Below are 45,441 nucleotides of genomic sequence, written 5' to 3' on the forward strand. Positions count from 1 at the left end.
GATCAAGATCGGGGGTGTCGATCAGCCCGAGCAATTGCCCTGCTTTCACGTGCGTTCCGATGTCGGCGTACCAGGCATGCAGGTAACCCGACACTCGGGCATAGATAGGCGCATTGACATATGCGTCGAGCCGGCCGGGCAGCTCCACGTCATCGGTGCGCCTGGGCACTTGCGGTGTCACGACGCGGACAGTCGGGATGGCTTGCGCATCGGTCCAGCTCGTGAGCGCCTGATCGGCGTGCATGCGGCTGACGATGCCTTCCACCGCCACACCCGCCGCGACCAGCAGCGCCCCGAAACAGAGGAGTCTGAGATGACGCAGTTTCTTCAGGCCATGCTCGTGCGGCGGGCCGCTGGTTTCAATGGACATGCGTTGCCTCGGTATCGGAAGGAAGAGATGTGCGGGAAGGTGTGTCGTTGCGATGGATGATGCTGAACACGACCGGCACGAAGAGCAGCGTCGCCACCGTCGCGCAAATCAGGCCGCCTATTACGGCCCGGCCGAGCGGTGCGTTCTGCTCGCCGCCATCGCCCAGGCCCAGCGCCATCGGCAGCATTCCGATGATCATCGCGAGCGCGGTCATCAGCACCGGGCGGAAGCGCGTCGCGCCGGCTTCCATCGCGGCAAGAACCGGCTCGCTCCCGTGTGCAAGACGCTCCCGCGCAAAGCTCACCACGAGAATCGCGTTCGCCGTGGCCACGCCCATGCAGAGAATCGCGCCCGTTAGTGCCGGAACCGAGAGCGGCGTGCAGGTCATGAAAAGCATCCACACGATGCCGGCGAGGGCGGCGGGCAGCGCCGTCACGATCACGAACGCGTCGGCCCACGAGTGGAAGGTGACGACGATGAGCAGGTAGATCAGCAAAATGGCCCCGGCCAAGCCGAAGCCGAGTCCGCTGAATGCCGTATTCATGGTCTGGACCTGACCGCGAACGGTGACCTTGCAGCCCTTCGGCAACTGGCCTTGCATCTGGTGGACAACGGTATCGATCTTCGTGGCGACGGCACCGAGGTCGCTTCCCTGCGGCGTGGCGTAGATGTCGTAGAGCGGCTGGATGTCGTAGTGCGAGACGACCGCGTCGCCGATGCCGCGCTGCACCGTGGCGAGGCCGCCGAGAATCTGCGAGCGTCCGTCGGCCCCGGTGACCATCATGTTGTCGAGCGATTCCAGCGAGTTCATCAGGTACTGCGGCGTCTGCGCGACAATCGGGTAGCTCACGCCGTTCTTCGGGTTGAGCCAGTAAGCCGGCGCCACCTGACTGGTGCCGGACAGATTGGCCACCACCGCGTTGGTCACATCCTGCTCGGTGATGCCGAGCTGGTCGGCTCGCGTTCGGTCGACCGCAATGGAGAACTGCGGATAGTTCACCGCTTGCTGAATGCGCGCATCGGCGACACCCGGGACACGCGTGACCCGCTTGAGCAACGCGCGCGTAAAGACCAGGTTGCCGGGTTGATTGGGGCCGGCCACCTGGATATCCAGCGGCGCCGGTGCGCCGAAGTTCAGGATCTGCGAAATGATGTCCGCGGGCAGGAACGAGAAGGTCACGCCGGGATAGGCGCGGGGAAGCAATTCGCGCAGCGTCTTCACATAATGCGCAGTCGGGTCATGGTTCTCGTCGAGCGAAATGAGGATGTCGCCATCCGCTGATCCTGTCGTGCCACTGTTGTTGTACGTCAGGTTGATACCGCTGACCGGCAGGCCGATGTTGTCCACCATGCTCTTCAACTGGTCCGGTGGAATGGTTCGGCGAATGGTCCCCTCGACATGGTCGAACAGCGCGGCGGTCTGTTCGATGCGCAAGCCGACCGGCCCGCGGACATGCAGCGCGATTTCGCCTGAATCGATATCGGGAAAGAAATTGCGGCCGAGGAAGGGCGCAAGACCGAACGACACCGCCACCACGGCCATGAAGCCGATGACGAACGGCTTCCGCGACGTCAGCGCGGTGTGCAGTACCGCGCGATACACATCGCGGACTCGCGCGAAGCGACGATTGAAACCACGCTGGAATACGACCAGCGGATTGCGGGTGGGCCGATGTTGCTCACCGTGAACGTGCGGTTTGAGCAGGTACCGCGCCATCATCGGGACGAAGCTTCGCGACAGGATGAACGACGCGACCATCGCGAAGATCACGGCCTCCGCCATCGGCACGAAGAGAAAGCGCGCAATGCCGTTCAGCATCAGCATCGGCACGAACACGATACAGATGCAGAGCAGCGAGACAAGCGCCGGCCCGACGATCTGGGCCGCACCGTCGAGAATCGCCTGGCGAACCGGCTTCCCATGTTCGACGTGCCAGTTGATGTTCTCGATGGTCACCGTCGCATCATCGACGAGGATACCCACCGCGAGCGCCAGGCCGCCCAGCGTCATCACGTTGAGCGTCTCGCCCATCGCGGACAGCCCTGCGATGGCAGCCAGCACGGCAAGCGGAATCGATGACGCAATGATGAGCGTCGAGCGCCAGCTGCCGAGGAACAGAAGAATCATCAGCGAAGTCAGCGCGGCAGCGATGATGCCCTCGCGCGCGACGCCGCTCACCGCGCCCTTCACGAACACGGACTGATCGCCTAGCGTGATGAACTTCAAACCGGGCGGCAGCATCTGCTCGATGAGCGGGAGCTTCGCCTTGACCCCGGCGACAATATCGAGCGTCGAGGCGGAGCCGTTCTTCAACACGCTCATCAACACGGCGCGATGACCGTCGAGCCGCACGACGTTGGTCTGCGGCGGGAAGCCGTCGCGGACATGCGCTACATCGCCCATCCGGATGGTCGCGCCGCCGACCGTCCTGACAGGCAGATTGTTCAGCTCGTCGATGGCAAGCGGGCTGTTGTTCAGGGTGACGTCGTACTCAACATCCCCCAGCTTTTCCGTGCCCGCCGGAATCATCTGATTCTGCCGCGCGAGCGCGTTCGCCACATCGACCGCCGACAGACCATCGGATTGCAAGGCTTGCGGATTCAGGTCAATCTGAACTTCGCGCACCTTGCCGCCGTAGGGCGTCGGAATGGCGACACCCGGAACGCTCAACAACGCGGGCCGAATGAAGTTGTTCGCGTAGTCGGCGATCTGCTGCTCATTGAGCGCGTCGCTGGTCAGGGCAATCTGAATGACCGGGACCGTCGACGCGTTGTAGTTGAGGATCTGGGGCGGCGTGATGCCGGGAGGCATCTGCTTGAGCACGGTCTGCGAGAGCGACGTGACTTGCGCCGTTGCGGTACGGATATCGACCGTGGGCTGGAAAAAAATCTTCACGATGCCGTAGCCGCGAAACGACTGAGACTCGATGTGCTGAATGTCATTGACCGTCGTGCCGATTGAACGCTCGTAATACGTCACGATGCGGCCGGCCATATCGTCGGGCTGGAGGCCTGCATAACTCCACACCACGCTGATGACGGGAATGCGGATGTCAGGAAAGATATCCGTCGGGGTCCGCAGCAGGGACAGCGGACCGATGATGAGGATCAACAGCGCCAACACGATGAACGTGTAGGGCCGGGCAAGGGCCAGCCGGACTATTTTCAGCACAGGGAGACTGCTCCGAATTGAACGCTTGACAGCACTGGTGAGAGAGTGTGTCGCCGGTCTGCTAACAGCTGATGCCAGGAACCGTGAAATCTTCTTCAGGTTTCACGCCTTCGCAGACCCGCCATGCTCAGCAGCCGTCGTCGAGCATGTAGCCCGCTCCACGGATGGTCTTGAGCATCGAGAGGCCGCAACAATCCTGGATCTTCTTGCGCAGTCGTCCGATATGGACGTCGATGAGGTTCGTGCCGGGGTCGAATCGGCAGCCCCACACGCCCTCGAAGATCATCGTGCGCGTGAGGATGAGTCCGGCGTGACGCATCATGAATTCCAGGACACGGAACTCGGTCGGCTGGAGGACCAGGGCCTTGCCGTGGTAGCGCGCATGGCGGCGAAGCAGGTCGAGCTCGATACCGTTCGCTCGCAGGATCGTTTGACCCGCTCGCACCGCGCCTCGGCGCAGCAAGGCATCGACGCGCGCCTGCACCTCGTCGTGAGTGAATGGCTTGGCCATGTAATCGTCGCCACCGGCGCGCAGTCCGCGAACGCGTTCGTCGGCTTCGTCCAGTGAACTGATGATCAGGACGGGCGTGTTCATGCCGATGCCGCGCATGGCCGTCAACACCTGCAGGCCGTCGAGGTCGGGCAGCAGCCTGTCGAGCGTGACGATGTCGAATGAAAGATCGACGGCCATTGCCATCCCCTCTTGCCCCGAGTGCGCAACCTGAAGGTGGTAACGCGGATCGGGCAATGCGCGCCGCAGTTCCTCCACCATGCGTTCGTCGTCCTCGATGGACAGGACCTTGTACATGGAGGCGTTCTCTCAGGCGGCTTCCCGCATGACAGGTGGGGGATACGCGGGGCGATACTGGTCGACGACAAATTCGATGAAGTGCCGCACCCTCGCGGACAGGTAGGTTCGGCTCGTGTACAGGATGGAGACCTGACGGTGGCCGTCGACAATCTCATACTGGCTGAGGATGGGCAGCAGATGACCCCTGGCCAGATCATGCTCGACAAGCGGTGCGGGCAGAATCGCAATCCCCATGTTCGCCAGCGCGGCCGAATGCACCGTGGCGTGACACGAGGCTTGCAGCGCCGCACTCGTGGGGATGCGCATGACCTCGCCTTCAACCGTGAATCGCCATGCCTTGTCCGCGCTGTGGGTGGTCGTCAGAAGGTGATGCAGCGAGAGCTCCGCGGGGGTGGCCGGCGTGCCGTGCTTCTGCAAGTACCTCGGCGACGCGACGACGATCCGCTTGAACGAGCGAAGCTGGCGAGAGACGAGCGTGGAATCGGGCATGTGAGGCGCGTCAGAGAAGCCGACGTCGAAGCCGCCTTCGATGAGGGACACCGCAGCGTCGGTGGTGGTGACCTCGAAGCTCACCTTGGGATGGGCATTGCGATAGGCGGCGAGCAGGCTGCACAACCCCGATACGGCAAAGGTGCTTGGCGTGGAAACGCGCAGGATTCCGTTGAGATCGCGGGTCGAGCGAACGAGGCTTGCCTCCATCGTGTCGAGTCGATCGATGACTTCCTTGCAGCCTTCCATATAGCGCTGTCCGGCATCGGTCAGAGACAGGTGCCGGGTCGAACGATTGATGAGACGCAGGTTCAAGTGCGCCTCCAGTGTCATCACGCTGCGCGACACGGCGGCGCCCGACATTCCAAGCTGTCGCGCGGCGGCGCTGAAGCTGGCGAGCTCCACTACCCGCATGAACACGCGCATTGCCTGTAGCTGGTTCACGTCTTCTTTCCTTGCGTTGACTCATGCACGCCGACCATCAGTGATGGGCGTAGACGGTTCGGTTGAGACGGGTGAGTTGACCATCCTGCTGCGCATGCACGAGATCCCGATAAACCTGTGCGCGCGTGATTCCCGGACTGCTGTCCGGTTGGCCGTCATCCGATGTCCTATCTGCCGGTTGCGTGGCTGCAACGCCGGCACCCTGCGCCTGAGGCGCAACGGTCTGGGCGATTGCGGGAACGATAGCGGCGGTCGTTGCGACAGCAGCGATGACCTGCACGAGCTTTTTCATGAATCTCTCCGGGGAGTGGACCACCCATCCAGACAGGCGCCTTGCCTGCTGTCGGTCTGGAAAGACTACGGATCCGCCGGTGCGTGGATCGCCCGAAAAACATGAAGAGTTCTTAATGTTTCGCGTCGCGCACGGATCCCTGTTCGATGCACCGAATTCGACTCGTCGCGCATCACCATTTTCTGAAAATCAGTCTTCCCGGAATTCAAAACATCGATGACCGGGCGTTCTTTAATCTGCCTCCGCGCTCAGCAGACCGGTTCGTACGCGCCCTCCGCGTTTCGACAGTCGCGCACCAAACCCCATCTCTTGCTCGGAATAGAGAACGATGAAGAAAGCCATATTGGCGGGCGCGCTGCCCGCTTTGTTGACGTGCGGTACGGCTCATGCGCAAAGCAGCGTCACGCTATACGGCCTGATTGACGAGGGTCTGGATTTCACGAATAACGCCAACGGCCATCGCGCTTATCAGATGGCGAGCGGCTACACCCGGGGCACCCGTTGGGGTATCCACGGCAGCGAAGACCTCAGGGACGAACTCTCGGCGATCTTCCGCCTGGAAAGCGGATTCGATGTGAACAACGGGCTACTGACTCAGGGCGGTGCCGCATTCGGGCGTCAGGCGAATGTCGGCCTGTCGTCGAGACGGCTGGGTACGCTCACGATGGGCGTGCAGTACGACCCGACAGCCGACCTGTGGAGCCCCTTCACGTCAGCGGGCAGCATGATGGGCGACATGTCCGCGCACCCGTTCGGTAACGACAACGCTGCCTGGGATTACAGCATCCATAACTCCGTCAAGTACGTATCGCCGACCGTGGCCGGCTTCACCGGCGAGGCCATGTACGGCTTCAGCAATCAAGCGGGAGGATTTGCTGACGACCGGGTATACAGCGCGGCTGGCTCATACCGGATGGGCTCGATTTCGGCAGCGCTTGCCTATATGAAGACGAACGGCGGCAGAGCAACGGCAACTGGCGCGGTTTCAACGGTTACAGGCGTTTTTGCGGCGCGCTCGCAGCAGAACATCGATGCCGGCCTCTCGTACACGTTCCCGAACGAGGCAGTCGTGTCGCTCGCCTACTCCCACGTTGATGTGTACAACCCTTCGGCCAATTCCTTCTTCCAGACGCAGCCGGGAGCCGGCACGCAGAACTCGTGGAAGTTCGACAACTACGAGATCAACGGGAAGTACTACGTCAAGCCTGATTTATGGTTGGGCGCGGCCTACACCTTTACGACCGCGCAGGTAGCAACCACAACCGGCCACACCACGTCGAGATGGAACCAGGTATCCGTGATACTCGATTACGACATCAGCAAGCGTACCTCGGTCTACGTGGACGGTTCCTATCAGCATGTCGACGGCGACGCGGGCCTGGCGTTCGACAATGCCGACATCGAACGTTCGGCGGGGCCGTCGATGAGCGGCAACCAGATGGTTTATCGCGTTTCATTGCTTCACCGCTTCTGAGCCTTCGGCGTGGTTGATGGACAAGAGCGCGTCATCCGCGATGGATAGCGCGCTTTTCCATGCCTATATCGCGCACACCGCTTGGGACATCGAGACTCTCGGCACGGCCGCCGCCGTCATGAACGGACTTTCATCTTTTGATGCCGTTTCGACTAACCCGTCTGAATATCCTGTTTCAACGGGCACACACCGAAACCGCGTTGCCCGGTTCCCGTTCATTGAAATGGAGTCCGACATGAAAGGCATTCCCATCGTCATCGCGCTCGCAGCCGGCGCCGCAAGTTTTTCGTGCCATGCGCAATCGGCACCGGCACCGGCGTCGGTGCAGGCTTCGCCTACGACACAAGGTGGAGACTCAAGGATCCAAAAGATCCAACCGAAGACGCGCGCCCAGGTCTATCAAGAGCTGGTTCAAGCGGAACAGAACGGTCAACTCCAGCATCTCGACCGTACTCTGTATTGGCATGGTTGAATGACATGGCAAACCGAGTTCGACGAGCGTGTTCGCTGGGCGGTCTGTTTCTTGTCGTCAGCATCCTGGCCGGGTGCGCCACGGCTCAGACAGACTCCAACGCCTGCGTGGGACCGCCTTCCTTTTGCGTGCCGTACTTTGGCAGCTAAGAAGCGGGGACTGCCAGGTCGAAGCTCACCACGCGCGCAGTTGGTAGCCGTAGCGATTGACGGTGTCCAGCTGCGCCGCGAAACCATGCGCTTCCAGCTTCTTTCGAAGGCGCGCGACGATCAGGTTCACGCTCGCGGGGTCGACCGACTCCTTCTCCGGCCATGCGTACCGGATGAGTTCGTCGCGAGGCACCGGAAGATTGGCCTGCCGCAGCAAGCATTCGACAAGCAGGAACTCTCTTTTGCCGATGCAGATCCGCCGCTTTCCCTCGACAAGCTCACGCGTCGCGGACTCAAGCCGGATGGTCTGGCGGCCCGCTGGATCCCGGGTCGCCGCAGTGGTGCCGCGTCGCAGGGCACGCATTCTTTCCTGCAGCTCCATGATCGAGTACGGCGTGACGAAACACGCATCGGCGCCGGCGCGAAGGGCTTTGGCGCGTTCTCGCGCCGTGACATCGCTCATGATGACGATGACGGCAGGCGAACCGGGCAGCTTCGCGAACGCAGGCAGAAGGCCGTCGAGGCTTCTGGATGCGTTCTCGTCGATGGCCACCGCGAGCACGGCGTCGAACGGCTCAAGGGAGCCGAGATAGAGTCCATCACGAAGGTCATCCGTCGATTGAACGCTGTGCGCGCTTTCCCGAAGCGCCTTGCCAAGGAACGCACATTCCGTGCGAGCGGGCGATATCAGAAGGATGCGCATGAAGGCACCGTCAGTCCAGTGCGTGAGGCCAGCACTCGACCGTCATGGAGGTCCCCGTGGACGCCGGCGCCTCGTGGGGACCGACCCGCAGCATGAAGTCGTGGATGTGCATGACCGCCGTGACGATACTGAGGCCGAGCCCCGAGCCGGGAATATGCCTCGACTTGTCGGCGCGGTAGAAGCGCGTGAGGACCGCCTCTCGCTCCCATTCCGGAATGCCTGGACCCGTGTCGCTGATGACGAGCTTCGGGCCCTGGGAGGCCTGGCTCAACGCGATGTGGACTTGGCCGCCCTGTGGCGTGAATTTGATGGCGTTGTCGAGGAGGTTGCCGAACGCTTCGAACAACAGGGCGCGGTCACCGTGGACCGTGTCTGTCGGCAGGACATTGACGGTCCAGCGTATGCCGCGGTCTTCCGCCAGCGGACCGTACAGATCATCGAGTTCCGCGACCAGTGATCCGAGGTCGACCGATGCGAAACCACTTCGACGTTTCAACGACTCGATTTCGGAGATCCGCAGCATCGCTCGAAACCGGTCGAGCAATCGGTCCGTCTCATAGCAGGCTTCCTCGATCAAGTGCCTGGTTTCCTGCTTCCCTTTCGAATGCAGCGCCAGGTTTCCCAGCAGCATCCGGATGTGCGACAGCGGCGTACGCAAGTCGTGGGCGATGCCGTCGCATGCATCCTTCACTTCGGTCATCAGGCGTTCGATGTCGTCAAGCATGTGATTGACCAGATGCGAAAGCATATCGAGCTCATCGCGGCCGCCGATGGGCAAGCGCTGATTCAGGTCACCCTCGGCGATGCGTTGCGTGACTCGTCGGATGTCGCGAACGCGCCGCATCTGTCGCACGCTCAGCAAGACGCCTGTGGCGATGCTGAGGACCAGGAACAGCACACCGCCCGTGACCAGCGCTTTGATGGCGACCGCGCGGACGTGCAGCAAGGAGGTCCAGTCGCGTGCAATCACGAGGATCGTGCCGTCGGGCCGGCGAACGCCGGCTGCCCGGACCACTTTCGGACTGTGTTCGCCGCGCACCGTGAGTTGGTCGCGCAGCGTATGGCCACTTTCGTCGAGCTTCAGCGCACGCGGAAGAGACTGGATGTCGCCGGCGATTCTCGCGCCATCGGCAGAAAACAAGCCGAAATAGCTCACATGCATGCGCTCGCCTTCGAGTCGCCGAAGGATGGCGAGCGGCATGTCCTGGTTCGGGATGGATTCGAAGTAGTACATCTGCCAATGCAGGAGTCTGTCGCTATCCGCTTGCATGCGATCGGTCACTGTCCAACCGAGCAAGCCCGCCAGCAACATGAAGGACAGCGAGAAAATGACGCCATAGATGGAGAGCCACTTGAAGGTCGTCGTGTGCCAGCCTTTGCCAACCTGGATCGGCGTGGACACCTTGATGGCGGCGGACGGCACGTCCTGGGAGGGGTTACGGGTCGATGAGAACATACCCCGAGCCACGCACGGTCTGAATGAGTTGCTGCATGCCCGGTGCATCCAGCTTCTTGCGCAGGCGTCCCATATGCACATCGATGAGATTGGTTCCCGGGTCGAAGTGATAACCCCAGACTGCTTCGAACAGCATGGTCCGCGTGATGGTCTGGCCTGCGTGCCGCATGAGGAATTCGAGGATTCGATACTCGGTGGGAAGCAGCGTGATCCCGATGCCGTCGCGAGTGACGGTTCGCGAAATCAGATTCAGCGCAAGGGGACCGACTTGCAGGCGAGTCGCTGTCTGTACCGGCGACTCCTTCTGGCGCCGCAGCAGGACTTCGAGCCGCGCGACCAGTTCGTCCCGGTCGAACGGCTTGGTGAGGTAGTCGTCGCCGCCGGCGCGCAGCCCGCGGATGCGTTCGTCAACGTCACCGAGCGCACTCAGCATGAGAACCGGTGTGTCGATTCCGAGGGTGCGCAGCGTTGTCAGAATGGCGAGGCCATCGACGCCCGGCAGCATCCGGTCCAGCATGATGAGGTTGAAGCCGCCGCCAACCGCGCGAGCCAGGCCCTCTGTGCCGTTGTCGACCCACTCCACGTCCAGCCCGGCCTTGCTGAGTTCACTCGCGATTTCCGTGCCTGTCAGCGGGTCGTCTTCAATGGTGAGTACGCGGATTGCCATTGTTTCTCTGGGGAAAGCACCACTCGGAGACGGACCGCTGGCGCGTCCGGGATCTTGTGGATTTTCCATCATGGCACAAGGCGGTATCCGCGGTTGATCAGGTTCCGTGTGCCGACGATGAACATGGCTTTCTGGTTTCGAGGCCGCGAGAGCAAGCGTATGGCTTCGGTGACGTCGCGGCGTCGAATGTTTCATGAAGAGAAATTGAGCATCCTGGCAGGGGTTCAGTTGACACTCGAACTAGTCGGCGCCGGCGTGCCGGCCACCGCAGGACGCATGCAATCACGCTTGAATTCCTGGTGCAGCTTGCGCTCCGCAACGTGCAGGTCGTGTGGGTAGTCGGCATCGTCGCCGGAGGGCTCATAGCCGACTGCTTCGAGCTCGCTCATCTCCTGCATGAGTTGCCGGTGCGTCACTTCCTTCGTGAGCTTGGCGAACGGGTAGTCGTGGCATTCGGCCTGAGTGAGATGGGGCGTGGCGGCGATCGCCGAGAAGCTCGCCAACGCGAGGGCCAGGCCACCGAGGAACGCGGGAACATGCTTCATGCTTCTTCTCCAGAAGTTCACAGCCTTGCTGTGGGTGTCGACACCTGTTTGCATCAGGTGACGGGAGAAGATTAGTCATGCTCGAATGGGCGGAAAGCCGATGTTCGATGAAACGTTTTTTAAGGAGGGTGTGGATGGTGGATCATCCAGTTCGTTATGTAAGAGCCCGTTTATAGGCTCGATGTGGATGCGCGAAGAGGATGGATGACAGCTATACCAGTCCGCTCAGGCAGAGACCCGAAGCATGCAATCTTCGAGCGCTTCGCAGGCGCGAAATGATGCGGTGGGTTGTCACTGGATCCATGTGCGCCAGGCTGGAAGAGAATCGCTATCCGCATGCCCGAGGATTCATGGACGCTTCGAAGGTCCATGATTACGCTTCGAGCAAATCGAAGAGTCCATGCGGGCGTGATGCTGCGGTGAGGCGTTGCTGATCTTTTGACGACCAAGCGGAGGGAGGCGGTGAGAATGGTGGCGCTGGAAGCGCGTGCCGGCTATTGAAGCCTGCCCCGAGAGCAGTGTGGTGGCTCTTTCCACCAGAAGTGGAAGGCTTCGTCATGACTGCCGTGCAGTCATGACGCCCGAGGCTTGTAAATCATCCCGTCACTGAGAGCGTGCGCTGTTCTTTCCCATGAGAGTTTGCAGGCGAGATCGCTCCCTTTGAAGGACGCTGTTTGCCGCACGGGATGAGGGACGCTTTCGTTTTTTTGCGAACGACACACAAGGTCGTCCGCCCCCCTTCACTCCACCGTAACCGACTTCGCCAAATTCCTCGGCTTATCCACATCCGTCCCGCGCGCACACGCCGTGTGATAAGCCAGCAACTGCAACGGCACCACATGAAGAATCGGCGACAGCGCCCCATAGTGCTCCGGCATGCGGATCACATGAATCCCGTCCTGACTGACAATCCGCGTATCCGCATCGGCGAACACATACAGCTCGCCGCCCCGCGCCCGCACTTCCTGCATGTTCGACTTGAGCTTCTCCAGCAGCGCGTCATTCGGCGCGACCGTCACCACCGGCATCGCTTCAGTCACCAGCGCGAGCGGCCCATGCTTGAGCTCGCCCGCCGGATACGCCTCGGCGTGGATATATGAAATCTCCTTGAGCTTCAACGCACCCTCAAGCGCGATCGGATAATGCAGCCCGCGCCCGAGGAACAACGCATTTTCCTTGCGCGCGAAGTCCTCCGACCACGCGATGATCTGCGGCTCCAGCGCCAGCACGCTGTTCAGCGCCGCCGGCAAATGGCGCAGCTGCGCGAAATAGGCCGCCTCCTGCTTCGCATCGACGCGCCCGCGCATCTTCGCCAGCGTCACCGCCAGCACGAACAGCGCGACGAGCTGCGTCGTGAACGCCTTCGTCGATGCCACGCCGATCTCCGTGCCCGCATGCGTCAAGAACGCGAGCTCGGTCTGGCGCACCATCGCGCTCGTCGCCACGTTGCACACGGCGAGCGTGTGCTTGTGTCCGAGCGACTGCGCATGCTTGAGCGCCGCAAGCGTATCGGCGGTTTCGCCCGACTGCGAGATCACCACGACCAGCGCCTTCGGATTCGGCACCGATTCGCGATAGCGGTACTCGCTGGCAATCTCGACCTGCGTCGGAATCTTCGCGATCGATTCGAGCCAGTACTTCGCCGTCAGACCCGCATAGCTGCTCGTGCCGCACGCCAGAATGAGAATGCTGTCGATGCCCGCGAACACGTCGCCCGCCCCTTCGCCGAACAGCACCGGATCGAAGTGATCGGCTTGCGGAATCGTGTCGGTGATCGCGCGCGGCTGCTCGAAGATTTCCTTCTGCATGAAATGACGGTACGGCCCGAGTTCCACCGCGCCGCCATACGCCGTCACCGTGCGCACTTCACGCGCCGCCGGCAGACCTTCGCGATCGACGATCTTCACGCCCTCCAGCCCGATCTCGACCACGTCGCCCTCTTCGAGGAACGCGAAGCGGTCGGTGCTGCCTGCGAGCGCCAGCGCATCGGAAGCGAGAAAATTCTCGCCCTGACCCACGCCGACCACGAGCGGCGAACCCTGGCGCGCGCCCACGACCGTATGCGGCTGGTCCTTGTGCAGCACGGCGATCGCATACGCGCCGTGCAGCATCTTCACCGCATCGCGTACGGTCTGGAACAGGTCGCCGCGATACATGCTGTGGATCAGATGCGCGATGACTTCGGTGTCCGTCTGCGAGACGAACTCGTAGCCCTTGCCCTTGAGCATCTCGCGCAGCGACTCGTAGTTCTCGATGATGCCGTTGTGCACCAGCGCCACCGTATCGCGCGAAAAGATCGGATGGGCGTTGTCCGTGATGGGCGCGCCATGCGTGGCCCAGCGCGTGTGCGCGATACCGGTCATGCCGACGAGATTCGAATCGCGCACTTGTGCATCGAGGTCGGACACGCGCGCGACGCTGCGGGCGCGACGCGGCTCGCCATGGCTCAGCACGGCCACCCCGCACGAGTCGTAACCGCGATACTCGAGGCGGCGCAGCCCTTCGACCAGCACCGGGACGATGTTACGTTGCGCGACCGCGCCGACAATTCCGCACATGGGCGTTCTTCCTTTGAAACCAGTATGTGAAAGCGCGGCGCATCGGGCCGCGCGCGTCTGACTGCGCCAAACCGACAGCCTTACGACTTGTTCTTGTTCTTGACCGGGCGCACATAGCCCGTCTTGCTCACTTGCGTTTTTTCGTTGAGCACGAGTTCGTTCTCGCCGATGTCCTTCCACACCGTCGTGCCGGCCGCGATCGTCACGCCGCTGCCCACGCGCACCGGCGCGACGAGCTGGGTATCGGAGCCGACGAACACGTCGTCGCCGATCACCGTGCGATGCTTGTTGGCGCCGTCGTAGTTGCAGGTGATCGTGCCCGCGCCGATGTTCACGCGCGCACCGATGTCGGCATCGCCGATATAGGTCAGGTGGTTCGCTTTCGAGCCGCGCCCGAGCACCGCGTTCTTCACCTCGACGAAGTTGCCGACGTGCGCTTCATCCGCCAGCTGCGCGCCGGGCCGCAGCCGCGCATACGGCCCGAGCACCACGTTCGCGCCCGCCGTGGCGCCTTCGATATGCGTATACGCATCCACCCGCGTGCCCGCGCCGATATCGGCATCGCGGATCACGCAGTTCGGGCCGATCGTCACGTTGTCGCCGAGCGTCACGCGCCCTTCGAACACGCAATTCACGTCGATGGACACATCCGCGCCGCATTCGAGCGTGCCGCGCACGTCGATGCGCGCCGGGTCGAGCAGCGTCACGCCCGCATCGAGCAGCGCGTGCGCGACGTTGCGCTGATGAATTCGTTCGAGTTCGGCCAGCTGCACTTTGCTGTTCACGCCGAGCGTTTCCCATTCGGCGTCCGGCTGGGCAGTCACGACGTCCACGCCCGATTCGATCGCGCGTTCGACGACATCGGTCAGATAGAACTCGCCTTGGGCGTTGTCATTCCTGAGCGACGCGAGCCACCCTTCGAGCGCGCGCGTCGGCGTCACGACGATGCCCGTGTTGATTTCCGCGATACGGCGTTCCTCTTCGGACGCATCCTTCTGCTCGACGATCTTGCGGACCGAACCGGATGCATCGCGCACGATGCGCCCATAACCGGTCGGATCGCCGACGTCCACCGTCAACACGCCATAACGGTTCTCGCCCGCAGCTTCGATCAGGCGTACGAGCGTGCTGGCGCGCGTGAGCGGCACATCGCCGTACAGCACGAGCGTGGCCACCGAAGGATCGAGCAGCGGCAGGGCTTGCTGCACGGCGTGCCCCGTGCCGAGCTGACGGTCCTGCAGCGCGAATTGCACATCCGGCGCGCCGACGGCTTCGCGGACCTGGTCGGCGCCATGTCCGACGACGACCACGAGCCGCGTCGGCGAAAGCGTGCGCGCCGTGTCGATGACATGGGAAAGCAGCGGCTTGCCCGCCAGTGAATGAAGTACCTTCGGCCGGGCGGAGCGCATGCGCTTGCCCATGCCGGCAGCCAGAATCACGATGTTCATGCCGGGAAGCCTTGCTGGGTGTGGCGAGCCGCCAATATAGCATCCGGCTCCTTGATGCAATGCGGCGAAAGGCACGCCGCATCCTGCTCCGACAACGGTTACAGGTCGTCGAACTGCACAATTGAAATGGTGCCCGCCGATGTTGACGGTTCGCTTGCGCACGGTTCTTCGTCGAAGGCGATATCGCCCTGCGGATCCGCTTCGCCCGTCGCGCGCAATCCGGCGAACGGAAACAGCGCGCTGTCCATCAAATGCGACGGCACGACATTGGACAGCGCATTGAACATGTTCTCGATCCGCCCCGGAAAACGCTTGTCCCATTCCCGGATCAGCGCCTTCATTTCAGCGCGCTTCAGGTTCGGCTGGCTGCCGCACAGGTTGCACGGAATGATCGGAAATTCGCGCAACTCCGCGTATTTCTCGAGATCGGTTTCTTTCACATAAGCAAGCGGACGGATCACGACGTTCTTGCCGTCATCGGATTGCAGCTTGGGCGGCATGCCCTTCAGCTTGCCGCCGTAGAACATGTTGAGCAGCAGCGTCTGCAGGATGTCGTCGCGATGATGTCCAAGCGCGATCTTGGTCGCGCCGAGTTCGCCCGCCACGCGGTACAGGATGCCGCGCCGCAGCCGCGAGCACAGCGAGCACGTGGTCTTGCCCTCCGGCACCAGACGCTTGACGATGCTGTACGTGTCCTGATTCTCGATGTGGAACGGAATGTCCAGCTTCGCCAGGTATTCGGGCAGCACGTGCTCCGGAAAACCCGGCTGCTTCTGGTCGAGATTGACGGCGACGATGTCGAAGTTGATCGGCGCGCGTTCGCGCAGGCGCATCAGGATTTCGAGCATCGCGTAACTGTCCTTGCCGCCGGACAGACATACCATGACCTTGTCGCCTTCCTCGATCATGTTGAAGTCGCCGATCGCCTCGCCGACCTGCCGCACGATGCGCTTGTACAGCTTGTTGTTCTCGTACGCTTCCTTTTGCTGGCGCTTCGTCAGCGCCTCGCGGACCGGCTTGGCTTCGGCTACGGTTTCGAGCGTGTCGCGCGCGTTCATGCCAGTTCCTCCTTGATACGGAAGACTTCGACGCCCACCGCGTCGCAATCGGGATAGACGTCGGGTTTTTCCGTCGACACGGCCACCGCGCGCACGTCCGGATGCGCCAGCAAGGCAGCGGCGACGTCGTCGCAGAGGGTTTCCTGCAGATGGATATGGCCGCGCTTCACGCGTTCCGCGATGGTCGAGCGCATGAAGTCGTAATCGACCACTTCGGCCAGCTTGTCCGCGACGGGCGTCGACAGCGCGAGCGGCACGTACAGCTCCACGTTGATCACGACGCGTTGCTCGCCGCGCTTTTCGAAGTCATGCACACCGATGTTGATGCGCACTTCGTAGTTGCGCAGAAAAAGCCGCCGGCAATCGGTCAGCCGGGGGTGCGAGAGTGCGGCAAGCATGGTTTCATCCAAAAGTTGAGCGCGTCAGTGATTCTGCGCGCCGATCATGTACATCACATCGCGCGGGCTCGGCACGAGGTGCTGGCCGCCATCGACGACGAGCGTCGTGCCGGTCACGCCGTGCGCGTTCGCGAGATAGCACGCGGCCTGCGCGACATCCTCCATCGTCGACGCGCGATTCAGCGGCGTCACGCGATGCGCCGCCTCGAAGGTCGCGGGCGTCTGCCCGGCGGAAATCAGCGTCAAACCCGGCGCCAGGCCCACCACGCGCAGCTTCGGCCCCAACGCCTGCGCCAGCGCCACCGTGGCGTTGTCGAGCGCGGCTTTCGTCAGCGTGTACGACAGGTAATCCGGGTTCATGTTGTAAAGCTTCTGGTCGAGCACGTTGATGACCACGCCGCGCAGTTCGTCGCGGCCGGACGCGGCGTCCGGCAGGATCTCGTGCAGCATGCGGGCGAGCAAGAGCGGCGCGGCGACGTTGATCGCGGTCATCTCCAGCAGTTTCGCGTAGCGGAAATCGCCGGCGGTGTCTTCGTCGAAGCGCGATGCGCAGTTCACCACGCAGTTCAGACCGCCGAACGCCTCGACGCACGCCGGCACCAGCCGCGCGACCTCGGCTTCAACGCCGAGATCCGCCTTCAGCGCCACTGCGCGCCGCCCGAGTGCCTCGATCAGCGCCACGGTTTCGCGCGCTTCGTGCTCCGAGCCGCCGTAATGCACCGCCACGTCCCAGCCCTGTCGCGCGAATTCCAGTGCGATGCCGCGCCCCACCCGCTTCGCCGCGCCGGTCACGAGCACGGCGCGGGAACGGGGAGCGGCGCCGGAAGACGGCGAGTTAGCGGGAGAAAACGGCGTGGAAGCGCTCATTTACAATACGGGGATGAACTCGAATGCTCGACAATCCGATAGTTTACCTGCTCCGGGCGCCGACGCGCTCGCGCAATCCGAAGCGCTGACCGGGCTGATCCGCGAACGCATCGCTGCTGCGGGCGGCTGGCTGCCGTTCGATCGCTATATGGATCTGGTGTTGTACGCCCCCGGTTTCGGCTATTACAGCGGCGGCGCCATGAAATTCGGGCGTCGCGGGGAAGACGGCAGCGACTTCGTCACCGCGCCCGAGTTGTCCCCGCTGTTCGCCACGACGCTCGCCCGTCCCGTCGCGCAGGCGTTGCAGCAAAGCGGCACGCGCCAGCTGATGGAGTTCGGCGCCGGCACCGGCAAGCTCGCCGCGGGCCTGATGAACGCCCTTGCCGATCTCGACATTCACTTCGACAGCTACGCCATCGTCGATCTCTCCGGCGAACTGCGTGCGCGTCAGCGTGAAACCATCGAGCGCGAAGCGCCCGGGCTCGCCGCGAAGGTGAAATGGCTCGATTCACTGCCGGACAGCTTCGAGGGCGTGGTGATCGGCAACGAGGTGCTGGACGCGATGCCCGTACGCCTCGTCGCACGCAAGCTCGGCGCATGGCACGAGCGTGGCGTGGTGCTGCTGAACGACCGCCTGGCCTTCGACGACCGTCCGATCACGCGGGACGCACAAGTCGAACTGATCGACGCCGCCATCGACGACGCCAACGACGAACCGTTCGCCGAATACGTGACGGAAACGCACGAAGCGGCGCTGGGCTTCACGAAAACCATCTGCACGATGCTCGTGCGCGGCGCGGCGTTTTTTATCGACTATGGGTTTCCGCGCCGCGAGTTCTATCACGCGCAGCGCGCAAGCGGCACGCTGATGTGTCACTACCGGCATCGTGCGCATCCGGAACCGTTTCTCTATCCGGGCTTGCAGGACATCACCGCGCACGTGGAATTCACGGGCATTGCGGAAGCCGGCGTCGAGACCGGCGCTGATCTGCTCGGCTTCACCTCGCAGGCGCGCTTCCTGTTGAACGCGGGCGTCACCGATGTGCTCGGCGAACTGGATCCGTCCGATGTGCGGCGTTTCCTGCCGGCCGCGAATGCCGTGCAGAAACTGCTCTCCGAGGCCGAAATGGGCGAGCTGTTCAAGGTGATCGCGTTTTCGCGCGGCATTCCCGGCACGCTCGACGCCTTCGCCACCGGCGACCGAAGTCATACCCTATGATTTTTTATCCGTCATGATCCGCTGGCTGCTGACTACCTTCATCGCGCTCGCGATCCTGTCCGGCTCGCTGCCCTGGCTCAGGAAATTCGGCATCGGGCGGCTGCCGGGCGACTTCACGCTGCGGCTTTTCGGCCGGGAATATTCCTTTCCCTTCATGTCGACGCTGCTGCTCTCCGTGCTGCTCTCGCTGATCGCGCGCGCACTCTGAGTCAGGCGGTCAGACGCCCAGCGCGTCCTTCACCGCGGCGACCCGCGCGTCGTGTACCGCATCCTTGATCTTCGACGGCTGGGCCGCGTGCTGTTGCGCGACCGCGCCGGCATCGACGGAACGGGCCGCAACGAGCGCCTCGCGCAACCGCTCCGCCTGCGGATACGGTTGCCGGTCGAGTCCCAGCCGGCCGCGCGCGTCGGCCACGCACGCCTGCAAGGCCTCAGCGAAACGCGCCGGCTTGCGCAGCGCATCGCTGCGTTCGAACAGACGCACCAGCGCGGCCGCGCCCATCTCCATTACGCGATGAATATTGCCGTGTTCGCGCGCGACCAGCACCGCCAGGTCGCGGCATTCGTTGGGCACGCGCAGGCGCTCGCATAGTGGACGCAGCAGATCCACGCTGCGTCCTTCGTGACCGAGATGGCGCGGCAGGATGTCTTCTGGTGTGGTCGCCTTGCCGAGATCGTGCGTGAGCGCGGCGAAACGCACCGGCAGCGCGAAGCCTTGCGACGCCGCATAGTCGAGCACCATCATCACGTGCACGCCGGTGTCCACCTCCGGGTGATAGTCGGCGCGCTGCGGCACGCCCCACAGCGCATCGACCTCGGGCAGGATGCGCGCCAGCGCGCCGCAACCGCGCAGCACCTCGAACATGCGTGACGGCTTTTTCTCCATCAGCCCGCGCGACACTTCCTGCCACACGCGCTCGGGCACCAGCGCATCGACTTCGCCGGCCGCGACCATCTTCTGCATCAGTGCGGCCGTTTCGGGCGCGACGTTGAAATCGGCGAAACGCGCGGCGAAACGCCCCACGCGCAGAATCCGCACCGGGTCCTCGACAAACGCCTCGCCCACGTGCCGGAACAGCTTGTTCGCGAGATCGGCGCGGCCGTCGAAGGGATCGATGACGGGTCCCGTCAGTTCGCCCGCCGGCGTGACTTCGCGGGCCATGGCGTTGACGGTGAGGTCGCGCCGCGCGAGATCCTCTTCGAGCGTCACGTCCGGCGAATAGTAGAACTGGAAGCCGTGATAGCCGGCGGCCGTCTTGCGTTCGGTGCGCGCGAGCGCGTATTCCTCGTGCGTCTCGGGATGCAGGAACACCGGAAAATCCCGCCCGACCGGCCGATACCCCTGCGCGACCATCTGCTCGGGCGTCGCGCCCACCACGACGTAATCGCGATCCACCACCGGCACGCCGAGCAGTTCGTCGCGGATCGCGCCGCCGACCGCATAGATGTTCATCGCGCCGCCTCGCGCGCGCCGCCGATCCACGCGGCCACCGCAGGCAATGCCGTGACGCGCCGCGCGTAGTCCAGCGAAGTCTGGCTCAGCGTCGGCGCATAGGAGTTGAAACGCATGACGACGGGCGCGTACATCGCGTCCGCAATGCCGAATTCGCCAAACAGGAACGGCCCGCCCGACGCCGCGAGACACTCGGCCCAGATGGCTTCGATGCGCGCGATGTTGGCGAGCGCGCCCGGCGTCGCGCCCGTGACTGGCGCGTGCAGTGAGAGGTCCATCGGCATGTTCTGGCGCAGGTCCGTGAAGCCCGCGTGCATCTCCGCGCTGATGCTCCGGGCGCGTGCGCGGGCGTCGGCGTCGCGCGGCCACATCGCGTGCTTCGGATGCAACTCGGCAATCGTCTCGGCAATCGCCAGCGATTCGCACACGGCGACGCCCGTATCGGTGATGAGGCACGGCACCTGGCCATTCGGCGAAAGCGCCAGGATCTGCGCCTTCGTGTCGGGCTGGTTCAGGCGGATCGGCGTCTCCTCGAACGGGATGCCGAAATGCGTGAGCAGCACCCACGGACGCATCGACCAGGATGAATTGAGCTTGTCACCGATAACGAGTTTCATGCGATCAAAGTAGGAGTTCAGCGGTGCGCGGTGGCGCGGAAGGCGTCGAAACGCGAGCGTGAGCCATTGCCGGTCAGGTACAGCGGCGCAATGGCCTCGATGCTCGCGGGTTCGTCGATGCCGAGTTCGGGCGCAAGCGGCTTGCTGGCGATGTTCGGCGTTTTCATCGAGTCGAGATTGTCGCGCGAAATGAGCGGCTCGCCGGGCGCCATTTCCATGGTCATCGCCTGCAAACGGCCAAGCGTCTCCGGCAGCTTGATGATGCGCGAATGCTTGCCGATGGTCTTGCCCGCGAAGCGCACCAGTTCCGCGAGCGTGTAGACGCTGGGGCCCGCTAGCTCATAGACCTGATGGCCGGCGGCGTCGAGATCGAGCACATTGACCATGGCCTTCGCCACGTCGCCGACGAAGACCGGCTGGAACTGCGCGTCGGCGCATGCGAGCGGAATCACCGGAAACATGCGTTCGAGGAACGCGAACTGGTTGAGCAGATTGTCCTCGGGGCCGAACACCACCGAACTGCGGAATACGGTCCAGTCGAGTCCGGATTCGCGCACGATCTTTTCGCCCTCGCCTTTCGAGCGCAGATACATGCTGGGGCCGTCGACATGGGCGCCGAGCGCGCTCATGTGCAGCAGCCGCCTCACGCCCTTCGCCGCGCACGCCGCCGCGATCTTGCGCGGCAACTCGACGTGCGCCTTCGCGAACTCCGGCCCGTACGGATCGCCGCGCCGGCCCTGCAACACGCCGACGAGATTGATCACCGCGTCGCACTGGTCGATGAACGCCGCGAGTTGCACGGGATCGTGGACATCGGTTTCGATCACGTCGATGGGCAGCAGCGTCAGATGCGCGGCGCTGGCGCGACGGCGCGTGGCCACGCGCACGTTCTTGCCGAGATCGACGAGTGCATTGACGAGATGGCTGCCGATGAATCCCGATCCGCCGATCAACGCTATGTGTTGGTGTCGCATGGCTCGCCTCTTGGGTCGTGGCTGGACGGACGTGTCTTAAAAACGCCGAGGCGAGAAAGACAGCGCCCGCGAATCCTTTCCAGGACACGCGGGCGTGAGGTTTCGCCTGGGGACGCCGTCAGGGAGCGATGTAGCCCAGACGCGCCTTCAAGGACTGCGGACGGCCTTCGAACAGCGCGGCATAGTACACGGTGTTCGACAGCACGTTCTTCACGTAATCGCGAGTCTCGGTGAACGGGATGGTTTCAGCAAAAACCGCGCCCTCCACGGGCGCCCGCAAGTCCTGCCGCCACTGGCGCGGCCTGCCCGGCCCGGCGTTATAGCCGGCGGTGGCGAGCACAGGCGAGTTGTCGAATTGATTGTAGATCATCGACAGGTAATTCGTGCCGAGCAGGATGTTGGTGTTGATCTCGTTCATTTGCGCCCGCGAGACCGGACCCATCCCGATCTTCTTCGCGACAAGCTGCGCCGTGCCCGGCATCAGCTGCATCAGGCCGCCCGCGCCCACTTCCGAGCGCGCGTTGATGATGAAGCGCGATTCCTGGCGGATCAGCCCGTATGCCCACTCGACGTCGAGACCGGTGTTCTGCGCGTCGCGCTCGACGATATCCCGATACGGCGACAGATAGCGCAGCGAGAAATCGTGCTCGGCCTTGGTTTTGTCGGCGGTGTTCACGGTGCGGTCGAGCAGTTCGATGCGCTTCGCATATTGCGCGGCGGCGAGCAACTGGCGGTCCGTCATCGTGCGCAGCGGCCAGTTCCATTCGCGATTGCCTTCGAGCCGCATGTTCAGCGCGTAGAACCGTTGCGCCAGCGCGAAACCCGGCACCGACTGCATTTGCGCAATTTCCTCGTCGGTCACGGTGGTGCGCGGCGGCACGGTGATCTTCTGTCCCAGTTCTTCGAGCGCGAGCTGGCCATAGAAGTTGAACTGGTCCGCGATGCTCTGGAATTCCTGGTTCGCCGTGGCCGTGTCGCCCGCCTGCTTGACGGCGCGCGCATGCCAGTAGACCCACGACGGCTGGCTGCGCAAGCCGGGCGGCATCTGCTCGATGGACCAGCGCACCATGTTCCAGTCGCCGGCGAGCAAGGCACTGCGCGTGCGCCACTCGTACGCCGGGTTCGACAACTGCGCGTTGGCCGAGAGCCGGTACCAGTCCGCCGCCGACGGCATGCGCTTGACTGCCGCCTGATAGCCGATCGTGCCCCAGCCGATGGCGCGCTCCGTAGGCGTCAGGCTCGGCGCGACGGAGCTGAACGTGGCCGCCGCCATGGCCGGGTCGTTGCGGGCCATGCGCGTGATGGCGAGCAGCGTGAGCTGATGCGCCGGGGTATTGGGCATCACGCCGCGCGCAAGGTAAATGGGCGGCTTGCTGACGGCGTCGTCCAGCAGCGAGTCTTTCGGCTTCTCCTGACCCAGCGTCTCGACGATATTGGCGCCCGTGCCCGTGTAGTTCTGTTCGTAGGCGAGGCGGATCTGCTGCCAGATGTCATCGCTCGTGAACTGCCCGGACTCGGCCAGCGCGCCGATCAAATCGACACAGCCGTCGCCATACCACTTTGGCTCGACGAGCAACGCGCGCGCGGCATCCGCGACGTTTTCCCCGCGCGACAGGCGCGCCTCCAGCGCGTAGCACTTGACCTGCGTGTCGTCGTTGAGCACGAAGCGCGCGTATTGCTGGTCGAAGTTCTTCCAGTCGTGGCGGCTGCCGAGCACCACCAGATAGTCGTTGCGCATGCGGTCCGCGATAGCCTGGCCGTCATAGCGCTGCAGGAACGACAGCACGGGCGCATCCGGCGCGTCGAGGCGCGCGTGGCCCTGCGAGTCGAACAATTGCGGCTTGAGCGTGAAGTATTCGAGATAACTCGGCGCCGGATAGGACGGAATCTGCGCAGCGAGCGCGGCGGCTTTGCCGGCGTCGTTCGCGCGCGCGGCGTCGCGCAACTGCATGAAGATGCGGTCGTCGGAACCGGGGGTGAAATCGGCGTCGGGACGGACGGCGGAGGCCGTACCGCAGGCGACGAGGGAAACCGCGGCAAGGGCTGCGCAGACCGCGGGATATACTCGGTTGAGGCGTTTTGACATCTTTATTTCTGGAGCGCGAATGGTCTTGAAGCGAGTCCTGGGGTCGGAAGAAAGCATATCACGCAACGTTTGCGCGACATCGCAACAGGGGCGTGAAAACGTACCTGAAACTGTGCCTAAGTGTGTGTCCAAGAGCGCTCTGCGCGCGACCCTGCTCGAACGTCGTGAAGCGCTGGCCGAACAGCCGGGATACGGTGCCCTGCATACCGCCTTGGCAACACGCCTGCGCGAGGCCCTCGAGCGCCACGCGGCGCAGTGCGTCGGCTTCTACTGGCCGGTGGCGGGCGAATTCGACGCCCGCGACGTCATCACGCGCTGGCTCGCTGAAGACGCGTCGCGCGAGGCGGCGCTGCCGGTGGTCGTCGAGCCGCGTGCGCCGATGGTCTTTCACGCCTGGCGCGCCGATGCACCCATGAAGGAAGGCCGCTACCGGATTCCGGTACCCGCCGAAGCACGCGTCGTGGTGCCGGACCTGCTGCTGATTCCGTGCGTGGGTTTCGACGCGGATGGCTATCGGCTGGGATATGGCGGCGGCTATTACGACCGCACGCTGGCCGCGTGGCCGGGTGCGCGACGGCCGGTCACGCTGGGCATCGCGTTCGAGGCATGCCGCTGCGACGCACTGCCGCGTGAAGCGCACGACCTGCCGCTGGACGCAATCGTCACGGAAGCCTGACTCGGGCGCTCTCCCGGTTTACAGCGACGCCGCCGCGCGTGCAGCGGTGTCATACAAGCCGGAAGCATTGCGCATCAGCTGCGCAGCTTCGCCGATCTGCTCGTTAGTGAGCCCGCTCTCGCGCAGCGTCTCGATCAGACACGCCTCGCGCACGTCGCGATACCGCCCGCACAATTCGCGCCCTGCCGGTGTGGCCGAAAAGAACACTTCCTTGCCGGTTTTCTCGCTCTGCACATAGCCGCGCCCGACCAGTTTCTTGAGCGCATACGTGGCGACGTGCGTGTCCTCGATGTTCAGCACGAAGCAGATATCGGCGAGCTTCTTCTTGCGGTCGCGATGGCTCACGTGATGCAGCAGCGACACTTCCACCGCCGTCATGTCCTTGGCGCCCGCCGCCGACATGCAGCGCACCATCCAGCGATTGAACGCGTTTCCCGCCATGATGAGCCCGTACTCGAACTCCGATAGTTCCGCGCTGGTTTCGGACACGAGATGTTCGGAAGAGACGATCTTGGTGGGATGGCGCGGCATGGCATTTGCCCGTTATTAGTGTGCGTTGGAGTGTAGCGCAGGGACTTTTTACCAGCGTACCGCGCGCCTCGGCGAAAACCTGTATTGATAATTTCTTGATAATTTATTGACAATGTACCATTCTGCGACGATGCGATGAGCGCCCGACCGGCACTTTTTCTCGTCGCGAAACCGCGAATTCAAGGCATGACCAAACCAAGTATTCATCCGCTCGGCGATTCCGCGCTGGTGCTCGACACCGCGCCGCCCGCCACGCTCGATTGCCAACGCCGCGTCTGGGCGCTGGCGGAACACGCCCGCCTGATGCCGCACGTCTTCGAAGTGGTGCCGGGCATGAACAACCTGACCATCGTGTTCGACCCGCTGGAGGCGGACTACGAAACGCTCGCGGCGCAGCTGGAGAGCGGCTGGGATGCCGTCCAGGCCACCGACACGGAGAGCGCCGAGATCGAGATTCCGGTGCGCTACGGCGGTGCAGACGGCCCGGACCTCGTCGAGCTGGCGCGGCATGTGGGGCTGTCAGTCGATGAAGTCGTGAAGCGTCACACGCAGGCCGAATACATCGTGTTCTTCCTGGGCTTCCAGCCGGGCTTCGCCTACCTGGGTGGCCTCGATCCCGCGCTGCACATGCCGCGCCGCGCCGAGCCGCGTCTCGAGGTGCCGGCGGGGTCGGTGGGTATCGGCGGGGCGCAGACGGGCATTTATCCGGCGGTGTCGCCGGGCGGCTGGCAGTTGCTCGGCCGCACCGAACTCAAGCTGTTCGATCCGGCCAGAAACCCGCCGACGCTGATGCAGCCCGGCGACCGCGTGCGCTTCACGGCGCTGGAGGTGCGCGCATGATCGACGTGATTCGCGCGGGCGTGCTCAGCTCGGTACAGGATCTCGGCCGCCCTGGCTATCGCCATCTGGGCGTGAGCTCGGGCGGCGCGCTCGACGCGCTGTCGCTCGAAGTGGGCAACCGCATCGTCGGCAACCGGCCGGACGCGGCGGGCATCGAAGTCACCTTCGGGCCGACCGTGCTGCGTTTCAAGCATGCGACGCGCATCGCCATCGCGGGAACCGACTTCGGCGCCACGCTCGACGACAGGCCGGTCTATTCCTGGTGGAGCCTGCCGGTCCGCGCGGGCCAGGAACTGACGCTGCGCGCGGCCAAGCGCGGCATGCGCTGTTATGTGTGCATCGCGGGCGGCATCGACGTGCTGCCGATGCTCGGTTCGCGGTCCACCGATCTCGGCGCCTGTTTCGGCGGCCTCGGCGGCCGCTCATTGCGCGACGGCGACCGTCTGCCCGTCGGCGTGCCGCAGCCGCACAAGGGCATGGCGTTCTCGCCGGAGGAGCCCGCGTTCGGCGTGAAGGCGCCGGCGTGGTGCAAGTTCGTGCTGGTCGACGAACCCGTGCGGCGCGGCCGTCACGCGCCGGGTCTGGCGTGGGCAGTGCCGGTGCGCGTGCTGCGCGGCCCCGAATACGACAGCTTCGGCGAAGCCGCCCAGCAGGCCTTCTGGAATGAGGAATGGACCATCACGCCGAACAGCAACCGCATGGGCTTCCGACTGGCGGGCACGGCGCTCGAACGGACCCGCAAGGTGGAACTGCTGTCGCACGCGGTGTTGCCCGGCACGATCCAGGTGCCGCCGAACGGCCAGCCCATCATCCTGATGGGCGACGCCCAGACCACCGGCGGTTATCCAAAGATCGGCGCGGTCATCCGCGCGGATGTGTGGAAGCTCGCGCAGGTGCGGCTGAACGGCGGCGTGCGCTTCATCGAGACCTCCGTGGAAGAGGCGCGCCATGCGCTCGCGGAGGAACGCCAGTACTTGAGCCAGGTGGAAACGGCGATTGCCATGCACGAAGAGCGCATCGCGCGCGCAGGCGCATGACGGCCGCGCCGGACACCGTGCGCCACGTCGCCCCCAACCTTCAATACTTAACGTAACGACTGCACGAAACATCATGGAAATCGATCTCAATGCCGATCTCGGCGAAGGCTGCGGCACCGACGAAGCACTGCTCGACCTCGTCAGTTCCGCCAACATCGCGTGCGGCTGGCACGCCGGCGGCGCCACCGCGATGCGCGACTGCGTGCGCTGGGCCGTCGAGAAACGCGTGGCCATCGGCGCGCATCCGAGCTTCAACGATCCCGAGAACTTCGGCCGCAAGGAAATGGACCTGCCGCCCGAGGAAATCTACGCCGGCGTGCTCTACCAGCTGGGCGCGCTGTCGGCGATTGCGCAGGCGGAAGGCGGGCGCATCGCGCACGTGAAGCCGCATGGCGCGCTCTACAACCAGGCGGCCAGGAGCACCGAAATCGCCGATGCGATCGTCTCCGCGGTGCGCGACTTCGACCCGTCACTGCTCGTGTTCGGGCTCGCCAACAGCGGGCTGGTGGAAGCGGCGCGGCGCGCGGGGCTGAACGCGATCGAGGAAGTGTTCGCGGACCGCGGCTACCGGGCGGACGGCTCGCTCGTGCCGCGCAAGGAGCCGGGCGCGTTGCTCGACGATGAAAACATCGTGCTCGACCGCACCCTCGCGATGGTCCGCGAACAGCGCGTGCAGGCCGTGTCGGGCGAATGGGTGCCGCTCAACGCGCAAACCATCTGCCTGCATGGCGACGGCGCGCACGCGCTGGCGTTCGCGCGCCGGATCCGCGGCGCGCTCGCCGATGCGGGTATCGAGGTCCGCGCGGCGCACGCCGAATGACGCCTTTTCACTGAGCAATCCCGCGCTCCGCGCAACCGGGGCGCGTCAGCGAGCGGCCGAAGAGCCGCGCAGTCGCCAGCAGCACAACCACAAGAAGCATAACCACGCGCCCGGTTCGAGGCGTGACGCTTGATCCGTTTGGAGAACTCATGGCAACCGCAGTCAACACCGCCGTCAACCTATGGCCGCTCATTGGCGTGGCCGTCATCATCGTGGGCTTCGTCCTGCGCTTCAATCCGATGCTGATCGTCGCCGCCGCCGCGATCATCACCGGCCTGGCGGCGCACTTCCCGGTCGAGAAAATCCTGACCGCGATCGGCAGCGGCTTTCTCAAGACCCGCAACATTCCGCTCATCATCCTGTTGCCGCTCGCGGTGATCGGGCTGCTGGAGCGCCACGGCCTGCGCGAACGCGCGCAGATGTGGATCTCCAGCATCAAGGCGGCGACGGCCGGACGCCTTTTGATCGTCTATCTGTTCGTGCGCGAAATCACGGCGGCGGTCGGCCTGACCGGGCTCGGCGGCCATCCGCAGATGGTGCGTCCGCTGCTCGCGCCGATGGCCGAAGGCGCCACCGAAGCGCGCTACGGCAAGCTGTCCGATGCGGTGCGCCACAAGCTGCGCGCCTACTCGGCGGCCACGGACAACGTCGGCCTGTTCTTTGGCGAGGACATCTTCGTGGCGTTCGGCGCGATCGTGCTGATGACCACCTTCCTGAAGGAAGCGGGCATCGTGGTCGAGCCGATGCACGTCGCCGTCTGGGGCATTCCCACGGCGATCTGCGCGTTCCTGATCCATGGTTTCCGCTTGTGGCTGCTCGACCGCAGGCTCGCGCGCGAACTCGGCGCACTGACGCGCAACGTCGCCGGAGAACAGGCATGACGCTCACGATCAACTATCTGTTCTATCTCGTCGGCATCGTGCTCGTGGTTGTCGCGGGCATGATCCTCACGGACAAGTCGCATCCGCGCCGGCTCACGGCCGGCGGTTTCTGGCTGATCTATGCGCTGATCTTCCTGATCGGCGACTGGATTCCGGTGACGGTCGTCGGCGTGCTGGTGGTCGCGATGGCGCTGATCGCCGGCTTCGGCGGCGTGACCGGCGCGAAACCGAAGATGCTCTCCGAAGCAACGCGTCGCCAGAGCGCCGTACGCCTCGGCAACAAGCTCTTCATTCCGGCGCTGACGATTCCGGTCGTGACCGTCGTCCTCACGCTCGGCGCGAAATATCTGGTGTTCGGCGGCACGCCGCTGATCGAACTGAAGAACGTGACGCTGATTGGCTTCGGCGTCGGCTGCGTGATCGCGCTCGCCATTGCCTGCGTGATGACGCGCGATACCGTCGGCCAGTCGATGCGCGAGACGCGCCGCCTGATCGATGCGCTGTCGTGGGCCGCCGTGCTGCCGCAGATGCTCGGCATGCTCGGGCTGGTGTTCTCGGATGCGGGCGTGGGCAAGGCCGTCGCGCACGTGACGACGGCCTACGTGAACATGGACTACCGCTTCGTCGCGGTGGCGGTGTACGTGATCGGCATGGCGCTGTTCACGATGGTCATGGGCAATGGCTTCGCGGCGTTTCCGGTGATGACGGGCGGTGTCGGCGTGCCGATCCTGGTCGGCGTGTTCCATGGCAATCCCGCGACGATGGCCGCCATCGGCATGTTTTCCGGCTACTGCGGCACGCTGATGACGCCGATGGCCGCGAACTTCAACATCGTGCCTTCGGCCTTGCTGGAGTTGCCCGACAAGAACGCGGTCATCAAGGTGCAGGTGCCGACCGCGCTGACGCTATTGATCGCGAACATCTTCCTGCTGAACTGGCTGATGTTCATCTGAGCATCGCTTCGGTCAAAGCGTGAGCGCGCGCGCTCACGCCGGATCCACCACGAACCCGCGCTTGCGCAACAGTTCGAGCACGCCTCGCGGCCCACCCAGATGCAGCGCGCCGATCGCGACGAACACGGGTTTATCCGGCGCCGCCATCTGCACCATGCGCTGCACGAAGCGCCGGTTGCGCTCATACACCACGCGATTGTCGACCTGGGCGGCCAGCGACCGGTTCCTGGCCAGCTTGCTCGACTTCGCATCGTCCCAGGCCTTGAGCGCGTCCGCATCGCCAATGCGCCACAGCCGGTGCAATTCCTTCACATCCGCGATGTTCTCGGCCGGCGTCTGCACCAGATCCTGTCCGAGCATCTCGCGCTGCTGCGCCGACGTCAGCCGCGTGAAGGTGGAAATCTGTTCGTTCAAGCTCTCCAGCCCGACAATCTTCCCGCGCGCCCGCAGATAGACGTTCTGCAATTGCGCCTCGGTGCCGTACTCGCTGTCGAAGCCGGCCTTGAGCGTGTCGTAGGTTTCGATCAGCATCGACGCCAGCCATGGCCGCGTGTGCCGCAACTGCTTCAGCGCTTCCGGATGCGAACGCATGCGCGTCTCGACCTGTTGCCACATCGGGTCGGGCAGATAGTCGAGCAGGCACTCGCTGCGGCACATGCCGTAGCGGTTCACATCGTCCTGGGACAGCAGGAGGTCGTCGGGGGAAATTTCGAGCGCCAGCGTAGGCGACGCTTCGAGCGCGGCGAGTATGCGTGCGCGAAACGGTTGCTCGGGCGGATAGTCGTTCGGGAAACCGACGTGCAGCGTGCCGAGCACGTAGATGGTCGTGGCGCCCTTGGTGGCGACATAGAACGGCATGCGCGGCGGTTGCGCGCGGACCGGGCCGCTTGCCGTGGTGCCGTTCGAGCGATCAGTCCGCGGCGGGGGTGCAGGCCGGGGAGGCGCGGCGGCCGGTCCGGCGTCGCCGGCGGCCTGCGGCGTGCGCGAACCAACGACGGCAAAACTGTCGGGCGCCACGCAGATGCCCGCCGTAAACAGCACGAGCGACAGCGCAAGGGCTGTCGCATGGGCGAACGCCGCGCGGAAGAAGCGCGACTTGTCGAGTGAATCCGGCACGACCGCCATCTTAAAACATTCGTGTGTCGGCCCGTCCATTCGTCTGCATGAAGCCGGGTCGATCCGAAGAGGAAATCAGTCCTCGCCTTCGCCGACTTCCTCCGCGCGATGACACGACACCTGGCGCCCGTCCACTACGCGCAGCGTCGGCTCCTCGGCGCGGCAGCGATCGATCGCATACGGGCAGCGCTGATGGAACGTGCAACCCGATGGCGGATTGAGCGGCGAAGGCATTTCGCCCTGCAGCTTGATCTTGATGCGCCGGTCCTCTTCGAACAGCGCGGGCGTGGCGGACATCAGCGCGCGCGTGTACGGATGACGCGGCCGGGCGAAGATGGTCTCCTTGTCGCCGAGTTCGGCGATGCCGCCGAAGTACATCACCATCACGTCGTCGGCAATGTGCTCGACCACCGAGAGATTGTGCGAGATGAACACATAGCTCGTGCCGAACTGTTCCTGCAGGTCCATGAACAGATTGAGAATCTGCGCCTGGATGGAGACATCGAGCGCGGACACCGGCTCGTCCGCGACGACGATCTGCGGATCGAGGATCATCGCGCGCGCGATCGCCACGCGCTGGCGCTGTCCGCCGGAGAACATGTGCGGATAGCGCGTCGCATGCTCCGGACGCAGCCCGACCGTGCGCATCATGTGGGCGATGCGCTCGGCGCGTTCGGTGGCGCTGAGCTTCGTGTTGATCGCGAGCGGTTCGCCGAGCGTCTGCTCGACGGTCTTGCGCGGATTCAGCGACGCAAACGGATTCTGGAACACCATCTGGATGCGTTGCCGCAACTCGGCGATCTTCGCCTTGCTCGCCCCGGCGACATCATCGCCTTCGATCAGCAGGCGGCCCGAGGTCGGCGTTTCGATCATCGTCAGCTGACGGGCGAGCGTCGACTTGCCGCAGCCCGATTCGCCGACGACCGCGAGCGTATGCCCGCGCTTCAGCTCGAACGACACGCCGTTCAGCGCCTTCACCGTGCCGTGCTGGAACGCGCTGCGCTTCACGTCGTAATGCTTCGCGAGCTGGTCGGCGGCCAGCACGATGTCCTGCTTAAGCTGCTTGGGTACGGCGTTCATCGCGCGCCTCCTTCCACCACTACGTCGATGTTCAATGGCTTGATGCAGCGCGCGCGCACCGCCGGATCGTTGCGGTCGAGCGGGAACAGGTCTGGCCGGCCCTTCCAGCATGCCTCGACCGCATACTTGCAGCGCGGCGCGAACAGACAGCCGCTCGGGCGGTCGTCCTTGCCCGGCACCATGCCCGGCAGCGCGGCAAGCCGTGCAGCGCCGCGGCTATGCTCGGGAATCGCGGCGAGCAGCGCTTCGGTGTAGGGGTGATGCGGCTCGCTGAAGATCGTCGGCACGTGATTCGTTTCGATGATCTCGCCCGCGTACATCACCGCCACGCGTTGCGCCACTTCGGAGACCACGGCCAGATCGTGCGAGATCAGCACCAGCGCCATGCCGCGCTCCTTCTGCAGGCGCACGAGCAGTTCCATGATCTGCGCCTGGATGGTCACGTCGAGCGCGGTAGTGGGCTCGTCGGCGATCAGCAGCTTGGGATTGCACGCCACCGCCATCGCGATCATCACGCGCTGGTTCATGCCGCCCGACATCTGGTGCGGGAACGATTCAATGCGGCTCTTCGCATCGGGAATGCCGACCTGGTCGAGCAGTTCGACCGCGCGCTTGTGCAGCGCGTCGCCGCGCAGGCCTTCGTGCAGCTTCAGCACTTCCTTGATCTGATAGCCGACGGTGTAGCTCGGGTTCAGGCTTGTCAGCGCGTCCTGGAACACCATCGCGATGTCCTTGCCGATGATCCTGCGACGCTCGCGCGCCGAGGCCTTCAGCAAGTCCTTGCCGTCGAAGGTGACCTGGTCGGCGCTGACCTTGCCGGGTGCGTCGATGAGGCCCATCAGCGCCATCATCGTGACGCTTTTTCCCGAACCGGATTCGCCGACCACGCCCACGACTTCACCGGGTTTCACCGACAGGTCGATGCGATCGACGGCCTGCGTGCCGCCGAACGTCACCTGCAGATTGCGGATAGTCAAAAGATCATTCATGTCGTCAGCCCATCCGCTTCAGTTTCGGATCGAGCGCATCTCGCAGCCCGTCGCCGAGGAGATTGATGACGAGCACCGAGATCAGGATCGAGAGGCCCGGCATGGTGACGATCCACCACGCGCTTTCGATGTAGTCGCGCGCCGAGGCGAGCATCGCGCCCCACTCCGCCGCCGGCGGCTGCACGCCGAGGCCGAGAAAGCCGAGCGCGGCGGCATCGAGAATGGCGGACGAGAAACCGAGCGTGGCCTGCACGATCAGCGGCGCCGCGCAGTTCGGCAGCACTTGCGAGAACATCAGGCGCACGGTGCCTGCGCCGGCCACACGCGAAGCCGTCACGTATTCCTTCTGCAACTCGCCGAGCGCGGAAGCGCGCGTGAGACGCACATAGCCCGGCAGCGCGACGATCGCAATGGCGAGCATCGTGTTGACGAGTCCCGGCCCGATGATCGCCACGACCGCGACCGCCAGCAGCAGCGAGGGCAGCGCGAGCAGCACGTCCATGACGCGCATGATCGGGGTGTCGAGCCAGTGGAAGAACGCGGCCATGAGACCGAGCACGATGCCCGGAATCAGCGCGAGCACCACGGACACGAAGCCGATCCAGAATGACAGCCGTGCGCCATACATGAGACGCGAGAGGATGTCGCGGCCGGCTTCGTCGGTGCCGAGCGGGAACATGCGGTTGCCGCCTTCGAGCCAGGCGGGCGGGATCTTCACGTAGTCGCGATATTGCTCGATCGGGCTATGCGGCGCGATCAGCGGTGCGAACAGCGCGACCAGGATCAGCAGCAGCACGATCAGGCCCGCGACCACGGCGCCGCGATTGCGCGAGAAATTGGCCCAGAATTCGCGGGCGGCAACCATGCGGCCGGAAGGCGGCGGCGTGATCGCTTGCGGGGGGAGATTGTTTTGGATGTCAGCCATGATCGTGTCGTGATTACCTCGTATGGCGAATGCGCGGATTCAACACGCCGTACAGCAGATCCACGACCAGATTCACGACGATCACGAGCGTCGCGATCATCAGAATGCCGCCTTGCACGACGGGATAGTCGCGCCGCGAGATGGCGTCGATGAGCCACTTGCCGACACCCGGCCACGAGAACAGCGTCTCGGTCAGCACCGCGCCCGCGAGCAGCGTGCCGACCTGCAGGCCGATCACCGTGACGACCGGAATCAGCGCGTTGCGCAGCGCATGCACGATGACCACGCGCAGCGGCGACAGCCCCTTGGCGCGCGCGGTGCGGATGTAATCCTCGCGCAGCACTTCGAGCATCGACGAGCGCGTCATGCGTGCGATGACCGCCAGCGGAATCGTGCCGAGCACGATGGTCGGCAGGATCAGATGGCTCAACGCCGAGGTGAACGCGCCTTCGTCGGTCGAGAACAGCGCGTCGATCAGCATGAAGCCGGTCACATGCGGAATGTCGTATTCCACCGCGATGCGGCCCGACACCGGCGTCCAGCCGAGCTTCGCCGAAAAGAACATGATGAGGATCAAGCCCCACCAGAAGATCGGCATCGAATAGCCGGTGAGCGCGGTGCCCATCACGCCGTGATCGACGACCGTGCCGCGTTTCAGCGCCGCCGCGACGCCCGCCGGCAAGCCGACGACGAGCGCGAAGATCATCGCGCAGATGGACAGTTCGACCGTGGCCGGAAAGCGTGCGAGGAACTCGCCCATCACACTGGTGTTGGTGATGATCGAGGTGCCGAGATCGCCCTTGAGCGCATGCCCGACATAGGTGAGGTATTGAAGCGGAAGCGGCTGGTCGAGGCCCAGGCGCTTCATGGCTGCGGCGTGCATGGCCGGGTCCACGCCGCGCTCGCCCATCATTACTTCGATGGGATCGCCCGGAATCAGGTGGATCAGCGCGAACGCGAGAATCGTGATGCCGATGAACGTCGGTATCACCATGCCTATGCGTCGCAAAACGAATCGGAACATGATCGCCCTTTTCGGTCTTGAGGGGACAAAAACGTATCCGGCGGCTTGGATCTCGTGGACCCGCGCCGCCGGACCTTGTACTTGTTATTTAGTGCAAAAAGCGTTCCGCTGCAAAGACTTGCGGCGAAACTTATTGCATGCCGACGCCATCGAAGCGCACGTAGCCAAGCGGCTCGATCTTCATGTTCGTCACCTTCTTGCTGACGGGCTGATAGACCGTCGAGTGCGCGATCGGCGAGAACGGCAGCTGCTGCGCGAAGATCTGCTGGGCATCGGTGTACGCCTTGGTGCGCGCGGCGACGTCGGTGGTCGAGCGGCCCTTCACGACGAGATCGTCGAACGGCTTGTAGCACCACTTCGAGAAGTTGCTGCCCTTGACCGCATCGCAGCCAAGCAGCGTGCCGAGCCAGTTGTCGGGATCGCCGTTGTCACCGGTCCAGCCGATCAGCAGCGCATCATGCTCGCCCGCGTGCGCGCGCTTCAGATACTCGCCCCACTCGTACGACACGATGTTCGCCTTCACGCCGATCTTGGCCCAGTCGGCCTGGATCATCTCCGCCATCAGACGCGCGTTCGGGTTGTAAGCGCGCTGCACGGGCATCGCCCACAGCGTGATCTCCATGCCGTTCGGGAAGCCTGCCTTGGCCAGCAGCGCCTTCGCCTTCGCGGTGTCGTACGCCTGGCCCTTCAGGTTCTTGTCATAGGACCACTGCGTGGGCGGCATCGGTGCGGTGGCCGGCTGGCCCGCGCCCTGATACACGGAATCGATGATCGCCTTCTTGTTGATCGCCATGTCGAGCGCACGGCGCACGTCGGTGTTGTCGAGGCCCTTCTTGGTCACGTTGTACGCCACGTAACCTTCGTTGAAGCCCGCCTGCGACGGCGAATCGACATTCGACGCCGACTTCAGCGCCGCGATGTCGCCCGGACGCGGATAGCTCATCACCTGGCATTCGTTGCTCTTCAGCTTCTGCACGCGCACGGCGGCGTCCGGCGTGATCGAGAAGATCAGCTTCGAGATCTGCACCGCGTTCGGCTTCCAGTAATCCGGGTTGCCGTCGAAGCGGATGGTCGCGTCCTTCGTGTAGCTGCGGAAGATGAACGGGCCCGTGCCGACCGGCTGCTGGTTGATGTCGGCGGCCTTGCCGTCCTTCAGCAGCTTGTCCGTGTATTCGGCGGACAGGATCGATGCGTATTCCATCGCCATGTTCTGGATGAACGGCGCGCTGACTTCCTTCAGCGTGAACTTCACGGTGTACGGATCCACCTTCTCGATCTTCGAAATCAGCTTGTCCATGCCGAGGTCGGTGAAGTACGGGAACTGGACGTTGTACGCCTTGCGGAACGGATTGTTCGGATCGAGCATGCGGTTGAACGTGAAGATCACGTCGTCCGCGTTGAATTCGCGCGTGGGCTTGAAGAACGACGTCGTCTGGAACTTCACGCCGTGACGCAGATGGAACGTGTAGGTCAGGCCGTCCGGCGATACATCCCATTTCTCGGCGAGACCTGGCTCGACCTTCGTGCCGCCGCGCTCGAATTCAACCAGGCGGTTGTACACGGTGAAGGTGTTCGCGGTGAAGTCGGTGCCGGTGGTGTATTGGGCGGGATCGAAGCCGGCGGGGCTGCCTTCCGAGCAGTACACCAGCGTCTTGTTGGGAAGCGCGGCGTGCGCGACGGTGGCCGCGAACAGCGTTGCCGTAGCGATGGCGCCTGCGAGCGCAGGTCCGCGGACCGCTCGCAACAGGCTGTTTTTGTTCATGTTTTCCTCCAGGTCGATGCCGGCTTTCATCCCGGCGTAGCGCGAGTGTATCGGATCGCGTCGTACGCTTTTTGTAGCGTTTGCGCGAATGCGGGCGCTACCGTAGCACGAACAAAAGTGGCTTGCGTAGTTGGTTTTCCCCACTAGAGTTTGTCGCCGATGACGGGTCGATAAGGGCAGGTTATCGACCATACGCGCAAGTAATAGACCTTGGCGCATCCATGCGCAAAGAGGAAATTCGTAAGGGAAGGGAAAGAACCGCGCGACGGACGCCGCGCGGTCAGAGCAGAAGAAAGCTCAGGCGCTCTTGAAGCCGAGCCGCTCGCAGACCGTCTTCGCGGCCCACGCGCCGTTCAGCGTGTAGAAGTGCAGGCCGGGCGCGCCGCCGTCGATGAGACGCCGGCACAGGCCCGTCACCACATCCACGCCGAAGGCGCGGATCGACTCGCGGTCGTCGCCGAAGCTTTCGAGCCGGCGCGCGACCCACTTCGGCACTTCGGCGCCGCACATGTCGGAGAAGCGCATCAGTTGCGAGAAGTTGGTGATCGGCATGATGCCCGGCACGACCGGTACGTCCACGCCCAGCTTGTGTGCTTCCTCGAGGAACCTGAAATACGAGTCCGCGTTGAAGAAGTACTGCGTGATTGCGGAATTCGCGCCCGCCTTCACCTTGCGGGCGAAGTTCTCGAGGTCGGCGCGCGGCGACTTCGATTGCGGATGGAATTCCGGATACGCGGCCACCTCGATGTTGAACCAGTCGCCGTGCTCCTGGCGAATGAACGCCACGAGTTCCGACGCATAGCGCAACTCGCCGACTTCGCCCATGCCCGAAGGCAAATCGCCGCGCAGCGCGACGATATGGCGGATACCGTGTCCGCGATAGTTCGAAAGGATCGCGCGCAGGTTCTCTTTCGAGGAGCCGATGCACGACAGATGCGGTGCGGCTTCGAAGCCTTCCGCGGCCATCTCGAGCACGGTATCGAGCGTGCCTTGCTGCGTGGAGCCGCCCGCGCCGAAGGTCACGGAGACGAACTTGGGCGAGAGCGTCTTCAGTTCGGCGCGGGTGGCGCGCAGCTTGTCCACGCCTTCTTGCGTCTTCGGCGGGAAAAACTCGAATGAAAGTTCGATCGGTTTCATGATGAGAAGGGATCGAGCGGCGGCGACGCAGGGACGATCTGACTCAACCGAAGTTGCGGTTGCCGAAAATCAGCGCCGACAACAGCCAGGACACGATGCTGTACAGGATCGAGCCGAAGAACGCGGACCAGAACCCCGAGACCTCAAAGCCCTTCAGCAGTGACGAGCACAACCAGAAGCACAGTGCATTCACCACGAGGATGAAGAGACCGAGCGTGATGATCGTGACCGGCAGGGTGAGGAGGATGAGGACGGGGCGCAGGATGGCGTTGATGAGCCCCAGCACCACAGCGATGATGAGCGCCGTGCCGAAACTGCGAATATGAATCGACGGCACGAGATAGGTGATGATCAAAAGCGCGAGCGCGTTGATCAGCCATGTCAGCAGCACGGTCATCGATGAATCTCCGGTTGATGCGTCAGGTCGCGGGCGCCGCACGAATGCGTGGGCATCCGTGCGGACGTGGGTCGCCGCCCGCGGTTAATAGCGGTAGTGGTTCGGCTTGAACGGACCGGTCTTGTCGACGCCGATATAGCCGGCCTGTTCGTCCGACAGCACGGTCAGTTCCGCACCGATGCGGCCCAGATGCAGGCGCGCGACCTTCTCGTCGAGATGCTTCGGCAGCACGTAGACCTTGTTCTCGTACTTTTCGCCCTGGCAGAACAGTTCGATCTGCGCGAGCGTCTGGTTCGTGAACGAGTTCGACATCACGAACGACGGATGGCCCGTTGCGCAGCCGAGGTTCACGAGACGGCCTTCAGCCAGCAGGATGATCTTCTTGCCGTCCGGGAAGACAATGTGATCGACCTGCGGCTTGATGTTGTCCCACGTGTACTGGCGCGTCGAGGCAATGTCGATTTCCGAATCGAAGTGGCCGATGTTGCAGACGATCGCGTTGTTGCGCATGGCCTTCATGTGATCGTGGTTGATCACGTGATAGTTGCCGGTGGCGGTCACGAAGATGTCGGCCTTGTCGGCGGCGTATTCCATCGTCACCACGCGGTAGCCTTCCATCGCGGCCTGCAACGCGCAGATCGGATCGATTTCCGTCACCCACACGGTGGCGCCCAGGCCGCGCAGCGATTGCGCGCAGCCCTTGCCCACGTCGCCGTAACCCGCAACCACTGCGACCTTGCCGGCGATCATCACGTCGGTGGCGCGCTTGATGCCGTCCACGAGCGACTCGCGGCAGCCATACAGGTTGTCGAACTTCGACTTCGTGACCGAATCGTTGACGTTGATGGCGGGAAACGGCAGACGGCCTTCCTTCTCCATCTGATACAGGCGGTGCACGCCCGTGGTGGTTTCTTCCGTCACGCCCTGGATGTGCGAGAGGCGCGTGGAATACCACGTCGGGTCCGCATCCAGATGCTTGCCGATGGACTTGTACAGCGCGACTTCTTCTTCGTTGGTCGGCTTGCTGATGACCGAGCGGTCCTTTTCAGCCTTCGCGCCGAGGATCAGCAGCAACGTGGCGTCGCCGCCGTCGTCGAGGATCATGTTGGCGAATTCGCCATTCGGCCATTCGAAGATGCGGTGTGAGAATTCCCAGTATTCGTCGAGCGATTCACCCTTGAACGCGAACACCGGCGTGCCGCCCGCGGCAATCGCGGCGGCGGCGTGGTCCTGCGTGGAAAAGATGTTGCACGACGCCCAGCGCACGTCCGCGCCGAGTGCCGTGAGCGTTTCGATCAGCACGCCCGTCTGGATGGTCATGTGCAGCGAACCGGCGACGCGCGCGCCTTTCAGCGGCTGCTGCGCCTTGTACTCTTCGCGCGTCTGGATGAGACCCGGCATTTCGGTCTCGGCAATGTCGAGTTCCTTGCGGCCCCATGCGGCCAGCGACATGTCGGCGACGACGTAATCCTTGGAATTCTTGGAATCGAGAACTGCGGCGTTCATCACGCCCTCCTTTTCTAAAAAGACTAGAAATGTTGACGTGAGCGCCGTTCGAATGCGGGGGCTTGGGGGGCATTGCACATGCCTTCGAACCGTCCGGATTGAATGCTCCGAGCCTGGCGGGCGTTTTGAAAGCCCGTCGCAACGCTCCTCGGAAGCGAACGCCGATTGTAGCAAAGACTCGTCGGACGAAGGCGCAACGGCCGCGCGCCGAAGCGGGTTTTTGGCGGGTCGATGCGAGACGGTCCGGCGGCGTTTCGGAATCAGAAAGGAAGGATGGAGAGCAGCGGCGCGAGCAGGACCATCGCGACGCCCGCGATCATCATCGTGAGGCTCGCGACGACGCCTTCCTCGCTGCCGAGCTCACGCGCCTTCGCCGTGCCGACGCCATGCGCCGCCGCGCCGAACAGCGCGCCGCGCGCGAGCCGCGTGCGCAGCGGCACGAGCGCCAGCACGATTTCGCCGAACAGCATGCCGCACACGCCCGTGGCGATCACGAACAGCGCGGTAAGGTCCTTGGGCGCGTGGATCTTGTCCGAAACGGCCAATGCGAACGGCGTGGAGACGGAGCGCGTCGCGAGGCTGCGCTGCAGTTCCGGCGACAGATGCAGCAGCTTCGCCAGCGCCAGCGAGCCGCCCACCGCCACCAGAATGCCGACCGTCACGCCGACGGTGAGCGAGATCCAGTGCCGCTTGATGAGCGTGCGGTATTCGTAGATCGGCACGGCGAAGGCGACCGTGGCGGGGCCGAGCAGCCACATGAGCCAGCGCGTGTCGGCGAAGTAGACGGGGTACGGAATGCGGGCCATCACGACGATGATCCCGAGCACCACGGGCACCGCCAGCAGCGGCGTGAGCCACGGACGCCGGAAGCGCGCGTAGAGCTGCTTCGACGCGAAGTACAGCGCCACGGTCAGAATCAGGCAGCCCGCCGCGATCAGACGGGCGGAACCGTCAGCGAAGAGGGAGTCGTAGAAGTGGTTCATGGTGGCGCTCGGGGCGTGTTCAGGCGCGGGCGGCGTGCCGCGTGACAAGCGCGCGACGCAACGCAAGACGCCGTTCGAGGCGCGCGGCGCGATCCACGGCGAAGGCGACCGCGACCATCACCATCAGCGTTCCGCCGACCACCACCAGCGCGAGCCGCCAGCCGTCTTCCAGAAACAGGCCGCCATACTGGACCGCCGCGACCGCGGCCGGGATGAAGAACAACAGCATGTCGGCCAGCAGCCAGTCGGCGCCCGCCTTGACCCAGCGCGGCGCGATGCCACCGCAGAACAGCAGCGCCAGCAATGCGACCAGCCCGACGACGCCGCCCGGTACCGGCAATGACAACTTGCGCGCGACGAAGTCCGCGGCGGCCCAGATCGCGGCCAGGGCCGTCGATTGCAGTGCGACGCGCAGGAAGCGACCGAACGCAACACGGGCGTTGCTGGCTTGGACGGGGCTTGCGAGGGCGGCGGACATGGCGGTCTTCTCGGGGTTTTGGTCGTTGAACTAGGGTTAACCTGTAGACCGAGTATATGGGCACCCCATACATAATAAAAATGACTTAACCTTATCCAAATCATTCCAATCCGGAATTCGGGAGCCGACGATGGAACTACGCGCTTTGCGGTACTTCATCGAAGTGGTGAAGCAGAAAAGCTTCACCGCCGCCGCCGAACACATGTTTGTGACCCAGCCGACCATCAGCAAGATGGTGAAGGCGCTGGAGGACGAAGTCGGCTCGCCGCTGTTGCTGCGCGAAGGCCGCCAGATGGTGCTCACCGATGTCGGGCGAATCGTCTGGCAACGCGGCGCCGAAGTGCTCGCGGCGCACGCGCGGCTGGAGGCCGAGCTGAACGATCTCGGCACTTTCGGTCGCGGCACGCTGACCATCGGCATTCCGCCGATGGGCGGATCGCTGTTCACGCCGGCCATCGCTGCGTTCCGGCAACGGTATCCGAAGGTCGAGCTGAAGCTGTTCGAGCGCGGCTCGAAGGCGATCGAGGCGGCGCTGCTCGACGGCGAACTGGAACTGGGCGGCGTGCTGCAACCCGTCGATGCCGATCTGTTCGACGTGCTTCCCGTCAGCCGCCAGCTGCTGTGGCTGGTGGCGCAGAAAGGCTCGCGCTGGGACGACGTGCAGGAAGTCGCGCTCGCCGATCTCGCCGCCGAGCCGTTCGTGTTCTATGGCGAAAGCCTCGCGCTCAACGATGTCGTGCTCGCCGCTTGCCGCGACGCGGGTTTCGCGCCGACCATCGTCGGGCGCAGCGGGCACTGGGATTTCATTTCGGCGCTGGTGCAGGCTGGCATTGGTATCGCGCTGCTGCCGGCGCCGTATTGCCGGCGGCTGGACGCCGAAGCATTCACGTGCCGGCCGGTGGTGAAGCCGGAGATCCACTGGGACATGGCGCTCGGCTGGCGGCGCAACGGCTATCTGTCGCATGCGGCGCGCGCGTGGATTGAAGTGGCGCGCGAGATGCTGCCCGCCAATCTCGACCAGGATTTCATGGCCGACGGCTTTTCTCGCGGACGCCGCGGCAAGCCGGCTGAATAGCGGCGCGCGGTGAACTTGCGCGGCCTGCGCCAGGACTTCATGGCCGACAGGTTCTCGCGCAGGCGCCGTGGCAAGCCGACCGAATAGCGGCGCACGGTGAGCCTGCGCGGCCTGTGCCACGACTTCATGGCCGACGGCTTCTCTCGCGGGCGCCGCCGCAAGCTGGCCGAATAGCGGCGCGGGCTGAACGTGCGCGGCGGTATGCCAGGACTTCATGGCCGACGGCTTCTCGCGCAGGCGCCGTGGCGAGCCGGCCGAATAGCGGCGCGCGGCGAACCTGCGCGACCTGTACCAAGACTTCATGGCCGACGGCTTCTCTCGCGGGCGCCGCCGCAAGCCGGCCGAATAGCGGCGCGCGGTGAAGCTGCGCGGCCTGTACCAGGACTTCATGGCCGACGGCTTCTCTCGCGGGCGCCGCCGCAAGCCGGCCGAATAGCGGCGCGGGCTGAACGTGCGCGGCGGTATGCCAGGACTTCATGGCCGACGGCTTTTCCCGCTGACGCCGCCGCAAGCCGGCCGAATAGCGGCGCGTGGCGAGCCTGCAGAGCCTATGATTTGTTGAATATCCGTCGAGCGGGGCCGCGCCTGCCCCACTGACAACCGGCGCGGCCCGCCCGGTGCGCGCCGCGCCAGAAGGAGACCGTAGATGTCCGCGACTTCGCCCGCTTCATCCGATAGCGCCGCTCTGCCGTTCCACCAGACCCACGAAGTCACCAATCAGGTCGAGCCGCTCGTCGGCTATGACGCGTTCGCCTTCGATCACGCGCTCGTCGCGGCGCTCGGCCGCGAGGGCGCGCAATGGCACGCCGAGGCGCTCTCGAGCGACGGCATGGCGCTGACGCAGTCGGATGTCGTCGCGCTGGCGGAGCTGGCCAACCGGCACGAACCGGCGCTCTCGACCCACAGCCCGCGCGGCCAACGCATCGACGCGCTGGAGTTCCATCCGGCCTGGCACGAACTCTTGCGGCGTCTGCGGCGGGCAGGCGCGCACGCGATGCCGTTCGAGCCGTCCGCGCGCCCGGGGTCGATGGCCGCCCGTTGCGCCGCTTATTTCCTGCATGGTCAGCTGGAATCGGGCTCCCTGTGCCCGATCACGATGACCTTCGCCAGCATTCCGGTCTTGCGCAACGAGCCCGACCTGTACGCGCGGCTTGTCCGGCCGCTGCTGTCGCGCGAGCACGATCCGCGCGACATTCCGCTCGAAGCCGGCAAGCATTCGATGATGATCGGCATGGGCATGACCGAGAAACAGGGCGGCTCGGACGTGCGCAGCAACCGCACGCGCGCGCATGCGCTGGGCGTGCCGGGACGCGGCGGTGCGTATCGGCTGATCGGGCACAAATGGTTCTTCTCCGCGCCGCAATGCGACGCCCATCTCGTGCTCGCGCGCACGGAAGAGCAGGGCGGCCTGTCGTGCTTCTACGTGCCGCGCTTCCAGCCGGATGGCCGCAAGAACGCGGTCGAGGTCCAGCGCCTGAAGGACAAGCTCGGCAACCGCTCGAATGCGAGCAGCGAAGTCGAGTTCCGCGATGCCTACGGCGTGATGATCGGCGAGGAAGGACGCGGCGTGCCTACCATCATCGAGATGGCGAACTTTACGCGCCTCGATTGCGTGATCGGCAGCGCGGCGCTGATGCGCGCGGCGCTCGTGCAGGCGATCCACCATGCGCGGCACCGCAGCGCGTTCGGCGCACCGCTCGTCGATCAGCCGCTGATGCGCAACGTCCTCGCCGACCTCGCGCTCGAATCCGAGGCGGCCACGGTGTTGTTCATGCGCCTCGCGGGCGCGTTCGAGGACAGCGCGGCGCCGGGCGGATCGGCGCAAGCGCGTGCGTGGCGGCGCATCGTGACGCCGGCGGCGAAGTTCTGGGTGTGCAAGCGCGCGCTCGAATTCACCGGCGAGGCGATGGAAGTCTGGGGCGGCAACGGTTACGTCGAAACCGGGCCGATGGCGCGCTTCTACCGCGAGGCGCCGGTCAACTCGATCTGGGAAGGCTCGGGTAACGTGATGTGCCTCGACGTGCTGCGCGCGTTCGAGCGCGAACAGGATGCCGCGCACGCGCTGCTCGCCGACTGGACGGCGACGGCCGGCGCGCATCCGGCGCTGGCGGGCGCGCTGGCGTCGTTGATGAAGCTGTTGACGGGCGATCCGGCTGCGCGCGAGGCATCGGCGCGGCGCATCGCGCAGCAGTTGGCGCTGTGCGCGCAGGGTGTGTTGCTGGCGCGGCATGCGCCGCAGGAAGTGGCTGACGCGTTCATCGAGACGCGTCTTGGCGAGGCACGGGGCGAGACGGGGCGGGTCTACGGCACGCTGCCGGCGCGCTTCGATCACGTCGCGCTCGTGAACCGGGCCTTTGCGGCCTGACGGGCGTCGGCGGTACTGAATCAGCGAGGCACGCGCCGCGCGTCGAGACGCGTCCTCGGCGACGCGCGGGGCGAGACGGGGCGGTTTCGGCACGCAGCCGGCGCGTTTAGATCATGTCGCGCTCGTAAACCGGGCCTTTGCGGTCTGACGGGCGTCGGCGGTACAGAATCAGCGAAGCACGCGCCGCGCTTTGAGACGCGTCTCGGCGAGGCGCGGGGCGAGACAGGGCGGGACTACGGCAGACTGCTGGCGCGCTTCGATCACGCCGCGCTTGTGAACCGGGACATCGCGGCCTGAAAGCGTCGGCGGGGAAGAATTAGCGAAACGCACCCTGCTTTGAGACGCGTCCTCGGCGACGCGCGGGGTGACACAGGGCGGTTTCGGCACGCAGCCGGCGCGTTTAGATCACGCCGCGCTCGGAAACCGCGCCTTTGTGGCCCGCAAGGGACAGCGATAAACAATCAGCGAAGCGCACGCCCTGCTTCGCGCAGCGGCTCTTCGTTTTCCAGCCGATACACCCACGACAACAGTTCCGCGACCGCGTGATATAGCGCGGGTGGGATGTGCGCGTCGAGATCGACCTGCATCAGCAGCGACACCATTTCCGGCGACTCGTGCACATACAGACCCGCTTCCTTCGCGCGCTGCACGATCATCTCGGCGACCATGCCGTAGCCCTTCGCAACCACGCGCGGCGTCGCGTCGCGGTTGCCCGCCTCGTAGGCGAGCGCCGTAGCCTGCATGCGGGTATATGGCGGCGGCCCGGACTGGTTCTGGTTCATGCCGCGCCTCCCTCGCCCGCCGCCGGACGCAAGAGATGTTCGAGCGGCGACTTGACCGGCTTCTTGTCGTGCGGCTCGCCGGAAATCGCGAGATCGGTAGAGCCGTCCATCGAACGGACCGACAACGACGCCAGCGCCAGCCCCGCAGCCTCCAGTTGGCGCGCGAAGGCGGGACCGTCGGTGGCGAGCCGGCGCGCGCCCGCGTCGCCCGCCTTGATGCGCGCAACCAGCTTCTCGCCGGTCAGCACCAGTTCCGCGTCCACGGTGCCGAGCGCCGGCAGCGATAGCGTGATGCGCCGGCGGCGATGCTGTCGAGTTCACAGGGCACGAACAACGCGTACGGCACAAGCAGTGCGTCCGCC

At 64.4% G+C, this 45,441-nt stretch carries 44 protein-coding genes and 1 riboswitch (1 of these 45 only partly in view); of the genes, 12 read left to right on the forward strand and 32 right to left on the reverse strand.

All coding sequences use genetic code 11. The annotated features are described in order from the left end of the window. From QCE88_RS00285 to QCE88_RS00305, 5 genes are all read right to left on the reverse strand, one after another. Positions 1 to 370, reverse strand: the start of a protein-coding gene (locus QCE88_RS00285; RefSeq protein ID WP_309898165.1) for an efflux RND transporter periplasmic adaptor subunit. 827 nt of this gene lie to the left of the window's left edge; the window shows 370 of its 1,197 coding nt (coding positions 1–370); its start codon is at positions 368 to 370; the stop codon falls past the left edge of the window. Beyond that, positions 360 to 3,542: an efflux RND transporter permease subunit gene (locus QCE88_RS00290; RefSeq protein WP_309898167.1), complete on the reverse strand. Its 3,183-nt coding sequence runs from the start codon at positions 3,540 to 3,542 to the stop codon at positions 360 to 362. Before QCE88_RS00290 ends, QCE88_RS00285 begins: the two co-directional genes overlap by 11 nt. A 127-nt stretch (positions 3,543 to 3,669) precedes the next feature. Beyond that, complete coding sequence (locus tag QCE88_RS00295) at positions 3,670 to 4,350, reverse strand: response regulator transcription factor (protein WP_309898169.1); 681 nt, start codon at positions 4,348 to 4,350, stop codon at positions 3,670 to 3,672. A gap of 12 nt (positions 4,351 to 4,362) precedes the next feature. Then, a complete protein-coding gene (locus QCE88_RS00300; RefSeq protein WP_309898171.1) occupies positions 4,363 to 5,286 on the reverse strand; it encodes a LysR family transcriptional regulator in 924 nt (307 codons plus the stop codon). Between the two features lie 37 nt (positions 5,287 to 5,323). Further along, positions 5,324 to 5,578 carry a DUF4148 domain-containing protein gene (locus QCE88_RS00305; RefSeq protein ID WP_309898173.1) on the reverse strand — a complete coding sequence of 85 codons (255 nt, stop codon included), beginning with the start codon at positions 5,576 to 5,578 and terminating at the stop codon, positions 5,324 to 5,326. 328 nt (positions 5,579 to 5,906) lie between these two features. Here QCE88_RS00305 and QCE88_RS00310 point away from each other — a divergent pair, with 328 nt between their 5' ends. Next, positions 5,907 to 7,052 (forward strand): porin, encoded by a 1,146-nt coding sequence (locus QCE88_RS00310; protein ID WP_309898175.1) that lies wholly within the window; start codon positions 5,907 to 5,909, stop codon positions 7,050 to 7,052. A gap of 16 nt (positions 7,053 to 7,068) precedes the next feature. Beyond that, on the forward strand, positions 7,069 to 7,524 hold the full coding sequence (locus QCE88_RS42025) for a DUF4148 domain-containing protein (RefSeq protein WP_409017990.1): 456 nt from the start codon (positions 7,069 to 7,071) through the stop codon (positions 7,522 to 7,524). Positions 7,525 to 7,698: 174 nt separating this feature from the next. On the opposite strand, the gene QCE88_RS00320 is transcribed toward QCE88_RS42025, so the two are convergent. From QCE88_RS00320 to QCE88_RS00360, 9 genes are all read right to left on the reverse strand, one after another. After that, positions 7,699 to 8,376, reverse strand: a complete 678-nt coding sequence (locus QCE88_RS00320; RefSeq protein ID WP_309898177.1) for a response regulator transcription factor — start codon at positions 8,374 to 8,376, stop codon at positions 7,699 to 7,701. A 10-nt stretch (positions 8,377 to 8,386) separates the two neighbouring features. Continuing rightward, entirely contained in the window at positions 8,387 to 9,688 is a 1,302-nt protein-coding gene (locus tag QCE88_RS00325; protein WP_409018098.1) for a sensor histidine kinase, read from the reverse strand. A 124-nt stretch (positions 9,689 to 9,812) separates the two neighbouring features. Continuing rightward, on the reverse strand, positions 9,813 to 10,493 hold the full coding sequence (locus tag QCE88_RS00330; protein WP_309903288.1) for a response regulator transcription factor: 681 nt from the start codon (positions 10,491 to 10,493) through the stop codon (positions 9,813 to 9,815). 230 nt (positions 10,494 to 10,723) lie between these two features. Further along, positions 10,724 to 11,044 (reverse strand): DUF4148 domain-containing protein, encoded by a 321-nt coding sequence (locus QCE88_RS00335; protein WP_309898181.1) that lies wholly within the window; start codon positions 11,042 to 11,044, stop codon positions 10,724 to 10,726. 740 nt (positions 11,045 to 11,784) lie between these two features. Next, positions 11,785 to 13,602, reverse strand: coding sequence for a glutamine--fructose-6-phosphate transaminase (isomerizing) (glmS, locus tag QCE88_RS00340; protein WP_309898182.1), 1,818 nt, complete (start codon positions 13,600 to 13,602; stop codon positions 11,785 to 11,787). Positions 13,603 to 13,682: 80 nt separating this feature from the next. Further along, entirely contained in the window at positions 13,683 to 15,050 is a 1,368-nt protein-coding gene (glmU, locus tag QCE88_RS00345; protein ID WP_309898184.1) for a bifunctional UDP-N-acetylglucosamine diphosphorylase/glucosamine-1-phosphate N-acetyltransferase GlmU, read from the reverse strand. Positions 15,051 to 15,148: 98 nt separating this feature from the next. Next, complete coding sequence (gene ttcA / locus QCE88_RS00350) at positions 15,149 to 16,108, reverse strand: tRNA 2-thiocytidine(32) synthetase TtcA (protein ID WP_309898187.1); 960 nt, start codon at positions 16,106 to 16,108, stop codon at positions 15,149 to 15,151. Next, positions 16,105 to 16,506 carry a dihydroneopterin aldolase gene (locus QCE88_RS00355; RefSeq protein WP_309898188.1) on the reverse strand — a complete coding sequence of 134 codons (402 nt, stop codon included), beginning with the start codon at positions 16,504 to 16,506 and terminating at the stop codon, positions 16,105 to 16,107. Before QCE88_RS00355 ends, ttcA begins: the two co-directional genes overlap by 4 nt. Before the next feature lie 24 nt (positions 16,507 to 16,530). Further along, positions 16,531 to 17,373: an SDR family oxidoreductase gene (locus QCE88_RS00360; RefSeq protein ID WP_309898190.1), complete on the reverse strand. Its 843-nt coding sequence runs from the start codon at positions 17,371 to 17,373 to the stop codon at positions 16,531 to 16,533. Between the two features lie 13 nt (positions 17,374 to 17,386). Here QCE88_RS00360 and QCE88_RS00365 point away from each other — a divergent pair, with 13 nt between their 5' ends. Both QCE88_RS00365 and QCE88_RS00370 read left to right on the forward strand, forming a co-directional pair. Continuing rightward, the gene (locus QCE88_RS00365; protein WP_309903290.1) at positions 17,387 to 18,592 is read left to right on the forward strand and encodes an SAM-dependent methyltransferase; all 1,206 of its coding nucleotides are present in this window, start codon (positions 17,387 to 17,389) and stop codon (positions 18,590 to 18,592) included. Between the two features lie 13 nt (positions 18,593 to 18,605). Then, positions 18,606 to 18,800: a DUF2905 domain-containing protein gene (locus QCE88_RS00370; protein ID WP_309829443.1), complete on the forward strand. Its 195-nt coding sequence runs from the start codon at positions 18,606 to 18,608 to the stop codon at positions 18,798 to 18,800. Between the two features lie 9 nt (positions 18,801 to 18,809). On the opposite strand, the gene QCE88_RS00375 is transcribed toward QCE88_RS00370, so the two are convergent. From QCE88_RS00375 to QCE88_RS00390, 4 genes are all read right to left on the reverse strand, one after another. Then, entirely contained in the window at positions 18,810 to 20,045 is a 1,236-nt protein-coding gene (locus QCE88_RS00375; RefSeq protein ID WP_309898193.1) for a multifunctional CCA addition/repair protein, read from the reverse strand. Beyond that, complete coding sequence (locus tag QCE88_RS00380) at positions 20,042 to 20,662, reverse strand: glutathione S-transferase family protein (RefSeq protein WP_309898195.1); 621 nt, start codon at positions 20,660 to 20,662, stop codon at positions 20,042 to 20,044. Before QCE88_RS00380 ends, QCE88_RS00375 begins: the two co-directional genes overlap by 4 nt. A gap of 17 nt (positions 20,663 to 20,679) precedes the next feature. Next, a complete protein-coding gene (locus QCE88_RS00385) occupies positions 20,680 to 21,636 on the reverse strand; it encodes a complex I NDUFA9 subunit family protein (protein ID WP_309898197.1) in 957 nt (318 codons plus the stop codon). 118 nt (positions 21,637 to 21,754) lie between these two features. Next, entirely contained in the window at positions 21,755 to 23,722 is a 1,968-nt protein-coding gene (locus QCE88_RS00390) for a transglycosylase SLT domain-containing protein (RefSeq protein ID WP_309898199.1), read from the reverse strand. 124 nt (positions 23,723 to 23,846) lie between these two features. Between QCE88_RS00390 and QCE88_RS00395 the strand changes: the two genes are divergently transcribed. Continuing rightward, positions 23,847 to 24,398 (forward strand): 5-formyltetrahydrofolate cyclo-ligase, encoded by a 552-nt coding sequence (locus QCE88_RS00395; protein ID WP_309898201.1) that lies wholly within the window; start codon positions 23,847 to 23,849, stop codon positions 24,396 to 24,398. 18 nt (positions 24,399 to 24,416) lie between these two features. Here the strand turns inward: QCE88_RS00395 and QCE88_RS00400 are convergent, their stop codons facing one another. Continuing rightward, positions 24,417 to 24,929 (reverse strand): winged helix DNA-binding protein, encoded by a 513-nt coding sequence (locus QCE88_RS00400; RefSeq protein ID WP_309898203.1) that lies wholly within the window; start codon positions 24,927 to 24,929, stop codon positions 24,417 to 24,419. Positions 24,930 to 25,115: 186 nt separating this feature from the next. Between QCE88_RS00400 and pxpB the strand changes: the two genes are divergently transcribed. The 5 genes from pxpB to QCE88_RS00425 all read left to right on the forward strand — a co-directional run bounded on the left by pxpB (position 25,116) and on the right by QCE88_RS00425 (position 29,460). Next, entirely contained in the window at positions 25,116 to 25,769 is a 654-nt protein-coding gene (gene pxpB, locus QCE88_RS00405; RefSeq protein ID WP_309898206.1) for a 5-oxoprolinase subunit PxpB, read from the forward strand. Further along, positions 25,766 to 26,806, forward strand: a complete 1,041-nt coding sequence (locus QCE88_RS00410) for a biotin-dependent carboxyltransferase family protein (protein ID WP_309898207.1) — start codon at positions 25,766 to 25,768, stop codon at positions 26,804 to 26,806. The genes pxpB and QCE88_RS00410 overlap by 4 nt, the downstream gene beginning before the upstream one ends. Positions 26,807 to 26,879: 73 nt before the next feature. Continuing rightward, on the forward strand, positions 26,880 to 27,626 hold the full coding sequence (gene pxpA, locus QCE88_RS00415; RefSeq protein ID WP_309898209.1) for a 5-oxoprolinase subunit PxpA: 747 nt from the start codon (positions 26,880 to 26,882) through the stop codon (positions 27,624 to 27,626). 149 nt (positions 27,627 to 27,775) lie between these two features. Continuing rightward, a complete protein-coding gene (locus tag QCE88_RS00420; RefSeq protein ID WP_309898211.1) occupies positions 27,776 to 28,507 on the forward strand; it encodes a DUF969 domain-containing protein in 732 nt (243 codons plus the stop codon). Then, complete coding sequence (locus QCE88_RS00425) at positions 28,504 to 29,460, forward strand: DUF979 domain-containing protein (RefSeq protein ID WP_309898214.1); 957 nt, start codon at positions 28,504 to 28,506, stop codon at positions 29,458 to 29,460. Before QCE88_RS00420 ends, QCE88_RS00425 begins: the two co-directional genes overlap by 4 nt. A gap of 33 nt (positions 29,461 to 29,493) precedes the next feature. On the opposite strand, the gene QCE88_RS00430 is transcribed toward QCE88_RS00425, so the two are convergent. From QCE88_RS00430 to QCE88_RS00480, 11 genes are all read right to left on the reverse strand, one after another. After that, positions 29,494 to 30,585, reverse strand: coding sequence for a TraB/GumN family protein (locus tag QCE88_RS00430; RefSeq protein ID WP_309898216.1), 1,092 nt, complete (start codon positions 30,583 to 30,585; stop codon positions 29,494 to 29,496). A 66-nt stretch (positions 30,586 to 30,651) separates the two neighbouring features. Then, on the reverse strand, positions 30,652 to 31,656 hold the full coding sequence (locus QCE88_RS00435) for a peptide ABC transporter ATP-binding protein (protein ID WP_309898217.1): 1,005 nt from the start codon (positions 31,654 to 31,656) through the stop codon (positions 30,652 to 30,654). After that, complete coding sequence (locus QCE88_RS00440) at positions 31,653 to 32,645, reverse strand: ABC transporter ATP-binding protein (protein WP_309898219.1); 993 nt, start codon at positions 32,643 to 32,645, stop codon at positions 31,653 to 31,655. Before QCE88_RS00440 ends, QCE88_RS00435 begins: the two co-directional genes overlap by 4 nt. Positions 32,646 to 32,649: 4 nt before the next feature. Continuing rightward, positions 32,650 to 33,570, reverse strand: a complete 921-nt coding sequence (locus tag QCE88_RS00445) for an ABC transporter permease subunit (protein WP_309898221.1) — start codon at positions 33,568 to 33,570, stop codon at positions 32,650 to 32,652. Positions 33,571 to 33,583: 13 nt separating this feature from the next. Next, complete coding sequence (locus QCE88_RS00450) at positions 33,584 to 34,594, reverse strand: ABC transporter permease subunit (RefSeq protein WP_309898222.1); 1,011 nt, start codon at positions 34,592 to 34,594, stop codon at positions 33,584 to 33,586. Between the two features lie 130 nt (positions 34,595 to 34,724). Further along, positions 34,725 to 36,356, reverse strand: a complete 1,632-nt coding sequence (locus QCE88_RS00455; RefSeq protein ID WP_309898224.1) for an ABC transporter substrate-binding protein — start codon at positions 36,354 to 36,356, stop codon at positions 34,725 to 34,727. 297 nt (positions 36,357 to 36,653) lie between these two features. After that, positions 36,654 to 37,493 carry a methylenetetrahydrofolate reductase [NAD(P)H] gene (gene metF / locus QCE88_RS00460; RefSeq protein ID WP_309829497.1) on the reverse strand — a complete coding sequence of 280 codons (840 nt, stop codon included), beginning with the start codon at positions 37,491 to 37,493 and terminating at the stop codon, positions 36,654 to 36,656. 43 nt (positions 37,494 to 37,536) lie between these two features. Then, complete coding sequence (locus QCE88_RS00465; RefSeq protein WP_309898227.1) at positions 37,537 to 37,890, reverse strand: phage holin family protein; 354 nt, start codon at positions 37,888 to 37,890, stop codon at positions 37,537 to 37,539. 84 nt (positions 37,891 to 37,974) lie between these two features. Beyond that, positions 37,975 to 39,396, reverse strand: a complete 1,422-nt coding sequence (gene ahcY / locus QCE88_RS00470) for an adenosylhomocysteinase (RefSeq protein WP_309898229.1) — start codon at positions 39,394 to 39,396, stop codon at positions 37,975 to 37,977. Between the two features lie 32 nt (positions 39,397 to 39,428). Next, a riboswitch (S-adenosyl-L-homocysteine riboswitch) is annotated at positions 39,429 to 39,553 on the reverse strand. Positions 39,554 to 39,656: 103 nt separating this feature from the next. Beyond that, positions 39,657 to 40,379, reverse strand: a complete 723-nt coding sequence (locus QCE88_RS00475; RefSeq protein ID WP_309898231.1) for an LrgB family protein — start codon at positions 40,377 to 40,379, stop codon at positions 39,657 to 39,659. Positions 40,380 to 40,398: 19 nt separating this feature from the next. After that, positions 40,399 to 40,857, reverse strand: coding sequence for a CidA/LrgA family protein (locus QCE88_RS00480; RefSeq protein ID WP_309898233.1), 459 nt, complete (start codon positions 40,855 to 40,857; stop codon positions 40,399 to 40,401). Positions 40,858 to 40,987: 130 nt separating this feature from the next. Between QCE88_RS00480 and QCE88_RS00485 the strand changes: the two genes are divergently transcribed. Then, a complete protein-coding gene (locus QCE88_RS00485; RefSeq protein ID WP_309898235.1) occupies positions 40,988 to 41,932 on the forward strand; it encodes a LysR substrate-binding domain-containing protein in 945 nt (314 codons plus the stop codon). A gap of 646 nt (positions 41,933 to 42,578) precedes the next feature. Next, the gene (locus tag QCE88_RS00490; protein ID WP_309898237.1) at positions 42,579 to 44,297 is read left to right on the forward strand and encodes an isovaleryl-CoA dehydrogenase; all 1,719 of its coding nucleotides are present in this window, start codon (positions 42,579 to 42,581) and stop codon (positions 44,295 to 44,297) included. A gap of 461 nt (positions 44,298 to 44,758) precedes the next feature. Here the strand turns inward: QCE88_RS00490 and QCE88_RS00495 are convergent, their stop codons facing one another. Next, positions 44,759 to 45,079: an EscU/YscU/HrcU family type III secretion system export apparatus switch protein gene (locus tag QCE88_RS00495; protein ID WP_309931289.1), complete on the reverse strand. Its 321-nt coding sequence runs from the start codon at positions 45,077 to 45,079 to the stop codon at positions 44,759 to 44,761. Beyond that, positions 45,076 to 45,372, reverse strand: a complete 297-nt coding sequence (locus QCE88_RS00500; protein WP_309903292.1) for a flagellar hook-length control protein FliK — start codon at positions 45,370 to 45,372, stop codon at positions 45,076 to 45,078. The genes QCE88_RS00495 and QCE88_RS00500 overlap by 4 nt, the downstream gene beginning before the upstream one ends. Positions 45,373 to 45,441 lie beyond the last annotated feature (69 nt).

The organism is Caballeronia sp. LZ035 (assembly GCF_031451175.1).
GTDB lineage: Bacteria > Pseudomonadota > Gammaproteobacteria > Burkholderiales > Burkholderiaceae > Caballeronia.

What these genes read in the sequence shown, in the direction of transcription:
- QCE88_RS00305 (WP_309898173.1), bottom strand. Translation starts at nt 5,578, where the DNA reads ATGAAAAAGCTCGTGCAGGTCATCGCTGCTGTCGCAACGACCGCCGCT.
- pxpB (WP_309898206.1), top strand. Translation starts at nt 25,116, where the DNA reads ATGACCAAACCAAGTATTCATCCGCTCGGCGATTCCGCGCTGGTGCTC.
- QCE88_RS00355 (WP_309898188.1), bottom strand. Translation starts at nt 16,506, where the DNA reads ATGCTTGCCGCACTCTCGCACCCCCGGCTGACCGATTGCCGGCGGCTT.
- metF (WP_309829497.1), bottom strand. Translation starts at nt 37,493, where the DNA reads ATGAAACCGATCGAACTTTCATTCGAGTTTTTCCCGCCGAAGACGCAA.
- QCE88_RS00320 (WP_309898177.1), bottom strand. Translation starts at nt 8,376, where the DNA reads ATGCGCATCCTTCTGATATCGCCCGCTCGCACGGAATGTGCGTTCCTT.
- QCE88_RS00375 (WP_309898193.1), bottom strand. Translation starts at nt 20,045, where the DNA reads ATGAACATCTATGCGGTCGGCGGCGCGATCCGCGACGAACTGCTCGGC.
- QCE88_RS00485 (WP_309898235.1), top strand. Translation starts at nt 40,988, where the DNA reads ATGGAACTACGCGCTTTGCGGTACTTCATCGAAGTGGTGAAGCAGAAA.
- QCE88_RS00335 (WP_309898181.1), bottom strand. Translation starts at nt 11,044, where the DNA reads ATGAAGCATGTTCCCGCGTTCCTCGGTGGCCTGGCCCTCGCGTTGGCG.
- QCE88_RS00400 (WP_309898203.1), bottom strand. Translation starts at nt 24,929, where the DNA reads ATGCCGCGCCATCCCACCAAGATCGTCTCTTCCGAACATCTCGTGTCC.
- QCE88_RS00310 (WP_309898175.1), top strand. Translation starts at nt 5,907, where the DNA reads ATGAAGAAAGCCATATTGGCGGGCGCGCTGCCCGCTTTGTTGACGTGC.
- QCE88_RS00495 (WP_309931289.1), bottom strand. Translation starts at nt 45,079, where the DNA reads ATGAACCAGAACCAGTCCGGGCCGCCGCCATATACCCGCATGCAGGCT.
- glmU (WP_309898184.1), bottom strand. Translation starts at nt 15,050, where the DNA reads ATGAACATCGTGATTCTGGCTGCCGGCATGGGCAAGCGCATGCGCTCC.
- QCE88_RS00450 (WP_309898222.1), bottom strand. Translation starts at nt 34,594, where the DNA reads ATGTTCCGATTCGTTTTGCGACGCATAGGCATGGTGATACCGACGTTC.
- QCE88_RS00370 (WP_309829443.1), top strand. Translation starts at nt 18,606, where the DNA reads ATGATCCGCTGGCTGCTGACTACCTTCATCGCGCTCGCGATCCTGTCC.
- QCE88_RS00295 (WP_309898169.1), bottom strand. Translation starts at nt 4,350, where the DNA reads ATGTACAAGGTCCTGTCCATCGAGGACGACGAACGCATGGTGGAGGAA.
- QCE88_RS00480 (WP_309898233.1), bottom strand. Translation starts at nt 40,857, where the DNA reads ATGTCCGCCGCCCTCGCAAGCCCCGTCCAAGCCAGCAACGCCCGTGTT.
- ttcA (WP_309898187.1), bottom strand. Translation starts at nt 16,108, where the DNA reads ATGAACGCGCGCGACACGCTCGAAACCGTAGCCGAAGCCAAGCCGGTC.
- QCE88_RS00455 (WP_309898224.1), bottom strand. Translation starts at nt 36,356, where the DNA reads ATGAACAAAAACAGCCTGTTGCGAGCGGTCCGCGGACCTGCGCTCGCA.
- QCE88_RS00425 (WP_309898214.1), top strand. Translation starts at nt 28,504, where the DNA reads ATGACGCTCACGATCAACTATCTGTTCTATCTCGTCGGCATCGTGCTC.
- QCE88_RS00360 (WP_309898190.1), bottom strand. Translation starts at nt 17,373, where the DNA reads ATGAGCGCTTCCACGCCGTTTTCTCCCGCTAACTCGCCGTCTTCCGGC.
- pxpA (WP_309898209.1), top strand. Translation starts at nt 26,880, where the DNA reads ATGGAAATCGATCTCAATGCCGATCTCGGCGAAGGCTGCGGCACCGAC.
- QCE88_RS00365 (WP_309903290.1), top strand. Translation starts at nt 17,387, where the DNA reads ATGAACTCGAATGCTCGACAATCCGATAGTTTACCTGCTCCGGGCGCC.
- QCE88_RS00420 (WP_309898211.1), top strand. Translation starts at nt 27,776, where the DNA reads ATGGCAACCGCAGTCAACACCGCCGTCAACCTATGGCCGCTCATTGGC.
- QCE88_RS00445 (WP_309898221.1), bottom strand. Translation starts at nt 33,570, where the DNA reads ATGGCTGACATCCAAAACAATCTCCCCCCGCAAGCGATCACGCCGCCG.
- QCE88_RS00410 (WP_309898207.1), top strand. Translation starts at nt 25,766, where the DNA reads ATGATCGACGTGATTCGCGCGGGCGTGCTCAGCTCGGTACAGGATCTC.
- QCE88_RS00390 (WP_309898199.1), bottom strand. Translation starts at nt 23,722, where the DNA reads ATGTCAAAACGCCTCAACCGAGTATATCCCGCGGTCTGCGCAGCCCTT.
- QCE88_RS00440 (WP_309898219.1), bottom strand. Translation starts at nt 32,645, where the DNA reads ATGAATGATCTTTTGACTATCCGCAATCTGCAGGTGACGTTCGGCGGC.
- QCE88_RS00325 (WP_409018098.1), bottom strand. Translation starts at nt 9,688, where the DNA reads ATGTTGCTGGCGGGCTTGCTCGGTTGGACAGTGACCGATCGCATGCAA.
- QCE88_RS00465 (WP_309898227.1), bottom strand. Translation starts at nt 37,890, where the DNA reads ATGACCGTGCTGCTGACATGGCTGATCAACGCGCTCGCGCTTTTGATC.
- QCE88_RS00430 (WP_309898216.1), bottom strand. Translation starts at nt 30,585, where the DNA reads ATGGCGGTCGTGCCGGATTCACTCGACAAGTCGCGCTTCTTCCGCGCG.
- QCE88_RS00490 (WP_309898237.1), top strand. Translation starts at nt 42,579, where the DNA reads ATGTCCGCGACTTCGCCCGCTTCATCCGATAGCGCCGCTCTGCCGTTC.
- QCE88_RS42025 (WP_409017990.1), top strand. Translation starts at nt 7,069, where the DNA reads ATGGACAAGAGCGCGTCATCCGCGATGGATAGCGCGCTTTTCCATGCC.
- QCE88_RS00385 (WP_309898197.1), bottom strand. Translation starts at nt 21,636, where the DNA reads ATGCGACACCAACACATAGCGTTGATCGGCGGATCGGGATTCATCGGC.
- ahcY (WP_309898229.1), bottom strand. Translation starts at nt 39,396, where the DNA reads ATGAACGCCGCAGTTCTCGATTCCAAGAATTCCAAGGATTACGTCGTC.
- QCE88_RS00380 (WP_309898195.1), bottom strand. Translation starts at nt 20,662, where the DNA reads ATGAAACTCGTTATCGGTGACAAGCTCAATTCATCCTGGTCGATGCGT.
- glmS (WP_309898182.1), bottom strand. Translation starts at nt 13,602, where the DNA reads ATGTGCGGAATTGTCGGCGCGGTCGCGCAACGTAACATCGTCCCGGTG.
- QCE88_RS00475 (WP_309898231.1), bottom strand. Translation starts at nt 40,379, where the DNA reads ATGAACCACTTCTACGACTCCCTCTTCGCTGACGGTTCCGCCCGTCTG.
- QCE88_RS00435 (WP_309898217.1), bottom strand. Translation starts at nt 31,656, where the DNA reads ATGAACGCCGTACCCAAGCAGCTTAAGCAGGACATCGTGCTGGCCGCC.